This window comes from Priestia sp. 179-F W1.4 NHS (genome assembly GCF_045369295.1).
GTDB lineage: Bacteria > Bacillota > Bacilli > Bacillales > Bacillaceae_H > Priestia > Priestia zanthoxyli.
Map to the genome: position 1 here is coordinate 748,939 of NZ_JBIQFF010000001.1, position 57,671 is coordinate 806,609.

Consider the following 57,671-nt stretch of genomic DNA (forward strand, 5'->3'; position numbering starts at 1 on the left):
TGCAGCTGCCTGAGGATTTAATTGTTCCTGTGCAAAAGCTAAAGGATCTTTCAGAACATGAAACGGTTATTTTAACAACAGGTCATCACGGAGAGCCGATTTCAGGTCTTACTCGAATGGCTAAACAGTCCCATAAATTTATCCAAATCAAACAAGATGACACGGTCCTGCTGGCTGCTACACCCGTGGCAGGGCACGAAACGACCTTTTCAAAAACAATTGACGTCATCTTTCGTTTAGGAGCAAGCGTAGTGTTTGCTCAGAAGAAAGTGCAGGCTTCCGGACACGGCAGTCAAGAAGAATTAAAATTTATGATTAACTTAACAAAGCCGAAATATGTCATGCCTGTGAATGGAGAGTACCGAAAACAAAAAGCTTATGCAAAGCTAGCCGGTCAATTAGGAATATCAGAAGATCATATTTGTTTGCTTGAAAAAGGTGAGCGAGTTGAGTTTAAAGATGCTCGCATGTACCCTAGCGGTTCTATTCAAGCGGGAAATACGCTCATTGATGGACTAGGCGTCGGCGATATTGGGAATATCGTTCTGAGGGATCGCAGGCTACTGTCACAGGACGGAATCTTAACGGTAGTAGTTACGATTAATAAACGTCAAAAAACAGTAGTAGCGGGGCCAGAAATCATCTCCCGCGGATTCGTCTATGTAAGAGAATCAGAAAAGCTTTTAGAAGAAGCAACGAAGATTGTTCAGCAAATTTTAGAAAAGTGTATGGAAGACAAAGTGATCGAGTGGTCTTCATTAAAATTAAAAATGAGAGAAAGTTTAAATCAATTTTTATATGAAAAAACCCGTCGTAAACCGATGATTTTACCGATTATCATGGAAATCTAATGTGAAGCCTTCCCGCTGGGAAGGCTTTTTATTTGCAGCTGATGCGGATGTAATAACTATGAGAAGTTCATACTACTACTATCAATAAGTGAAAGGAGCTAGAATATGTTTGAAAATAACGAAAGATTACATTCTGATGAAGCGCCTCAGCAGCCTAATAAAAATGAAGAAAGCAAGGGCGGAATATTAGATAAAATTCAACAATTGGGACAGACCAACGTGGCTCAGCTCCCTCAGGATTCTAATATTCACTGTTTAACGATTGTAGGACAAATCGAAGGGCACATGCAGCTGCCTCCTCAAAATAAAACGACAAAATATGAGCATGTCATCCCGCAAATTGTGGCGATTGAACAAAATCCAAAAATTGAAGGATTGCTTATTATTTTGAATACAGTAGGTGGAGATGTAGAAGCAGGTCTTGCCATTGCGGAAATGATTGCTTCGTTATCCAAGCCTTCTGTGTCCATTGTGCTAGGAGGCGGACATTCAATCGGTGTTCCAATTGCGGTTTCAACTGATTATTCGTATATTGCCGGTACAGCGACCATGACCATTCATCCCATTCGCTTAACGGGTCTTGTTATTGGTGTACCGCAAACATTCGAATACTTAGATAAAATGCAAGAGCGCGTGATTAACTTTGTGAGAGAACACTCTCATATTTCAGAAGAAAAGTTTAAAGAACTTATGTTTTCAAAAGGGAACTTAACGCGTGATATCGGGACAAATGTAGTTGGCGGAGATGCTGTTTCATACGGGTTAATTAACGAAGTAGGCGGAGTTGCTCAAGCAATCAAAAAATTGAATGAACTGATTGAGCAAGGACGTCAGAATGAGGAGCAGCTGCTGCAATGATTTTATATACAATGATGCCACAAGAACTGATTTTTCAGCAGTCTTATCATCAAGAACAATCTCAGCCAAAGCTTATTAATCATAATGGAATCCCGGTTATCGTTGAAGAAAATGAACAAAAACAACAGCAAATTGTGAGGGTTTTAAGCACGAATCCTCAAGATTATTTGAATGAAAATTATTATCCTGGTCAAATTTTGTCGTAAGGATTTCAGTATAATTATGGTGAATATGGTATAATGAATATGACGAAGAAGGCAGCCGCTGTATTGGCTGCTTTTTTATTCAACTGATAAAAGAAACAAAATCAACATAGGGTGTTGGACGTTGATTGGAGTGGAAAAATGGCAAAGAAAAAACGAAGAGGTCAAATAAAAAAGGATGAATGGAAACGCATATTGCGCTTTGAGCTTATTGGCTTATTTTTATTAGCGTTAACGTTAATTGCCATGGCAGGACTCGGTGCTGTAGGACAGGCTCTTGTGCTCGTGGTCCGCTTATTTATTGGCGAATGGTATATGCTGTGTTTAATCGGAATGGTTATTCTATCTGTTTATATTATTTGGAAAAGAGAAATGCCTCCTTTAGTGACGCGGCAGCTTATCGGTACATACCTCATTATTTTATCTATTTTACTGTTTAGTCACGTGACGTTATTTGAAAATTTATCGAAAAACGGAACGTTTACAGATCCATCTGTCATTATGAATACGTGGGATTTGTATATGCTCGAAGCAACGGGACAATCGAATCACAGTGATTTAGGGGGAGGGATGATAGGAGCTATTATGTTTGCCATGTTCTACTATCTGTTTGATAGCTTAGGAACAGAACTTATCGCTGCCTTGCTTATTGTGATTGGGGTACTGCTCATTACCGGACGTTCGCTTCACGAAACGGTATTAAAACTTCTGTCACCTCTAGTTAATTTTTTAACAACGGAGTTAAAAGAAGGCTGGCAAGATATTCAGACGTGGAAACATAAGAAGAAAAAAGCCCCTAAAACAACAAAAAAGAGACGCCAAGAAAAAGCTGTTCAAGAACCTGAAGAAAGCGTGGAAATAGAAGTGGAAGCACCTTCGCCTCCAATTATTGAACACTTTGATTATGGAGAGGAAGAGTCTAGTCAATCTCCTGCTGCTCCTATAGCTCCGGTGCCTCCGGTTATGGAATCGAAGCCTGTAGCTGCTGCACCGCAACAGCCAAGGCCGCAAAAGGAACAGGAAGAAGAAAAAGCTCCTATGATTACCTTTACTGAAACGGAAAATAAAGAGTATGAGCTTCCTCCTATCAAGCTATTGACGATGCCAAAGAAAAGTAACCAGGCAAAAGAGCATAAAAACATTTATAAAAATGCCGAAAAGCTTGAAAAAACGTTTCAAAGTTTCGGCGTAAAAGCAAAAGTGGCAAAAGTTCACCTTGGACCAGCTGTTACAAAATATGAAGTATATCCTGATGTAGGAGTAAAAGTAAGTAAGATTGTCAATTTAAGTGATGATTTAGCACTTGCATTAGCTGCCAAAGATATTCGGATTGAAGCTCCAATCCCGGGGAAATCAGCGGTAGGAATTGAAGTGCCGAACGAAGAAGTAGCGATGGTTTCACTTAGAGAAGTACTTGAAGCGACTGAAAATAACCGACCTGATAAAAAGCTATTAGTTGGTTTAGGAAGAGATATTTCAGGCGAAGCTGTGCTAGCAGAGCTTAATAAAATGCCTCATATGCTTGTAGCAGGGGCAACAGGAAGCGGAAAAAGTGTGTGTATCAACGGTATTATTATTAGTATTTTAATGAGAACAAAGCCTCATGAAGTAAAATTAATGATGATTGACCCTAAAATGGTTGAGTTGAATATGTACAATGGTATTCCGCATTTACTGGCTCCTGTCGTAACAGATCCGAAAAAAGCTTCTCAAGCATTAAAGAAAGTTGTAAGTGAGATGGAGCGACGTTATGAGTTGTTCTCACACAGCGGAACGAGAAACATTGAAGGATATAACGATTTAGTAAAACGTATGAATGATGATGGAGACGCCGATGCAAAACAGCCGACTCTTCCTTATATTGTGGTGATTGTTGATGAGTTGGCTGACTTGATGATGGTTGCTTCATCTGACGTCGAAGATTCGATCACACGTCTTGCTCAAATGGCTCGTGCTGCCGGCATTCATTTGATTATTGCTACACAGCGACCATCAGTAGATGTTATTACTGGAGTTATTAAAGCAAACATTCCTTCCCGAATCGCTTTTAGTGTATCTTCACAAACTGACTCTCGTACGATCCTAGATATGGGAGGAGCTGAGAAGCTTCTAGGAAGAGGAGATATGCTGTTCATGCCTGTTGGAGCTTCAAAACCTGTGCGTGTGCAAGGTGCTTTTTTATCAGATGAAGAAGTAGAAGAGATTGTTGATTTTGTAATTGCACAGCAAAAAGCACAGTATCAAGAAGAAATGATTCCAACAGATGCCCCTGAACAAGTCGATGATTTTGCAGATGAGCTGTATGACGAAGCGGTTCAGCTTGTGGCAGAAATGCAAACAGCTTCTGTTTCTATGCTGCAGCGACGCTTTCGAATTGGCTATAACCGGGCTGCACGCTTAATCGATGCGATGGAAGATCGTGGAGTGGTTGGGCCTTACGAAGGAAGTAAGCCGCGTTCGGTGCTGATTTCTCAGCAAAATGAAGATGTTGGATCTTAATAAGGTTATTAGAAAAGATGGAGCTGGGACAAAAGTATTTTAGCCTAAGTGAAAAACGAATCACTAATCAACATGTCTGATTAGCGGTTCGTTTTTTTTTGTTAGGGTGAATATAGGTTTCATCCGTTTCATTCCTTCTAGCAGTTGACTGAAAGACAAGGTGAAGACTCCTGCGGGAAAAGCGTAAGCGACGAGGAGGCCCATCGCCCGCCCGTGGAAACCGAAGTCTTGCACGGAAATCAACTGCGGTGTCGCAAGCGTTTCAGCTCATCTATCTTATTTGTTTGTCTTTAGATTGGATTTATTTCGTTATGTCTCAACCTCATTTTTTTATGGAAGAAGAGACGGTAAGAATAGTATTATACAAAAATATGTCATGCTAAATAAATAAAATAAAAACGAATATTAAAAAATTTAATGACTAAAATGTTTGGGTTTTATCTAATATTAGAAGAAAAGTAGGTTGTTAGGTATGCTGACATTAAAAAATAACAAAAATTCATTTTTTTAAAAAAATATTAAAAATTTTAACAAAAAATTAATATAACCTATTTATTTATCTGTCGAAAAATGATATATTATTTTCGATTAAGTAGTCGAACATCAGAGGTCTGATGACTTTTTAATATGGAGGAAGAGTGATGTCTATACGTGCGGATAATCGGCACTTGTATTTACAAGTGATTGATAAAATTAAACAAAATATAGAAAAAGGAATTTTTAAAGAAAAGGAAAGACTCCCTTCAGAGTTTGATTTATCAAAGCAGCTAGGGGTTAGCCGCGCAACGCTACGTGAGGCACTTCGCATATTAGAAGAAGAGAATATTATTGTTCGCAGACACGGCGTGGGAACATTTGTCAACACGAAGCCTACTTTTTTGTCAGGAATTGAGCAATTAAATAGTATAACACATATGATTGAACAAGCTGGTATGAAGGCCGGAACAATCTTCTTATCTTCTCAAATACAAGAGTTGTCTGAAAATGATTTAACACGTTTTGCTTGCGGGGAAGACGAACAGATTTTATTTGTTGAACGGGTGAGAACGGCAAACGGAGAGCCTGTTGTATATTGCATGGACAAGGTTCCTCAAAAAATATTGCCTGAAAATTTCGAATATAAACAGGAATCTTTGCTAGAAATTCTTGAAAAACAAGCAGGAAAGCACATTTCATACGCCGTGGCAAATATTGAGCCTCTAGGCTATCATGAAAAAGTTTCTCCTATTTTACAATGCGAGCCAGAAACCGCTTTGCTTGTGCTGAAACAAATGCATTATGACCAGTATGATGAACCCATTTTATATTCCATCAATTATTTTAAAGCAGATCAATTTAGTTTCCAAGTACTGCGTAAACGTGTCTAGTTTTTTTATGGTTAAATGTCAGAAAATTTACAACTATTTAACATTGTCCTTTTAAGGAGGTGTCAAATGTAGGTCACAGGGACGAAATAGAAAATTGGCTTTATACTTTTAAAACTATTCAGGGGGTTAAAACATGTTAAAACGTAAAACGGGACTTGCATTATCACTAGTATTAGCGGCAGGAACACTTTTAAGCGCGTGTGGCTCAAACGACGCAGATAAGAGCAGCGGAGATAAAAAAGCAGCGGATTTTAAAGTGGGAATGGTAACAGATACGGGCGGGGTAGATGATAAATCGTTTAACCAATCTGCTTGGGAAGGTCTAACAAAGTTTGGGAAAGACAACGGACTTGATGAAGGGACTGGATACAAATATTTGCAGTCTACAAAAGCATCTGAATACGAGAGCAACCTTTCTAAATTTGCTGAGAGTGGCTACAACTTGACGTATGGAATTGGCTTTTTGTTAAAAGAAGACATTAAAAAAGCAGCAAAGCAGTATCCAGATGCTAACTTTGCATTAGTAGACGATACGTTAAAGTCAGAAAACTTAGATAACGTGGCGAGCATTCTATTTAAAGAAGAGCAGGGCTCTTTCTTAGTAGGTGTAGTGGCAGCGAAACAAACGAAAACGAACAAAATCGGCTTTATCGGAGGCGTTGAATCTCCATTAATCAAGAAGTTTGAAAACGGATTTAAAGCAGGTGTTAAATCTGTAAACCCAGACGCTGAAGTTATTTCTCAATACGCGGAAAGTTTTAACTCTCCAGAAAAAGGCTCAGCTATCGCTTCTACCATTTACAGCAAAGGCGCTGATATTATTTATCAAGCGGCTGGCGGTACTGGAAACGGCGTATTTACAGAAGCTAAAAACCGTTCAAAAGGCGGTAAAGACAAAAAGGTTTGGGTAATTGGAGTTGACCGCGATCAGCATGAAGAAGGTATGCCTGAAAACGTAACGTTAACTTCGATGGTAAAACGCGTTGACCTTGCTGTAGAAGATGTTGCAAAACAAGCAATGGACGACAAATTCCCAGGCGGTAAAGAGGTTGTGTTTGGCTTAAAAGAAGACGGAGTGGGAATTGCTCCATCACAAGATAATGTAAGCAAAGATGCGTTAAAAGCAGTTGATGAGTATAAGCAAAAAATTCTAGACGGTGACATTACAGTGCCTCAAACGGATAAAGAATTTAAAGAGTTTGAAAAAACGCTTAAAAAATAAGCTGATATCTGTTAAGCAATGATTATATGAGTATAAAAGGCTAGTGAAAACTAGCCTTTTTCATAGCCAAAAAACGGAAGACAGAATCCTGTAGCAGGCAGGAATAGGGAGTGAAAGTAGTGGAATATGTTATTGAAATGCTAGATATTCGCAAAGAGTTTCCCGGTATTGTCGCTAATGACAATATTACACTCCAAGTGAAAAAGGGAGAAATTCATGCTTTGTTAGGAGAAAATGGTGCAGGTAAGTCAACGCTGATGAACGTTTTATTTGGGCTTTATCAGCCTGAAAAAGGGCAGATTCGTGTAAACGGCCAAGAAGTCAAAATCACGGACCCTAACGTAGCGAATGACTTAGGAATTGGAATGGTTCATCAGCATTTTATGCTTGTTCAAAACTTTACAGTCACAGAAAATATTATTCTTGGGAACGAACCGACGCGAACGGGGAAAATCAATATTAAAAAAGCAGCTCAAGATATTCAAGAGCTTTCAAATCAATATGGATTATCGGTAGATCCATATGCGAAGATTCAAGATATCTCAGTTGGCATGCAGCAGCGAGTGGAAATTTTAAAGACGCTTTACAGAGGAGCCGACATTCTTATTTTTGATGAACCTACTGCCGCCTTAACACCTCAGGAAATTACGGAATTAATTCAAATTATGAAAAAATTAATTCAAGAAGGAAAGTCGATTATTTTAATTACGCATAAATTAAAAGAAATTATGTCAGTGTGTGACCGCTGTACAATTATTCGAAAAGGTGTCGGGGTTGGTACGGTAAATGTGCAAGAGACCAACCCTGATGAACTTGCTGCTTTAATGGTAGGAAGAGAAGTACATTTTAAAACTGAAAAGAAAACAGCGACTCCAAAAGAAGCTGTGTTAACAATAAAAGAATTAGTAGTAGAAGACAGCCGAGGAGTAGAGGCTGTAAGTTCACTTGATCTAAGCGTTCGAGCAGGCGAAATTGTAGGCATCGCGGGTGTGGATGGAAATGGCCAAACAGAGCTGATTGAGGCAATTACGGGTCTAAGAAAAATAAAGTCGGGCTCGGTCACGTTAAAAAATCAAGAACTGTCTACGTTATCCACGCGTAAAATTACGGAGTCAGGAGTAGGACATATTCCGCAGGATCGCCATAAGCATGGGCTTGTATTAGATTATACAATTGGTGAAAATATCGGTCTTCAAACGTATTATCAAAAGCCGATGTCTAAATCAGGTATTTTGGATTATAAAGAGCTGTATAAAAAAGCAAAAGAGTTAATTGCAGAATATGATGTGCGAACCCCTAGTGAATATACGCAAGCGCGATCGCTATCGGGCGGAAATCAACAAAAAGCCATTATTGCCCGTGAAGTAGACCGCAGTCCGGAACTATTAATTGCAGCTCAGCCAACGAGGGGGCTGGATGTAGGAGCCATTGAATTTATTCATAAAAAGCTGATTGAAGAACGAGATAAAGGACGGGCAGTGCTGCTCGTTTCGCTAGAACTAGATGAAGTAATGAATCTAAGCGATCGCATTGCGGTTATTTATGAAGGGAAAATAGTTGACATTGTAGATCCAAAAGAAACGAATGAACAAGAGTTAGGTCTATTAATGGCAGGCGGTACGCGTGAGAAAGCGGGTGGAACAGCATGAATAAACTTGTGAAAAACGAACGTGTAATGATGATTTTGATCCCTGTTGTATCGGCCATATTAGGACTCATTGCCGGAGCGGTTATTATGTTACTAGGCGGCTATGATCCAATGCTTGGCTATCAATCTCTTTTTGACGGGATGTTTGGGACGCCAAAAGCCATTGGAGAAACGATTCGTGCCATGACGCCTCTTGCTCTGGCCGGTATTGCGGTTGCGTTTGCTTATAAAACCGGTCTCTTTAACATTGGAGTGGAAGGACAGCTTTTAGTTGGCTGGTTGGCTTCAGTATGGGTTGGGTATGCGTTTGATTTACCAGCAGTCATTCATATTCCTTTAGCTGTATTAGCAGCAGCTGCAGCTGGAGCAGTTTGGGCGTTTATTCCAGGATTTTTAAAAGCAAAATTTCATGTTCATGAAGTAATTGTTTCCATCATGATGAACTATATTGCCCTTTACACCACGAGCAGCTTAATCCGTACGTATTTATACGCGGGTAATGAAAAATCGTATGATATTAAAGAATCGGCATCTTTAGCATCAAGCTTTTTAGCACAGTTAACCAATAACTCCCGCCTTCATTACGGCATTCTTATTACCATCGCTGCAGCCGTCGTAATGTGGTTTATTTTGAATAAAACAGCTAAGGGCTTCGAGCTAAGAGCCGTTGGTTTTAATCAGCATGCTTCACAGTATGCAGGAATGAATGTAGGCCGAAACATTGTGTTATCCATGGCTATTTCAGGCGCTTTTGCCGGGCTTGCCGGAGCTATGGAAGGGCTTGGAACATTTCAATATATGGGCACATTCACTGCGTTTACGGGTACGGGATTTGACGGTATCGCCGTAGCCCTTTTAGGAGCTAACAGCGCAATTGGAATTTTATTAGCTTCATTCTTTTTCGGAGGACTGCAAACTGCGGCTCCTCAAATGAACTTTATGACAGGCGTACCGTCTGAATTAATTCAAATTGTCATTGCGCTTATTATCTTTTTTGTTGCATCTAGTTATTTAATTCGCTGGGTGCTTGGCCGTGCAGGCAAGGGGGGAGCAAAATGAACTTCTTAGAGGTGTTAGCCATTATTATTCCAGCGGCGCTTTATTCAGCTGCACCGCTTATCTTTACCGCGCTCGGAGGGATATTTAGTGAACGTTCCGGGGTTGTGAACATTGGATTAGAAGGGCTGATGATGTTTGGCGCGTTCACAGGTATTGTTTCAACCCTTTTACTTCAGGATTCATTAGGTGCTTGGGCCCCGTGGGTAGCAATAGTAATTGCGGCTGTTGTTTGCGCTGTGTTCTCGCTGATTCATGCTGTTGCAAGCATTACATTAAAAGCAGATCAAACTGTAAGTGGTGTAGCCCTGAATTTTCTAGCTGCGGGTCTTTCAATCTTTTTAATCAAAAAGATTTTTGGGAAAGGACAAACAGATTTTATTCAATTCCGTATCGATAAAGTAAGTATTCCAGGTTTATCAGACATTCCAGTAATAGGTAAAATTCTATTTTCGAACGTTCCTATTACGTCTTATATTGCGATTGCGCTAGCTTTTGCTGTATGGTACATCATTTATAAAACGCCGTTTGGTCTCCGTCTTCGTTCAGTTGGTGAACACCCAATGGCAGCAGACACGATGGGAATCAAAGTTGTGAGAATGCGTTACGTTGGCGTTATGATTTCGGGCATGTTCGCTGGAATCGGCGGAGCGGTGTATGCCACGTCTATCGCTACAAACTTTGCAGCAGGAACGATTGCTGGACAAGGGTTCCTTGCTATTGCGGCCATGATTTTCGGGAAGTGGCATCCTATTGGTGCTTTAGGTGCAGCCATGTTTTTCGGATTAGCACAGTCTTTGAGTATCACGGGAGCTCAGATTCCGGTTATTCAAGATATCCCATCCGTCCTTTTAACCATTGCACCGTACGTATTAACAATCTTAGCGCTTACTGGTTTTGTAGGACGTGCTGAGGCTCCTAAAGCGCTGGGCGTTCCTTATGAAAAAGGCCGCCGCTAATAAATCCTCTATACGAGGTCTAACAATGACTAAAGTTGGATAAATATAGAAGGTGGAGACAAAGAAATCATATTCTTTTCTCCGCCTTTTTTTCATTGAGAGAAAGAATATGAAAAGAAATGAGGAAGCGCGCGGCAAGTTACTTGAAAATGTTTCCTTGAATTCGATATAGTGGTTATAAGACTAAAATTAGCGTTAAAGATTCAAAATAGAAGTATTGTCTAGTTAATACATCAAAATTTAAAAGGAGGTTTATATATGAAATTATTGACTGAACAAAAACATGAACTAGAAGGATTGACTGTTCATACCATTCAAACAGCTAAGTACAAAACAAACACGTTCATTTTAAAACTAAATGCCCCTTTAGATAAGAAAACGGTGACAATGCGTGCCCTTTTACCTTATGTACTTCAAAGCGCTACCGAGTCGCTGCCGTCTACGACAAAGCTTCGTACATATTTAGATGAGCTTTATGGTGCTACTTTACAAGTAGACTTAACAAAAAAAGGTGATAACCACGATATTACGATTCGCATTGATATAGCGAATGAAAAATATTTGAAAGATTCAACTCCGCTTTTGCAAAAAGCGTTAGCGCTTCTTGGCGATATTTTATTAAAGCCAGCAGTTGAAGGGGACTCTTTTTTAACGGATATTATGACAAAAGAAAAGCGTTCGCTTCGTCAGCGAATTCAAGCCGTATTTGATGATAAAATGCGCTATGCTAATTTAAGACTAGTTGAAGAAATGTGTAAGGAAGAACCTTACTCTTTACATGTAAACGGTCAAATTGACGATGTGGAAGAAATTACAGGTGAAAGTTTGTACGCCTATTATCAGCAGGTGTTAAAAGAAGATGCCATTCACCTTTATGCTATTGGAGATTTGCAAGTCGAAGAGGTTTTACAAACAGTAAAAGAAACATTTACTTTACCAAAGCGCGAGCAAAAAGACATTGAAGATTCTATCACGTCTAAAGAGATCTCAAACGTAAATGAAGTGGTGGAAAAACAAGAAGTCAAACAAGGGAAATTAAATATTGGCTATCGTACAAACGTTGTATACGGAGATAGACAGTATTTTGCTCTTCAAGTATTCAATGGGATATTCGGAGGGTTCTCACATTCCAAGCTATTTATTAACGTGCGTGAAAAAGCGAGCTTAGCTTACTATGCTGCTTCGAGAGTAGAGAGTCATAAAGGATTACTAATGGTCATGTCGGGTATTGATGCTAAAAATTACGACCAAGCTGTTACGATTATTAAAGAACAAATGCAGGAAATGAAACAAGGATCGTTTACAGACGGCGAAATCGCTCAAACGAAAGCTGTTATTCACAACCAGCTGCTTGAAACGGTGGATACTCCACGAGGACTAGTAGAGGTTATGTATCATAATGAATTAACGGGTAAAGATATTTCAATTGATGAATACTTAAAGCATATTGACGCGGTATCTAAGCAGGAAATTATTAAAGTGGCTGAGAAAATTGAAATGGATACAATTTATTTCTTAACAGGAACGGGCGGTGAAGAAAATGGAGAAAATTGAATTTTCGCAGCTTCAAGAACAGCTGTATCATGAAAAAATGGATAACGGGCTGCAGGTATACATTTTGCCAAAACCGGAGTTTAACAAAACGTTTGCCACTTTTACAACAAACTACGGATCGATTGACAATCAATTTGTACCGCTAAATGAAAATGAAATGACAAAAGTTCCGGATGGAATTGCCCACTTTTTAGAGCATAAATTATTTGAAAAAGAAGACGGAGATGTCTTTCAGCAGTTTAGTAAACAAGGTGCTTCGGCCAACGCATTTACTTCTTTTACCCGCACAGCTTACTTATTCAGCTGTACATCTAACTTTGAAGAAAATCTTGAAACATTAGTGGACTTTGTACAAGAGCCGTACTTCTCAGAAAAAACGGTAGAAAAAGAAAAGGGCATTATCGGTCAAGAAATTACAATGTATGACGACAATCCGGACTGGCGCTTGTATTTTGGTACCATTCAAAATATGTACAAAAACCATCCTGTTAAAATTGATATTGCCGGCACGATCGAATCGATTTCACATATTAATAAAGATTTACTGTACACATGCTATGAAACGTTTTATCATCCGAGCAACATGCTGTTGTTCATTGTAGGTCCTGTTGATGCGGAAAAAGTAATGAAGCAAGTTCGAGACAATCAGCAGAAAAAAGATTATAAAGAAATCTCTGACATACAGCGTCATTTTGACGAAGAGCCTGAAACGGTGGATCAAGAAAAACAAGTATTAAAAATGCCGGTGCAGTCTTCGAAATGTATGGTGGGTCTAAAAGCGAAAAATCCGCAGCGTTCAGGCGGAGAAATGCTTAAATATGAGTTAGCAATGAATATCATTTTAGATTATGCATTTGGAAAAAGCTCTTCGTACTATGAGGAGTTGTATGCAGACGGACTCATTGATGAAACGTTTGCGTATGATTATACGGAGGAAAGAGGATTTGGTTTTGCTCTTATCGGAGGAGATACGGATCAACCGGAACAGCTGTATGATCGAGTTAAACAAATTTTACTTGAAATGAAAACAAAATCACTAACAGAAGAGGAACTTGAACGTATTCGTAAAAAGAAAATCGGCGGATTTTTACGTTCATTAAACTCACCTGAGTTTATCGCTAATCAGTTTACACGCTATGCGTTTAATGATATGAATTTATTTGATATTGTTGAAACGCTAGAAAAACTGAAGGTAAACGAAATAAAAGATGTGCTAAACGAGATTATTGATGAAAAGAACTTTACGGTTTGTGAAGTAGTACCTAAATAAAGATGATTGTTGCCAAAAAAGCTGATGTTCATCAGCTTTTTTGCATGTAAAGGAGAGAAGGCTATGGAGAAATTTGCCCTTGTGACAGGTGCAAGCGGAGGAATTGGCACAGCGATTGCTAAGCAATTGGCTGAAGATGGATACTCGCTTATTTTGCACTATCATCAACGAAAAGACAAAATAGAGGCGCTTGCACATGAGCTAGCTGAAAAGGTGAAAACCGTGTTTACAGTACAAGCGGATTTATCATGTAAAGAGGGAGTGGAGAAGTTTTTAAAGGAGATTATTGTTCCGGTAGAAGTTATTATTCATAACAGCGGACGAAGCGTTAGCGGGTTAATGACAGATGCTTCGGCAAATGAAACCGAAGAAATGATCTATCTTCACATCACGGCTCCCTTTGTTATTACAAAAGCTTTGCTGCCTAAAATGATCAGTGCTAAAAGCGGACAAATTATCATGATTTCTTCCATTTGGGGACTTACAGGAGCTTCGTTTGAAGTTCTTTATTCAATGGTAAAAGGCGCCCAAAATACGTTTGTAAAAGCTTTGGCAAAAGAGGTTGCATTAAGTGGAATTCGCGTCAATGGAGTTGCGCCCGGAGCGATTGAAACCGATATGATGGCCAGCTATTCAAAAGAAGAGGTTAAAGAGCTCGCTGAAGAGATCCCTTTAGGAAGAATAGGATATCCAAAAGAAGTGGCAGATACGGTTTCATATTTAATATCTTCACGTGCTTCGTATATAACTGGACAAATATTATCGGTTAATGGCGGTTGGTACATATAAAGTGTGCATAAAATTAAAAACAAGGTACAAACTATGATATGAATAAACCTTAAGGAGGGCTACTCATGTCAGTATTAGAAAACTGGGATAGCTGGAAAGATTTTTTAGGCGACCGTTTACATCATGCACAAAACGAAGGAATGCAAGAAGAAGTTATTCATGATCTTGCTTATCAAATTGGTGGATATTTAGCAAACCAAGTTGATGCAAAAAATGATCAAGAGCGAATTTTAGCAGACCTTTGGAGTGTTGCTTCTAAAGAAGAGCAGCATGCGATTGCGAGCAGCATGGTGAAATTAGTTCAAAATAACGGATCAGTAAAATAAGTTATCGTTTCTAAAAAGGAGCTAATTCACCGCGTGTGAAAGCTCCTTTTTTCTTAGAATTAAATAGTACAAATAAATAAGCGCTTACATACATAACAAATGTAGAACTACTTGCCTTTAGGGTTTATAATATAATGGAAATCATTTATAGTTAAACTAGGTGAAAAAAAGGGGGCACCTCTCGAAGGCCAGCCAAGAAATGGGAGGGGTTTGATGGAGAAAATTGAGTGGTATTTAGAATATCAAATACAAAAAAATCGTCCGGGTCTTTTAGGTGATATTTCATCGCTTCTTGGAATGTTGTCAATTAATATTGTCACAATTAATGGAGTGGATGATATTCGCCGTGGATTATTGCTACGCTGTGATTCACATGAGCAAATAGACAGGCTTGAATCTATTTTGAAAACAATGGATAATATCATTGTGACAAAAATGAGACCGCCTAAATTGCGTGATAAGTTAGCAGTGCGTCACGGTCGCTATATTCAGCGTGACGCAGATGATAAAAAGACATTCCGTTTCGTAAGAGATGAATTAGGTTTGCTCGTAGATTTTATGGCGGAACTGTTTAAACAAGACGGTCATAAGCTTATCGGTATTCGAGGTATGCCGCGAGTAGGCAAAACCGAATCGATTGTAGCAGCTAGCGTATGTGCGAACAAAAGGTGGCTTTTTGTGTCTTCTACACTCTTAAAACAAACGATTCGCAGTCAGCTTATTGCTGACGAATACAACGCTGATAATATTTTTATCATTGACGGGATTGTATCGACAAAACGAGCGAATGAAAAGCACTGGCAGCTTGTTCGAGAAGTAATGAATGTACCCGCGACAAAAATCGTGGAGCATCCGGATGTATTTGTACAAAATACCGAGTATTCGTTAGATGATTTTGCCTACATTATTGAAATAAGAAATGACCCCAATGAGAAGATTACATATGAAATAATGGAAGGTCCTCAAATGTTTCAAGACGGTGGATTATCGATGTTTGATTTTTAGCATAATTGGTAGGTGTTAGCATTGACAGAGTTAGGACAAAGGTTAAGACAAGAACGAGAAAGCAAAGGGTTGTCGTTAGAGGATTTACAAAAACTAACGAAAATTCAAAAACGCTATTTACTTGGCATTGAAGAAGGCAACTATGAGGTTATGCCAGGGAAATTTTACGTACGAGCGTTTATTAAGCAATACTGCGAAGCAATTGGGTTGGACACAGATGCTATTTTTGAAGAATACAAATCAGACATTCCTTCAACTCAAACAGAAGACATGCCGCAGCAGCTTTCGCGCGTTCGCAGCCGCAAAGAAATTCCTCAGCATACAAAAGGAGTTTCAAAAGCATATGACTACCTTCCAACTGTTCTAGTGGTGGCGGGAGTTGTAGTTGTTGGGATTATTATTTGGGTAATCGCTCAAAATATCGTCTCGGATAAAAACAAGGAGCAGGCTAATCAAGAAGCTCCAAACAGCGAAGTTCAGCAGTCTAACACGCAGGAAGAAACGAATGAAACTACTGCAAAAAATGACAATAGCAAGTCAGAAGATGAACAAAGTGCTGCTGATAAGAAAGAACAAGAAAAAGAAAAAGCTGAAAAAGAAAAAGCCGCTAAAGAAAAAGCTGAGAAAGAAAAAGCTGAAAAAGAAAAGAAAGACAGCGGTAAACAAGAATACAAGGAAGTTCAAAAAACAGGCAGAAGTGCTACGTATGCTCTTTCCGGTACAGATGCATTTAACCTAGAAGTAACATCCACTCAAGCAGATACTTGGTTAGATGTGAAAAATGGAAAAGGAAATGCTTTCTTTAGCTCCATTCTAAAAAAAGGTGAAACAAAAGAATTTGATTTGACGAAAGAAACGGAAGCTCGTGTCAACATAGGTTATTCACCTGGAGTAGAGTTAAAAGTAAATGGAAAAGCGGTTGACTTGCCGTTTGATTCATCCAAGCAAGTTCGACAAGTTGTAACGATTCAATATCAGCCGGCAGAAGCACAGTAAACAGCCTGTTTTAAAAAGTGGTCAGAGTGTAAATAAAGATAATATGTGAATTAAACACTCATTCACGCTATAATAAAACCAAAGCCGTGCAAACAACTTCGTTTGCACGCTTTCAGTTTGTAACAGTAATTGGAGGCAGAAGAAGTGAATTTACCAAACAAGATTACCATTTCGCGAATTTTTCTAATTCCCGTATTCCTCATTTTTATGATGGTGCCGCTACCATTTGGCACAGTGGAGGCAGCAGGAAAAGAGATTCCGATCGCTCATCTATTAGGGGCGGCATTATTTATTATTGCATCTACAACAGACTGGATCGACGGATACTATGCAAGAAAGTACGATTTAGTCACGAACTTGGGCAAGTTTTTAGATCCACTAGCAGACAAGCTGTTGGTTTCAGCTGCGCTTGTAGCTATTGTTGACTTAGATTTAATTGCAGGTGCAGGATGGGCTGCTATCATCATTATTAGCCGTGAATTTGCTATCACAGGTTTAAGACTTGTACTAGCAGGGGAAGGAGAAGTTGTAGCAGCCAATATGTTAGGTAAAATTAAAACATGGACTCAAATTTTAGCTATTTCAGCTATTCTGTTGTACAACTTGCCTTTTGAATGGATTTCCATTCCGTTTGCTAGCGTAATGCTTTGGATCTCAGTGATTTTTACGGTTATTTCAGGCTGGGACTACTTTGCCAAAAACAAACAGGCTTTTGTTAATTCAAAATAAGTAAGATGGAGATGATATGATGAACGCTGAAATTATTGGAGTCGGCTCTGAGCTGCTGCTTGGGCAAATTGCCAATACAAACGCTCAGTATTTATCGAAAAAATTAGCCGAACTTGGAATTAATGTTTACTATCATACAGTAGTAGGAGATAATGCACAGCGCTTGAAAGAAGTGATTGCTACAGCTCAAACACGTGCAGAGTTAATTATTTTCACAGGCGGGCTTGGTCCTACAAAAGATGATTTAACAAAAGAAACAATTGCGAGTGTGCTAGGAGTAGAGTTGACAACAAATGCGGAAGCACTTGAAAGCATTGAAGCCTATTTCAAACAGTCAAATCGTATCATGACACCTAACAATAAAAAACAGGCAATTGTACTTGAAGGTTCGACAGTGCTCCCTAATGATTACGGAATGGCTCCAGGTATGGGGCTTACAGTAGAGGGAAAACACTATATGCTATTCCCAGGGCCGCCAAAAGAGCTCTATCCAATGTATGAAGCATATGGTCAAGAATTTTTAGCTCAAAAGCTTGAATTAAAAGAAAGTATTGAATCACGCGTTCTTCGTTTTTTCGGAATAGGAGAATCACAGCTTGAGACGGAAATTGAAGATTTGCTTGATGCGCAAACAAACCCGACGATTGCACCGCTTGCAGGAGATGGAGAAGTGACGCTTCGCTTAACTGCTAAGCACGCTGATGCTGCTGAAGCACAGCGCATGTTAGACGAAGTGGAAAAAACCATTTCAGAGCGCGTAGGCGAGTATTTATATGGATACGAAGCAACTTCTTTACATAATGAATTGGTAAAAGAATTAACGGCACAAGGCTTGACGATTGCTTCAGCCGAAAGTTTAACCGGCGGGTTATTCAGCGAACGTTTAACAACTGTTTCAGGTGCTGGAGAAGTTGTTAAAGGCAGCCTGGTAGCCTATCATTATGAAATCAAGCAAAATATTCTCGGAGTGAGCGAACACACGCTGAATCAGTACGGAGCCGTTAGCGAGCAGTGCGCGGCTGAAATGGCTCAGCGTATTCAACAGTTATACAAAACGGATATTGGCATCGGTTTTACGGGTGTAGCTGGACCCTCTAAACAAGAAGGACACCCTGTAGGAACAGTGCATATAGGGGTCGCTTATAAGGATCAAACTCCTCAAGTTTACAGCTTGCAGCTATCTGGAAGCCGCCAAGGAATTCGTTCACGAACGGTTAATTACGGCTGTCATTACGTATTGAAGACGATAAAAAAATAAAGAAAAAAGGCTGCTTAGTTTTACCAAAGCAGCCTTTTTTTAATTTTATAAAAAACGAACATTTATTCGCTTTTTGCTTGTCAAACGACCCAAAAACTAGTATAGTAAGTTATAGAAAGTTGTTAATTCGACATTGCTACTACATCGTAGTAAGTTTGCAGTTTATAGATGATTTCAAAGAGATAGAGGAGGAAATTGAGTGAACGATCGTCAAGCAGCCCTTGATATGGCTTTAAAGCAAATTGAAAAGCAATTTGGTAAAGGTTCAATTATGAAATTAGGTGAACAAACGGAAAAAAGAATTTCTACAATTCCAAGTGGTTCATTAGCATTAGATATAGCTTTAGGCGTAGGTGGATATCCACGTGGACGTGTGGTGGAAGTATATGGCCCAGAAAGCTCAGGTAAAACAACAGTTGCTCTTCACGCGATTGCAGAAGTTCAACAGCAGGGCGGACAGGCTGCATTTATCGATGCGGAGCACGCGTTAGATCCTGTATATGCTCAAAAATTAGGTGTTAATATTGATGAGCTGTTATTATCTCAGCCTGATACAGGAGAACAAGCTTTAGAAATCGCTGAAGCTTTAGTTCGAAGCGGCGCAGTAGATATTATTGTTGTTGACTCAGTAGCAGCGTTAGTGCCAAAAGCGGAAATTGAAGGAGAAATGGGAGACTCTCACGTGGGTCTACAAGCTCGTTTAATGTCTCAAGCATTGCGTAAACTATCTGGAGCTATTAACAAGTCTAAAACAATCGCTATCTTTATTAACCAAATTCGTGAAAAAGTCGGCGTAATGTTTGGTAACCCTGAAACAACTCCTGGTGGACGTGCGCTTAAATTCTACTCTTCAGTGCGTCTAGAAGTGCGTCGTGCAGAGCAGTTAAAGCAAGGAAATGATATCGTAGGTAACAAAACAAGAATTAAAGTTGTGAAAAATAAAGTAGCTCCGCCTTTCCGTGCTGCCGAAGTAGATATTATGTACGGAGAAGGTATTTCAAAAGAGGGTGAAATTTTGGATATCGCTTCTGAACTAGATATTGTCCAAAAAAGTGGATCTTGGTATTCATATAATGACGAGCGTCTAGGTCAAGGCCGTGAAAATGCAAAGCAATTCTTAAAAGAAAATACTGATATTCGTCAGGAAATTGCGGGACAAGTGCGTGAACATCATGGTTTAGACCAAGATGGAGAGCCAGCTCCTGAGGATGACGATCAAGGCGATTTAAATATTTAATTTGCTGCGAGATAAAAAAAGACTCCTCTATTTCAAAGAAGGGGTCTTTTTTTTGTAAAAATTGTTAATGCTAGAAAAGTAACATACGAAATTTCAATATATACTGTAGAGGCAGGCTTGACAATAAAAATGCACAGATTTACAATTAAGATGTATATTTTCCCTTTTTAAAACATTTTAGCGTTTAAAAGCCTTTGTGTGTATATTGAAAGGTGAATACGATGTACATGCCGACATGAAATTTAAAACTTACAAGTTTATAGCAAGGGGAGGTGAAATGATGGATACTAATACAATCATCTTCGCTTTGCTTGGCCTAATCGTCGGTGCAGTTGTTGGCTTTTTTGTTTGTAAATCGATTGCTGAAGCTAAAATTGCGGGAGCAAAGTCTAGTGCAGAACAAATTATTGATGAAGGAACCCGCGAGGCGGAAGCTTTGAAAAAAGAAGCTTTACTAGAAGCGAAGGATGAAATCCATCAGCTTCGTACAGAGGCAGAACAAGATATTCGTGATCGTCGAGCAGAACTTCAAAAACAAGAAAATCGATTAATGCAAAAAGAGGAAAATCTTGATCGTAAAGACGAATCACTTGATAAACGTGAAGCGTTACTTGAAAAGAAAGATGATTCTCTTACTGTTAAACAACAGCATATTGAAGAGATGGAAAGCAAAGTTGAAGAAGTAGTACGTGCACAGCAAACAGAGCTAGAGCGCATTTCAAGCTTAACAAGAGAAGATGCAAGAGCGATTATTTTAGATCGTGTTGAAAATGAACTTTCCCACGACATTGCAATAATGGTAAAAGAAACAGAAAACCGTGCAAAAGAAGACGCCGATAAAAAGGCGAAAGAAATTCTTTCACTTGCTATTCAGCGTTGCGCAGCAGATCATGTTGCTGAAACGACTGTCTCAGTTGTTAACTTGCCAAATGACGAAATGAAAGGCCGAATTATCGGTCGAGAAGGTCGAAACATCCGTACGCTTGAAACTTTGACAGGAATTGATCTTATTATTGATGATACGCCAGAAGCAGTTATTTTATCAGGATTTGACCCAATTCGTCGTGAGACAGCAAGAATTGCACTTGATAAACTCGTTCAAGATGGTCGTATCCATCCCGCACGTATTGAAGAAATGGTTGAAAAATCTCGCCGCGAAGTGGATGAATATATTCGTGAAGTTGGTGAACAAACGACGTTTGAAGTCGGTGTTCATGGGTTGCACCCAGACTTGATGAAAATTCTTGGTCGCTTAAAATTCAGAACAAGCTATGGTCAAAATGTGCTGAAACATTCAATGGAAGTAGCGCATTTATCAGGACTTATGGCTGCTGAATTAGGTGAAGATGAAACGTTAGCCAAACGAGCAGGATTGTTACATGATATTGGTAAAGCAATTGACCATGAGGTAGAAGGAAGCCACGTAGAAATCGGTGTTGAATTAGCTACAAAGTATAAAGAACATCCGGTTGTTATTAACGCGATTGCTTCTCACCATGGAGATACAGAACCAACATCAATCATTGCTGTACTAGTTGCAGCAGCGGATGCATTATCTGCTGCAAGACCAGGTGCTCGCAGTGAGACGTTAGAAAACTACATTCGTCGTCTTGAAAAGTTAGAAGAAATTTCAGAGTCTTATGAAGGCGTTGAAAAATCATTTGCAATTCAAGCAGGGCGTGAAGTTCGTATTATGGTGAAACCAGATACGATTGGTGATCTAGAAGCGCATCGACTTGCTCGAGATATCCGAAAACGAATTGAAGATGAGCTGGATTATCCTGGCCACATCAAAGTAACGGTTATTCGCGAAACAAGAGCAGTAGAGTATGCAAAATAAAAATGAAGTGGCGTTTCGCCACTTTATTTTTTTTCGTAGAGATGAAGATACAGATTAAGAATGAAGTATAGGAGCTTTTACATGAGAATTTTATTTATTGGAGACGTAGTTGGTTCTCCAGGCCGTGAAATGGTTGAAGAATATTTACCGAGATTAAAAAGAAAATACTCTCCGGGACTTACAATTGTGAATGGAGAAAATGCAGCTTCAGGAAAAGGAATTACCGAAAAGATTTATCGTCAGTTCTTACAAGCAGGGGCTAACATTATTACTCTTGGTAACCATGCGTGGGACAAACGTGAAATTTTTGATTTTATTGACGATGCAAAAAATCTTGTTCGCCCAGCAAATTTTCCTGAAGGTACACCGGGCAAAGGAATTACGTATTTTACGTACAATCAGCTTGAGGTAGCCGTGATTAATTTACAAGGGCGTACGTTTATGGCTCCGCTCGATTGTCCATTTCAAAAAGCAGATGAATTAATTGAAGAAGCACGCCAGCGCACTCCGCTTATTTTTATTGATTTTCATGCTGAAACAACAAGTGAAAAGCAAGCGATTAGCTGGTATGTGGACGGTCGTGTCAGCGCTGTTGTCGGCACTCATACGCACGTTCAAACAGCTGACAATCGTATATTGCCAAAAGGAACAGCCTACATCTCTGACGTAGGAATGACTGGACCTTATGACGGCATTTTAGGGATGGAGCGCGAAGCTGTTATTAAGCGTTTTTTAACGTCTCTTCCTGTTCGATTTGAAGTGCCAAAAGAAGGAAGAACGCAGCTTAGTGGAATCGTTATTGATATTGATCAAAAGACGGGGAAAGCAACAAAAACAGAGCGAATTTTGATTAACGAAGATCATCCGTTTTTTGAATAAAGGGAAAAAGTCAATGTGTCGAAAGGCGATACATTGGCTTTTTTATTTTGTCAAAAACGTAAAAAGAAAAAAGAAAGGTGTAGAAATATAAGTTTTTGAATATTTAGGAAAAACAAGCAGGAATACGTTTGACATATCGTGAATATAGTAACATTGAAATCAATTAAGTCATTGGTCTAATGATCTCTCATCATACATTGTAAAGAATAAGGAGGAGCTAGATATGGAAATATTAAAAGTTTCAGCAAAGTCTAATCCAAATTCAGTTGCTGGTGCCTTAGCAGGCGTGCTGCGCGAACGCGGCGCAGCAGAAATTCAAGCCATTGGGGCCGGGGCACTTAATCAAGCAGTAAAAGCTGTAGCAATCGCAAGAGGGTTCGTTGCACCAAGTGGGGTTGATTTAATCTGCATCCCAGCTTTTACAGATATTCAAATTGATGGAGAAGAGCGAACAGCCATTAAATTAATTGTAGAGCCGCGATAATTATAAAAACCACGGACCTGTAAAGCATAGAAGCCAAACAGGTCCTTTTTGTATAGAGCTAAAGGGGTGTTGGTTGTGATATTTGATGCTCATTGTGATGTATTAATGAAGCTCTGGTTAAATAAACGTTTATCTTTTACATATGATTCAGCGCTGCATGTCACGTTAGAAGGCATAAAAAAAGCAAAAGGGAAAGTTCAGCTATTCGCTATTTATATTCCAGAAGCGGTTCCGGCAGCTCAGCGCTTTGATGTTGCGTTAGAAATGATTCAGCTGTTTCAGAGTCATATTTTATCGCTTCCCGGTGTAAAATGGGTTCGTTCAAAGCGCGATATAGATAGCTTGAAAAAAGGTGAACTTGGAGCCATGCTGACGCTTGAAGGGTGCGATGCCATTGATACAAGTTTAGTTCGCTTAAAGACACTTTTTTCACTGGGTGTACGTTCAGTAGGCTTGACATGGAATTATAGCAATGCTGTATGTGATGGTATTTTAGAACCTCGAGGCGCGGGGTTATCGTCTTTTGGAAGAAAAGTTGTTGAATTGAATAATGAACATAAAGTATGGACGGATGTCTCTCATTTATCGGTAAGAGGTTTTTGGGATGTGATTGAGCTAGCACAATATGTAGTGGCTACTCATTCCAATTCACACGTATTGTGTTCTCATCCCCGGAATTTAAGAGACGATCAAATTCATGCTTTAATAAAGCGCAACGGCGTGATTGGCATTACGTTTGTCCCTGAATTTTTAACGAGTTCTGCCAAAGCGCACATAGCGGATGTGATCCGTCATCTTGATTACATATGTGAAAGAGGAGGGGAATACTCCGTTGGTTTTGGCTCAGACTTTGACGGCATTGACAAAACGGTTTATCGTCTCGGAAGATATGAACAGTATACGAATTTAATTGAAGAACTCCTTAAGTATTACACTGAGGAGCAGGTAAAACGTTTTCTGTTTCAAAACTTTGCCGATCGTGTATGCAACTAATAAAAAAAGAGCTTTTTCTTTTTGGGAAAGCTCTTTTTATAGAAGTTATTTATATAATAATACCTCATGTGAAGGCAGAAAAGATCATTAAAAAACTTCATCTTATTCATTAAATATAAATATAATTAAAACGATTGAGAATTCAATGGAAAGGGTTGCATTTTTCTGGCAATCGGAATAAAATTGAAAACGGATTATGGAGCTGTTCAAGCAGAAACGTATCCTGCACAGCGACAAGGTGCTGTGGGAGTTTTGCGGATGATTTTTGTTCGTGAAATGCAGAAGCAAATGAAATCGTTTGCTAATTTACTTTTTTCAGTTTTTATCAATAAAATAGATTTCTATATTAAGAGCAATTAAAGGAGTGGCGTTGATTTATGGTACAGCAACTTTCATGGAAAGTTGGCGGACAGCAGGGTGAGGGAATCGAAAGTACGGGAGAAATCTTTTCAACCGCTTTAAATCGATTAGGTTATTACTTATACGGCTATCGTCATTTTTCTTCTCGTATCAAAGGTGGACATACAAATAATAAGATCCGAGTGAGTACAACTCAGGTTCGATCTGTGTCAGATGATTTGGATATTTTAGTTGCGTTCGATCAGGAAACAATCGATGTAAACGTCCACGAGCTGCGCGTAGGAGGCGTTGTAATTGCAGATGCGAAATTCAACCCAAGTCTGCCCGAAACATGTACAACTGCTACGCTATACGCTGTTCCGTTTACAGAAATTGCAACGGAACTAGGAACGTCGCTAATGAAGAACATGGTTGCTGTAGGCGCTTCAAGTGCTGTGCTTCATATTGACACAGAAATATTTGAAGAAGTAGTGCTTGAAATCTTCGGTAAAAAGGGCCAAAAAGTTGTACAAAAAAACATGGAAGCTATTAAAAAAGGTGCAGATTACATTCGTGAACAGCTAGGCGAACAATTAGAAACAATGAAACTAGATCCAGCGGATGGTAAAAAACGTATGTTTATGATTGGAAACGATGCGATTGCACTAGGTGCTTTAGCCGGTGGGGCTCGTTTTATGCCAGCATATCCAATTACCCCTGCTTCAGAAATCATGGAATACTTAATTAAAAAGCTTCCTCAATTCGGTGGAACTGTTATTCAAACAGAAGATGAAATCGCAGCATGTACGATGGCTATCGGAGCTAACTATGCAGGCGTACGTGCGCTGACAGCATCAGCTGGACCTGGTCTATCATTAATGATGGAGTCGATTGGATTAGCGGGCATCACTGAGCAGCCTGTTGTGATTATTGATACGCAGCGCGGCGGTCCAAGTACAGGGCTTCCAACTAAGCAAGAACAGTCTGACTTAATGGCTATGATTTACGGTACGCACGGTGAAATTCCGAAGATCGTCATGGCGCCAAGTACGGTTGAAGAAGCATTCTACGATACGATTGAAGCGTTTAACTTAGCAGAAGAATATCAGTGTCCAGTTATTATGCTAACGGATTTACAGCTTTCACTTGGGAAACAGTCGGTAGAACCGCTTGACTATAACCGCGTTGAAATCCGCCGCGGCAAGCTTCAGCAAGGAGAGCTAGAAGAGTTGGAAGAAAAACAATACTACAAGCGCTACCGCGTAACAGAAGACGGCGTATCACCACGCGTCATTCCAGGAATGAAGCATGGCATTCATCACGTAACGGGAGTAGAACATGATGAGACAGGAAAGCCATCTGAATCTCCGGCGAACCGCAATGATCAAATGAATAAGCGTCTTCGTAAAACAAAAGGAATTCGTTTTAATACGCCAATTCATGTTCACTCTCATGAAAAAGAGTCTGATATTTTATTTGTTGGATTTAATTCGACGCGTGGAGTTATTGAAGAGGCAATGGGACGTTTGGAACAGGACGGTATAAAAGTAAATCACGCCCACATTCGTTTAATTCATCCTTTCCCAGCTGACGAACTGCTTCCTTACGTGCAAGGAGCTAAAAAAGTAGTTGTCGTTGAAAACAATGCTACTGGACAGCTTGCTAATATTTTAAAAATGAATATCGCAAGTCATGATAAAATTCAAAGCGTATTGAAGTACGATGGAAATCCATTTCTTCCGCAAGAAGTATACGCAAAAAGTAAGGAGATGTTTGTGTTAAATGGCAACGTTTAAAGATTTTCGTAACAGTGTAAAACCTAACTGGTGTCCGGGATGTGGAGATTTCTCCGTACAAGCAGCCATTCAACGCGCATCTGCTAACGTAGGTTTAGAACCTCATGAGCTTGCTGTTATTTCAGGTATTGGATGCTCTGGACGTATCTCTGGTTATATTAATTCATATGGTTTTCACGGTATTCACGGACGTGCGCTTCCAATCGCTCAAGGTGTAAAAATGGCTAATCGTGATTTAACCGTTATCGCATCTGGCGGTGATGGAGATGGGTTTGCTATCGGTATGGGACACACGGTACATGCGATTCGCCGAAACATCGATGTAACGTATATCGTAATGGATAACCAAATCTATGGTTTAACAAAAGGACAAACATCTCCTCGCAGTGAAGTAGGATTCAAGACAAAAAGTACGCCTGAAGGATCAATTGAGTCGTCTTTATCTGTCATGGAGCTGGCGTTAACTTCCGGGGCAACGTTTGTAGCGCAAAGCTTTTCAACGAATTTAAAAGAGTTAACAAGCTTAATTGAACAAGGCATTCAGCATAAAGGTTTTTCTTTAATTAACGTATTTAGCCCGTGCGTAACGTATAACAAAGTGAACACGTATGATTGGTTTAAAGAAAACCTAACTAGTCTTAGCACAATTGAAGGTTATGATGCAAACAATCGTATGCAAGCTATGCAGACGTTAATGGAGTATAATGGCTTAGTAACAGGGCTTATTTATCAAAATGCGCATCAGCCGTCGTATCAGCAGCTTGTTCACGGCTATAGTGAAGAGCCGCTGTCAAAAGCAGACTTAGGTATGACTGAGGAAAAATTTGATGAGCTAGTGGCTGAATTTATGTAAAAGAGGCTGCAATAAAAGCAGTTTAGTAGAGGGGAAATCCGAACGGTAAATTGAGATTCTTAATGGAGAATCCAGCTCGTTCGGATTTTTTCATAGTCATAGGTATAGAAAATAGGTATATGATTGTGTTCGCTACTTGAAAGTTATATACTATGTTAATGTGATGAGTTTTATGCATAAGCATAAGGCTGTCACATTTTTTTGCGATTTACAGGTGCAACGTGACAATTGTCATGGCGAAAGGAGATTTTTTTATGAACGAAAAACAACGTTTAGAAAGCAACCAAGTTAATCCAGCGGACAAAAAATCCGAAAAGGATTACAGCAAATATTTTCAAACAGTATACATGCCACCTTCTTTAAAAGATGCGAAAAAACGAGGAAAAGAAGAAGTTTCCTATCACAACGATTTTGCAATCGATGAACAGTTTCATGGAATGGGACAGGGACGTAAGTTTTATATCCGTACGTACGGCTGTCAAATGAATGAGCACGATACAGAAGTAATGGCTGGTATTTTTCTAGGCCTTGGCTACGAGCCGACTGACTCTGTTGAAGATGCTCATGTTATTTTATTGAATACGTGTGCGATCCGTGAAAATGCGGAAAATAAAGTGTTTGGTGAATTAGGACACTTGAAGGCCTTAAAGCGCGAGCGTCCTGAGCTATTAATCGGCGTCTGCGGATGTATGTCTCAAGAAGAGTCAGTTGTAAATAAAATTTTACAAAAACATCAGCACGTGGATATGATTTTTGGTACACATAACATTCACCGTTTGCCTCACATTTTGAACGAAGCATACTTAGCAAAAGAAATGGTGATTGAAGTATGGTCTAAAGAAGGGGACGTTATTGAAAACCTTCCAAGAGCACGTAAAGGCAGCGTCAAAGCATGGGTTAACATCATGTACGGCTGTGACAAGTTCTGTACGTACTGTATCGTTCCGTATACGCGAGGAAAAGAACGAAGCCGCCGTCCAGAAGATATTATCCAAGAAGTACGTCATTTAGCTGCTCAAGGCTACAAAGAAATTACGCTTCTAGGCCAAAACGTTAATGCATACGGAAAAGATTTTGAAGACATGACGTACGGCTTAGGTGACTTAATGGACGAAATCCGTAAAATTGACGTTGCTCGTATCCGTTTTACAACAAGTCATCCTCGTGACTTTGATGACCGTTTAATTGAAGTTCTTGCTAAAGGTGGAAATCTTGTCGATCACATTCACTTGCCTGTTCAATCAGGAAGCAGTGATATCTTAAAAATTATGGCACGAAAATATTCTCGTGAACATTATTTAGAGCTTGTTCGTAAAATTAAAGAAGCCATTCCAACGGCATCATTAACAACTGATATTATTGTTGGTTTCCCAAATGAAACGGATGAGCAGTTTGAAGAAACAATGTCGCTATATCGTGAGGTTGAATTTGATAGTGCTTATACGTTTATTTATTCACCTCGTGAAGGTACGCCGGCTGCTAAGATGCAAGACAACGTACCAATGGAAGTGAAAAAAGAGCGTCTTCAGCGTTTAAATGCTCTTGTAAATGAAATTTCTGCAAAGAAATTGAAGGAATATGAAGGTAAAGTTGTCGAAGTATTAGTAGAAGGTGAAAGTAAAAATAATCCGGAAGTATTAGCAGGCTACACGGAAAAAAGTAAGCTTGTAAACTTCAAAGCACCTAAGTCAGTGATTGGGCAACTTGTAAAAGTAAAAGTTACAAAAGCCAAAACATGGACATTAAACGGGGAAATGGTAGAAGAAACAGCAGAGGTGAAGTAATATGGCGCAGTATAACAAGAGTGACGTAATTAAACGTGCTCAGGAGCTGGCAAAAATGATTGCTGAAACGGAAGAAGTAGATTTCTTCAAGCGTGCCGAAGCTCAGCTTAACGAAAATCAAAAAGTGCGTGAAACCATTGCAAGCATTAAAAGTTTGCAAAAACAAGCTGTTAATTTCCAACATTATGGTAAGACAGAAGCGTTAAAACAAGTGGAGGCAAAAATCGATCGTTTACAGGAAGAGCTGGATGAACTGCCGATTATTCAGCAGTTTCAAGAGTCTCAAATAAACGTGAATGATTTGCTTCAACTTGTCGCTAACACTATTTCAAACACAGTAACAGATGAAATTATTGTGTCAACAGATGGTGATTTACTGCGCGGTGAAACAGGTTCACAGGTGCGAAACAGCCCTGGATCTAGCTGCTCATAAAGAAAAAATGCCTTAGCAAATTGCTGAGGCATTTTTTTGTGCATCACGTGTGCATTATGTGGCATGAAAATTGGGCAGATTTTCTCTCTAATAATTGTCACGTTTTTCTATATCCTTGCATACAATGGAACATAGGTTTTTTATGCCTTAAACCTAGTTTCTTAAAAATAATGTGCAAACAAGTGAATGAGCCTGCATAGGATGAAATGAAGATAGTTTGAGGAGGGTATGCTCACATGTCACAACACTATAGAGAAATTATTACAAAAGCAGTCGTAGGTAAAGGTCGCAAGTTTACACAATCGTCTCATACGCTTGCACCGAAAAATCGACCAACAAGCATCTTAGGATGCTGGGTGATTAACCATGAGTACAAAGCAAAGAAAAGCGGCAGCAATGTAGAAGTTGACGGCAGATATGATATTAACATCTGGTATTCGTACAATAATAATACAAAAACCGAAGTTTGGACGGAAACCGTATCATACAAAGATAATATTAAGCTGCGCTATAAAGACGAAGATTCGATTGGAGACGATTACGAAGTAATTGTTCGCGTGCTGCAGCAGCCAAATTGCCTAGAGTGCACAATTTCACCAAATGGCAATAAAACGATTGTTCAAGTAGAGAGAGAATTGTTGGCGGAAGTGATTGGCGAAACCAAGGTTTGTGTTGCAGTAAATCCGAAAGGCTGCGATGATGAAGACGAGTTTGATTTAGACGTAGATGACGATGAATTTGAAGATTTAGATCCTGATTTTATATTAGGAGACGATGAGTAACTAGGAAGAAGTTCTTCCTAGTTTTTTTATTTTTACTATTTTAAGAAAATTCTTATAAAAATAAAAAAATATATTGCTTTTTGTCGAATGCGCAGTGTATAGTAAATCTAAAGAAAATAATGCATTAATTTTCAGAAAATTTAGTTATATCAGATAAGTATTTTTTGGGGGGTTACTATGAGCTTATTTCGTAAAAAATCAATTCAAACGTTAATTAGTGAAACCAACTCTAAAGGTGTTAAATTAAAAAAGGATTTAGGCGCTTTCGATTTAACGATGTTAGGAATTGGAGCCATTATCGGAACCGGAATTTTTGTATTAACGGGCGTAGCTGCCGCTGAACATGCCGGTCCAGCTTTAGTTATATCTTTCATTATGTCAGGACTTGCGTGTGTGTTTGCAGCTCTTTGTTATGCGGAGTTTGCCTCAACAGTTCCCGTTTCAGGAAGTGCATACACTTACAGTTATGCAACATTTGGTGAATTAATCGCTTGGATTTTAGGGTGGGATCTTATCTTGGAATACGGTCTTGCTTCTTCTGCTGTAGCGAGCGGATGGTCGGGGTATTTTCAAGGATTGTTAGCAGGGTTTGGCATACATTTTCCAAAAGCTTTAACAAGTGCATACAATCCTGCAAACGGCACGTACATTGATATTCCAGCAATTATGATTGTTTTCTTAATTACCTTGCTTTTAACACAAGGAGTAAAAAAATCTTCACGTTTTAATGCTATCATGGTTATTATTAAACTGGCTGTTGTACTTCTGTTTATCGGGGTAGGGGTTAGCTATGTTAAGCCAGAAAACTGGACGCCGTTTATGCCGTTTGGTTTCTCGGGAGTAGCGACAGGAGCAGCAACTGTATTCTTCGCCTACATTGGATTTGATGCTGTAGCAACAGCGGCCGAGGAAGTACGTAAGCCTCAGCGAGATATGCCAATTGGAATCATCGCATCTCTTGCGATTTGTACAGTCCTTTATATCGTCGTATCGCTTATCTTAACAGGAATCGTCCCTTATACTGAATTAAATGTTAAAAACCCTGTAGCATTTGCTTTAAGCTACATTAATCAAGACTGGGTAGCAGGATTTATTTCATTAGGTGCAATTGTTGGTATTACAACGGTATTACTCGTTATGATGTATGGACAAACTCGTTTATTTTATGCGATCAGTCGAGATGGTCTATTGCCGAAGCCTTTTTCAAAAATCAGTGAGAAAAAACAAACGCCAGTAGTAAATACGTGGATTACATGTTTACTAGTATCTATCTTCTCTGGTTTAGTACCATTAGGAAGATTAGCAGAGTTAACAAATATCGGTACTCTTTTTGCTTTCATGACTGTATCAATTGGAATTTTATATTTACGTAAATCAAAACAAACTTCAGAATCGACTGGTTTCCGCGTACCGTTCGTGCCGGTGGTTCCAATTTTAGCTTTTGTGTTCTGTTTATACTTAGCACTTCAGCTTCCAAAGTTAACATGGATTAGTTTCGTAATTTGGCTTGTACTAGGGCTAGTGGTTTACTTCTTATACGGACGTAAGCATAGTCATTTGAACAGCAGTAAGTAATGAAAAGCTTCGGACAAGCTTCTTCCTTCGTCCGAAGCTTTTTTATTTGTTTGATGAAAAGAAATTGAAGATTGTTCTATTTGAATAAATTAAGTTTAAGAAAGACTTATGTTATAATACGTGTAGCAAAAACGCACAACTAGATGTGGTATGGAGGAATAGTATGGCAGCGTATACGCCAATGATACAGCAATATTTGAGAATTAAGGCAGAGTATCAAGATGCCTTTTTATTTTTTAGATTAGGTGATTTTTATGAAATGTTCTTTGAAGATGCTACAACAGCTTCTCAAGAACTTGAAATAACATTAACAAGTCGAGACGGAGGAGGACAAGAGCGAATTCCGATGTGCGGGGTTCCGTATCACTCTGCTCCTACGTATATCGAGCGTTTAATTGAAAAGGGATTTAAAGTAGCTATTTGTGAGCAGGTAGAAGACCCTAAGCATGCAAAAGGTGTTGTAAAGCGAGAAGTGGTGCAGGTGATTTCACCCGGAACACTGATGAACGAACGCGGACTGCATGAAAAGGAAAATAACTATATTTGTTCTGTTACTGCGTTCGAGGATCAAACGTTTGGTCTTGCTCTTTCTGATTTGTCTACAGGAGAAAACAGCGTAACGCTTGTTAGTTCGTTTCACGATATCGTCTCAGAAATTTATGCAAAAGAAGCAAAAGAAGTCGTTGTAAGCTCTGAGTTTCCTGCTGACTTATTACAAACACTAAAAGAGCGCATGACGATTACCATTTCTTATGAGAATAGTACAGATCAAGTAGAAGGACTAGATTATTTAGTAGAGTCGCTTCAGCAGCAAAAGCTTATTACAACGTTTGCGCGTATTCTTCAGTATTTAACTCGCACGCAGAAGCGTTCGCTTGAGCACTTACAGCCCGTGCAGTTTTATCAAATCAATGAATATATGAAAATTGATTTGTTCTCTAAGCGAAACCTAGAGTTAACCGAAACGATTCGTTCAAAAGGAAAGAAAGGCTCGCTTCTATGGCTATTAGACCAGACCGTTACGGCAATGGGCGGCCGTTTATTAAAAAATTGGATTGACCGTCCGCTTTTAAAACAAGCGGATATTGATAATCGTTTGAATATGGTAGATGTCTTAATGAAACAGTTTTTTGAACGAGAAGAACTGCGTGAGTTGCTAAAAGACGTATATGATTTAGAACGCTTAGCTGGTCGAGTAGCTTTTGGGAATGTAAATGCTCGTGATTTAATTCAATTAAAAAAATCATTGCAAAATGTGCCTCATATTCAAGAGGTTGTGAATCGTTTGAATCATCCTTATGCCACAAAGCTTGTTGAAGACATTGATCCTTGTGAGCGATTAGCTAATCTTCTTGAAAGAGGATTAAAAGAGCACCCTCCGTTGTCAATTAAAGAAGGAGACATTATTAATGACGGCTATCATGAACAGCTTGATCAATACCGAGATGCAAGCCGAAACGGAAAAACGTGGATTGCATCACTTGAACAGCAAGAGCGTGAGAAAACAGGGATTCGCTCACTGAAAATTGGTTATAATCGTGTGTTCGGCTATTATATAGAAGTAACGCGGGCAAATCTGCATCTTTTGCCTGAAGGAATGTATGAACGAAAACAGACGTTAACCAATGCAGAACGTTTTATTACGCCTGAGCTGAAAGAAAAAGAAGCGCTGATTTTAGAAGCGGAAGAGAAAATTGTAGAGCTGGAATATGAATTGTTTTTACAAATTCGTGAAGAAGTAAAAGCATATATTCCAAGGCTGCAAGAACTTGCTAAAAAAGTAAGTGAGCTTGACGTACTGCAGTGCTTTGCAAAAATCAGTGAAGAACGTCATTACACGAAGCCTATTTTTTCAAGTGAAGACATTTCGATTCAAAACGGACGCCATCCAGTAGTAGAAAAAGTAATGAATTCGCAGGAATATGTGCCAAACGACTGTCAAATGACGGATGATAGTTCAATTTTACTGATTACAGGACCAAATATGTCTGGTAAAAGTACGTACATGCGTCAGGTCGCTTTAACGGCGATATTAGCTCAAATTGGCTGTTTTGTGCCAGCTGACGAAGCGGTTCTGCCAATTTTTGATCAAGTGTTTACACGTATCGGAGCGGCTGATGACTTAATTTCAGGCCAAAGTACGTTTATGGTCGAGATGCTAGAAACGAAGAATGCAGTGACAAATGCCACTCAGTCGAGTCTGATCCTGTTAGATGAAATTGGACGGGGCACGTCTACGTATGACGGAATGGCTCTTGCTCAAGCAATTATTGAATACGTTCATAAACATATTGGCTGTAAGACACTATTTTCTACTCATTATCATGAATTAACCGTACTCGATGAGTCGCTTTCTGCGCTTAAAAATGTTCATGTAAGCGCGGTTGAAAAAAATGGGAAAGTCGTCTTTTTACACAAAATCAAAGATGGTGCCGCAGATAAAAGCTATGGTATTCACGTAGCGGAACTAGCAGAACTTCCAGGTCCGCTTCTAGAGCGAGCTCGCGTCATCTTACACGATTTAGAACAATTTTCTGAGCGTGAACCTTTACATCAGGCTCCAAAAAGAGAAGAGATAACACAACAAGTTCCACAAGAAGGTGCTTCTTTGGTTCAAGAAGAACGTGCAGATCGTAAAAAAGCAGATGAAGCCAATCAGCTTTCGTTCTTTGAAATAGAAGAGAAAAAAGAAAAGCCTGCGCTTTCAAAACGAGAAAAAGCAATTATCGATCGTTTAAAAGAGCTGGATATTTTAGAAATGACGCCTTTAGACGCAATGAATGCGATGTATGAACTGCAAAAATCATTAAAAAAGAAATAGATTGAGAGGAGTGAGTCTGTGGGTAAAATTGTGCAGCTTTCAGACGAACTTTCAAATAAAATTGCTGCCGGAGAGGTTGTTGAACGACCTGCTTCGGTGGTGAAAGAACTAGTCGAAAATGCTATTGATGCAAACAGTACAGTTATTGAAATTGAACTAGAAGAAGCTGGGCTTTCAAAAATTCGTATATTGGATAATGGAGACGGCATTGCTTCTGAAGACTGCTTGACCGCTTTTAAAAGACATGCGACAAGTAAAATCAAAACAGAACAAGATTTATTTCGAATTCGAACGTTAGGATTTCGCGGTGAAGCTTTGCCAAGTATTGCTTCGGTTTCAATGCTTGAACTCAAAACGAGTACGGGAGAAGAAGCCGGCACTCACCTTAAACTTAGAGGCGGAGAAATCGTTCATCACGAATTAACGTCAAGCCGAAAAGGTACCGAACTTGTTATTGAAAACCTATTTTTTAACACACCTGCACGTTTAAAATATATGAAGACGGTAAACACGGAGCTTGGTAACGTAACGGATGTCGTCAATCGCCTTGCGATGTCTCATCCTGAAGTTTCAATTCGGCTGATGCATCAAGGAAGACAGCTTCTGTATACGAACGGAAGCGGAGATGTGCGCCAAGTGCTTGCAGCTATTTATGGAATGGCAGTGGCCAAAAAAATGATTCCGATTAACGTTCAGTCTCTTGATTATGAAGTGAATGGTTACGTGGCTCTTCCTGAAATTACACGAGCTTCTCGCAACTATATGTCCACCATTATTAACGGTCGTTTTGTTAAAAACTACGGGTTGTTAAAAGCGGTACAGCAGGGCTATCATACCCTTTTACCTATCGGCCGTTTTCCAATCGTGTTTTTAACCATTACAATGGACCCTTTGTTAGTGGACGTGAATGTTCATCCAGCGAAACTAGAAGTGCGTTTAAGTAAAGAAGCGGAGCTGTTTGAGCTTATTGAACAAGGAGTAAAAGCTGCTTTTAAAAAGCAGCAGTTAATTCCGGATGCTGTAGTACCAACCAAGTCAAAATCAGCTGTGCAGCCAACTGAGCAGCAGACCTTTACATTTGATCATCAGTCTAAACCGTCTGGCTATCAGCCGTCTGATACGGTTCGCGAGCCTAGCTTTAAGGAGACTACCGTTCGTGTAGACGAGATCATGCCGCCTGTTAAAACAGAGGTCATACGTCAAGATGAAGAACTTGAACCAACGTTTCGAGAAATAGAACACTATGAAGAATCGGTGGAAGAAAACGCACCTATTCCAGAAACAAACCGTTCAGCCAAAGAGCAGCCAGAACCGCGTGTTCCTGCGATGTACCCAATTGGACAAATGCACGGAACGTATATTTTGGCGCAAAATGAAAAAGGATTATTTATTATTGATCAGCACGCGGCGCAGGAGAGAATTAAGTACGAATATTTTAAGCGAAAGCTTGGAGAAGTAGATTCAGAAGTTCAAGAACTGCTTATGCCGCTTACGCTAGAGTTCTCGGGAAATGAAGCCTTGATTTTAGAAGAATACAAAGACATGCTTGCTGAAGTAGGAGTCTTTTTAGAACCGTTTGGACAAAACTCCTATATCGTTCGTTCACATCCGCAGTGGTTTCCAAAAGGAGAGGAACAGGAAACCATTGAAGAGATGATTCAGCAAATCTTTACGATGAAACGAGTCAATATCGAGAAGTTACGAGAAGAAGCGGCTATTATGATGAGCTGTAAAGGATCGATTAAAGCGAATCATCATTTGCGAAACGATGAGATTTTTGCTTTACTTGAAACGTTAAGAAAAACAACGGATCCATTTACGTGTCCGCACGGACGACCAATTATTATTCATCATTCGACGTATGAAATGGAAAAAATGTTTAAGCGAGTGATGTAAGCAATGCGGCTAGCTGTAGCTAGCCGTTTTGTTGAATAAATCATGGCCATTTGGATAAAATGGAATGATGTGAATGCCTATAGATGAAAGTAGTGTTGTTATGACGGGAGAGAAACCAAAACTTATTGTCATTATTGGACCAACTGCGGTTGGTAAAACAAAATTAAGCATTGAACTTGCCAAACAGTTAGACGGTGAAATTATTTCAGGTGATTCAATGCAAATTTATAAAGGGATGGATATCGGAACAGCAAAGGTGTCAGAAGAAGAGATGCAGGGTGTTCCCCATTACCTGATCGATATTAAGGAGCCGGATGAATCGTTTTCTGTGGCAGAATTTCAAGAGATTGTAAGAAAACAAATCGATGATATTCATGCTAGAGGAAAAATGCCGATGATTGTTGGAGGGACGGGTCTTTATATTCAATCCGTTATTTATGATTATCAGTTCACAGAAACGCCTAGTGATGAAAAAGTTCGTGAACGAATGGAAGTATTTATTAAAGCTCATGGCATTGATCCCCTGTATGAGAAGCTCAAAGAAATTGACCCAGACAGTGCGGCTGCTATTCATAAAAATAACCATCGCCGTGTAATTCGAGCGCTTGAAGTTTATGAAGTAACCGGCAAAAAATTCAGTGACTATACAAAAGAACAGTCGCAAGAGTTATTATACGATGTAACCATTATTGGACTTACAATGGATCGAGACGTATTATATGAGAGAATTAATCACCGAGTCGATATGATGATGCAGGCTGGACTGCTTGAGGAAGTCAAATCATTGTACGAAAGTGGTCTGCATGATGTACAATCAATTCAAGCTATCGGCTACAAAGAGCTTTATGCTTATTTTGAGGGACGCTGTACGCTCGAAGAAGCCGTTGAACAGTTGAAACAAAATTCACGCAGATATGCAAAGCGTCAGTTAACATGGTTTCGAAATAAAATGCCTGTAAAATGGATAGAGATGGAAGTTGACAAATTCCCCGAAAAGTTTGCTGAAATTTTTACATATATTGCAGGAAAGCTGAAGAAAGAAGCGAATTAAGTAAACAGATAGAGAAACGAGGAGGCCGAATAATGAAACAATCAGTTAATATTCAAGATCAATTTTTAAATCAATTACGTAAAGAAAATATCTATGTGACGGTATTTCTTTTAAATGGTTTTCAATTAAGAGGACTAATTAAAGGATTTGATAATTTTACTGTGCTAATTGAATCTGAAGGAAAACAGCAGCTGATTTATAAACATGCGATTTCGACATTTGTACCAAATAAAAATATTACAGTAGAACTTGAATAGAGATTAAAGAGAAGCATCCGCATATTCGGATGCTTTTTTTATGTAAATAAAGGCTTAGAAAAGTTTCTTAACATTGTTTTTACTCATTGAACATAAACCTTATAATAGACGATTATTTCTTCGGTAATAAGAGATCATTGTCTTCGTATCGTTCATCGCATGCAGCTATGCGATACAGAGAAGTGGGATGAAACGAGAGGTGAACATGGTGGAACAGCCGATAACTCTTAAAAATAATGGGCAGATTAATATCATTTTAAATAATGAAACAAAAAAGGAAAAATCGTATACGACATCAATTCCGCGTCCTGCCAAAAAAGCTGTGATAAATCATGAGCCGCTTCGGGAAATTGAACGAGAAATGAGCGGACTGGTTGGAATGGAAGAATTGAAAAAAATGATAAAAGAAATATATGCGTGGCTATATATTAACAAAAAAAGAGAGGAACAGGGCTTAAAAGCGGGAAAGCAGGCGCTGCATATGATGTTTAAAGGAAATCCAGGAACAGGGAAAACGACGGTAGCCCGCCTGCTGGGTAAATTATTTTTGAATATGAACATCTTGTCTAAAGGACATTTAATTGAAGCAGAGCGTGCAGATTTAGTTGGAGAATACATTGGTCATACCGCTCAGAAAACGAGAGATCTTGTAAAAAAAGCGCTTGGAGGTATTTTATTTATCGATGAGGCTTATTCTCTTGCAAGAGGGGGAGAAAAAGATTTTGGAAAAGAAGCGATTGATACATTGGTCAAACATATGGAAGATTCAAATGATAAGTTTGTATTGATTTTAGCTGGTTATCCAAGAGAAATGGAAAATTTCTTAAGTCTTAATCCAGGACTGCGCTCTAGGTTTCCGTTTATTTTTGATTTTCCGGATTATGACGTTAATGAACTGATGGACATTGCGGGTCACATGATGAATGACAGGCAGTATCAGTTTAGTACAGAGGCCTATAAAAAGCTAAAAGATCATTTTATGGACGTGAAGTACAATCAGACGCCTAGGGATTTTAGTAACGGTCGATATGTGCGAAACATTATTGAACGTTCCATACGTACTCAATCCATGAGGCTTTTAGAAGAAGAAAGCTTTGAACGCAACGAGCTTTTAACTTTAACGTCAAGCGATATTCAGCTGTGAAAAAAAGCCTTTCGTCATGAAAGGCTTTTTTCTACATATTTGGTTGTCGAATGGTTTTAATCGGCAGGCGCCATTTGTAAATGTATGAACACATCCGAAGGCCTACAAGCAAGATAAATAACGTATAAAGTTCTACAGGCGTGTTTGTAATATGGAGGCCTACGCTAAATCCTGCGATAATCGCCCATACGGCATAAATTTCATCTTTAAGAACAGTAGGCTTTCGGCGTGCTAATAAATCTCGGATAATCCCCCCGCCGCTTCCTGTTAAGACCGCAGCTACAATAACCGCGCTAAGCGGATGGTTCATATGAGTGGCATAAAGCGCTCCTTGAATCGCGAATGCTGCAAGGCCAATGGCGTCCGAGAAATTTCCCCATCGCTTCCAATGTTTTAAGATATTGTTTGGAAATAAAAAAGTGGCAGTGATAGATAATAAAGCAATTTGAAAAAAGAGTTCTTGTTCCCAAAGGGCAGACACCGGTACACCGATAAGCAGGTTTCGAATGGCTCCTCCGCCAAAAGCCGTTACGATTCCGAGTATGTAAACGCCTAAAATATCATATTCCTCTTCCATCGCAATGAAAGCTCCGCTGATTGCAAAAGCAATCGTTCCAATAATGCTAAGTACGTCCCAAGTCATGATGCTATCCCCTTTATTCTGTTTTCACCAAGTAGCGACTATTATTTTAAAATCAGGCAGCCTGATTCAAATTTCGATAAGTAAACCAATTCAAATTGTATACAGAATTTCGTGATATTTCAATGTTTTTTTAATCATCGTTTTATAGATTTTAAAAAGGGTGTTAAACTAGTAAAAGACAATGTATTCTGTCTCTTTTGCAAAGATGGAGAAATGGAGATTTTTTTGATATGATATGAATGATTTGTCAATTTAATAGTAAGGGAAGGAAAAATCTTTGACAGCAGAAATGAATACTGAACTTGAACGCGTAATTTTAGTCGGATGTCAGCTTCATGACGATGACGAACGTTTTGAATATTCAATGGATGAGCTAGCATCTTTAACTGAGACTGCAAAAGGCGAAGTGCTGGTAAGGTTAACGCAAAAGCGCGATCGCATTCATCCAGCTACTTATATTGGAAAAGGGAAAGTAGAAGAACTTGTGGCTCTTGAAGAAGAGTTAGAGCCTGATTTAATTGTATTTAATGATGAATTGTCACCGAGTCAAATCCGCAATTTGTCAGCAGGGTTATCTGCGCGTGTTATTGACCGCACGCAGCTGATTTTGGATATCTTCGCACAGCGTGCTCAAACGCGAGAAGGAAAAATGCAGGTGGAACTTGCTCAATTAAATTATCTGCTGCCTAGGTTAGTAGGACAAGGTACCGCTTTGTCGCGTCTTGGAGGCGGAATTGGAACGAGAGGTCCTGGTGAAACGAAACTTGAAAGTGACCGCAGACATATTCGCCGTAAAATTGATGAAATTAAGCGTCAGTTAAAGACAGTGGTAAGTCACCGCGAACGTTATCGAGAAAGACGTAAGCGTAATCATGTCTATCAAATTGCAATTGTGGGCTATACGAACGCTGGTAAATCGACGATCTTTAACCGCTTAACAGAAGCTGGTATTTTTGAAGAAAATCAGCTGTTTGCAACTCTTGATCCAACGACAAGACAGTATACGCTTCCGTCAGGATTAACGGCGCTGTTAACGGATACGGTTGGATTTATTCAAGATCTTCCAACAACGTTAGTAGCCGCGTTCCGTTCAACACTTGAAGAAGTAACCGAAGCTGACCTTGTTCTGCACGTGGTAGATTCATCTAATCCAGATTACAACAACCACGAAAAAACAGTGCATCGCTTACTAGAAGAGCTGAACGTAACGGACATTCCGATGCTGACAGTTTACAATAAAGAAGATATGCAGCATGAACTATTTGTCCCATCCGCTTCAACATCGTTATCAATGAGCGCTTTTAAAGCTACGGATTTAGTGAAGCTTGGGGAAAGAATTCAAGAAGAAATGAAAAAAGAAATGGCGTTTTTTCATGTGCTGCTGCCGGCTTATGAAGGAAAAATGCTCGCTGAACTAAAAACGGTCTCTATTCTTGAGTCGTTAAAGTTCAATGAAGAAACTGAGAAGTATCAGTGCAAAGGGTATATTGCAAAAGAGCATCCCCTTTACAAAAAGCTACAAACGCTTGAAGAAAGTTGAGGAACAAAGAAATGATGTTTGATCAGTTAAAAAATGGGGCACGCATTCGGGAACTTGCTGCAAAAGTAGAAAAGCAGATTAAGCCCGTACATGAGAAAATTGACGAGCGTATTGAAGCAAATCAATTTCGAGTGCTGCAAAGCTTTCAGCAAAACCGAGTGAGTGATTCACATTTTAATCCGACAACGGGGTATGGCTACGACGATCTAGGCCGCGATACGTTGGAGAAAGTATATGCGGACGTTTTTGGAACAGAAGCATGTCTAGTGCGTCCGCAAATTATTTCAGGCACGCATGCAATCGGCATTTCGCTGTTTGGTGTACTGCGTCCTGGAGATGAACTATTATATATAACCGGAAAGCCTTATGACACGCTTGAAGAAATCGTTGGCATACGAGGAAGCGGTGTAGGTTCTTTAAAAGAATATAACATTAGCTATAAATCAGTAGATTTAACTGAGGAAGGTCAAGTGGATTTTGAAGAAGTGAAAGCGTCTATTCATGAGCATACAAAGATGATAGGCATTCAGCGTTCAAAAGGGTACGGCATTCGTCCTTCTTTTACAGTCGCTCAAATAAAAGAAATGATTTCGTTTGTAAAGAGCATTAAGCCTGACGTTGTTGTATTTGTTGACAACTGCTACGGTGAATTTGTAGAAACAATCGAGCCAACGCATGTAGGAGCAGATTTGATGGCGGGGTCGCTTATTAAGAACCCTGGTGGAGGTCTCGCTAAAATCGGTGGCTATATTGCAGGACGAAAAGACCTAGTGGAAGCTTGTTCATACCGAATGACAACTCCTGGAATCGGTGCAGAAGCTGGAGCGACGCTGTATAGCTTGCAAGAAATGTATCAAGGGTTCTTCTTGGCGCCGCACGTAGTAGGTCAAGCCTTAAAAGGAGCGGTTTTCTCATCCGCTATGTTTGAAGAGCTTGGTATGCAAAGTGAACCGAAGTGGGACAGTGAACGAACAGATTTAATTCAATCCGTTCAGTTTGATGACCGCGCTAAAATGGTGGCTTTTTGTCAGGCAATTCAATTCGCTTCGCCAATTAATTCACACGTAACGGCGTATCCTGCTTATATGCCAGGGTATGAAGATGATGTGATTATGGCAGCAGGAACGTTTATACAAGGAGCGAGCCTCGAGCTTACGGCAGATGGTCCTATCAGGCCGCCTTATGTCGCTTACGTGCAGGGTGGATTAACGTATGCTCATGTAAAAGTAGCAATATGCATGGCGGTAGATCAATTACTGACAAAAGAACTTTTATAAGATAGAAAGATTATTTCTCCCCGTTAAGAAGGAAAAAAATAAGCTATAAAAATAAACGAAGTGCTATTTATTTGTATAGAAAAAATGTTCAGAAAAATTTATGTTAGAATTACTAACATTCGGTTGACAGGTGAACTAACATAGCATACAATGTAAATAGTTAATCCAAAGGAGGAACTGAAATGAGTGACAACATTCGAAGAAATACGCCACTTTTCCCGATTGGAATTGTGATGCAGTTAACTGAGTTGTCTGCTCGCCAAATTCGCTACTATGAAGAACATGAATTAGTTGCACCGGTAAGAACAGAGGGAAATCGACGACTATTCTCATTTAACGATGTTGATAAGCTGCTTGAAATCCGCGATCTAATCGAACAAGGTGTAAACTTAGCAGGTGTAAAACAGCTGTTTCATCTTCAAAAGGAGCAAAAAGGGCATAAGCAAGAAGAAAAAGTTGTGGCAGAAACAGCAAAGCCAGAATTAACGGACGATGAGTTGCGAAAAATGCTTCGTGCAGAACTTATGCAAGCAGGCCGTTTTAATCGAGCAACTTTAAATCAAGGAGATATGTCCAGGTTCTTTCATTAATAAAGTTATCAATATTTATGCCGTTCGTATATGAGGGGTATAGATTATAAATATTATATAGAGATTTAGGGGAGGATCACACGATGGCAAAGTACACAAAAGAAGATATTTTCCGCAAAGTTCAAGAAGAGAATGTAAAATATATTCGTCTTCAGTTCACTGACATTTTAGGAACAATTAAAAACGTTGAAATTCCAGTAAGTCAATTAGAAAAAGCGTTAGACAACAAAATGATGTTTGACGGTTCTTCTATTGAAGGGTTTGTACGTATTGAAGAATCAGATATGTACCTATTCCCGGATATTGATACATTTGTTATTTTCCCTTGGACATCTGAAAAAGGTAAAGTAGCACGTTTTATTTGTGACATCTACAATGCAGATAGAACTCCGTTTGATGGCGATCCACGTAATAACTTAAAACGTGTGTTAAAAGAGATGGAAGAGTTAGGATTTACTGATTTTAACCTTGGACCTGAGCCAGAGTTCTTCTTATTCAAATTAGACGAAAAAGGCGAACCTACATTAGAATTAAATGATAAAGGTGGCTACTTCGACTTAGCGCCAACTGACCTTGGTGAAAACTGCCGTCGTGACATCGTATTAGAGCTTGAAGAAATGGGCTTTGAAATTGAAGCATCTCACCATGAGGTAGCTCCTGGACAACATGAGATCGACTTCAAATATGCTGCTGCATTAAAAGCTTGTGATGATATCCAAACGTTCAAACTTGTTGTAAAAACAATTGCACGTAAACATGGCTTACATGCTACATTTATGCCAAAACCATTATTTGGTGTGAACGGTTCAGGTATGCACTGTAACGTTTCATTATTCAAAGATGGCCAAAACGCATTTTATGATGAGAACGGTAATCTAGAGCTAAGTGATACTGCTCGTCAATTTATCGCAGGTATCATCAAGCACGCACACAGCTTTACAGCAGTAACAAATCCTACTGTAAACTCTTATAAGCGTCTAGTACCTGGATATGAGGCTCCTTGTTATGTTGCATGGTCTGCTCGCAACCGTAGCCCATTAATCCGTATCCCAGCTTCTCGCGGCGTAGGAACTCGTGTTGAAGTACGTAGCGTAGACCCAGCTGCTAACCCATATTTAGCAATGGCTGTTCTATTAAAAGCTGGTTTAGATGGAATCAAGAACAATCTTGAAGCTCCAAAACCTATTGATCGTAATATCTATGTAATGACAAAAGAAGAGCGTGTTGAAGAAGGTATCGTAGATTTACCTGCAACATTAGCTCAAGCTTTAGATAGCTTCCAATCAAACGAAGTGATGGTTTCTGCATTAGGTGAACACTTAGCAGAGCACTTCGTTGAAGCGAAAGAAATCGAGTGGGATATGTTCCGTACACAAGTTCACCCTTGGGAACGTGACCAATACATGAGCCAATATTAATTTTTAAAAGTCGGAGAGATCGTTTGTACGTTCTCTCCGACTTTTTTGTTTTTCACAATGAATAAATAATATTCTGCATACGTAAATTGAATAATATAGCTTGTTTATAAAAAAGCTGCCTGTCGTATAATTTACAGGGAGCTTTTTTATTGTTTTGTTACATACAAGAAAGAATTTGTTTACATGAATCAAAAAGGATAAGCTTTTTGTCTCATTGAATCTATATGTAAAAGTAGTGTATAACAGATAGTGAGATTGTTTATGTGTTCACTCTGCACTGTATTTCAGTATAACTTCAGAGAGTTTTCAGCCAATCATAGTATCGTTAGAAAATACTGTTGGAGAGGAATGTAATAAAAATGAAAGAAGGAAATTTCTTTAAAGGTTTAGTGATAGGGATATTGATAAGCATTCCAATTTGGATTATTCTCATTGTTGTAGGCGTTCTGCTTTTTAAATAGGTCCTAACGTTATAAATAATAGACCCTCCTGATCTATACTTTAATCAACCAGAATAGAATTTGGACCAAAAGTATGTTAGGGGGAGGGAACCGCACGATGAATTGTGTGGATTTTTTTATTGGTAGGATGAACGTAGATTTCATCTATTTAGTTGCTTCTAGCAGTTGATTGGAGGGACTCATGCGGGAAAAGCGGAATAGGTGAGACTCCGCAGTAGCGCACGCGACGAGGAGGCTCACCAGCCTCCCGCGGAAAGCGAAGCCTTGCACGGAATTCACCAGCGATGTAACGAGCCATCCATACTAGCGCATTTATCCCATTTGTTCGTTTTTAGGTTGAAGTGATTTCGTTATGTCTCAATCTCCTTTTTTAGTAATTTTTCACTAAGTAGGCTAGTATACGTAGCACTTTTTTCCCTCATGCATATGTTAGCAATAAGGAGGGACAAGTAATATGAAAAAAATCTATCTTGATGCAGGGCATGGTGGGGCAGATGCAGGAGCAGTTGGAGCGAATGGACTGTATGAAAAAAACTTAGTGTTAAAAATTCAACAATATTTAATAAGCTATTTAAATAGCACTTACAGTGACTTTACGATTAAAACCACCCGTACCACAGATACTTTTTTATCGTTATCTCAGCGCGCTTCTCAAGCTAATTCGTGGGGAGCAGATGCATTTATGTCTATTCACGTAAATGCCGGTGGAGGAACAGGATACGAAGATTATGTTTATAGAAGCGCTAGCAATGCTAGTAAAACGTTTCAATCGATTGTGCACGGGCAAGTACAGCCAACGCTGCTGTCGTATAATCATCCGAATCGTGGACGAAAATCGGCCAATTATGCGGTGCTTCGCTTAACAAATATGCCTGCAGTACTAACTGAAATAGCTTTTATTGATAGGAGCGCCGATGCAGCACTTCTTCAAAATGAAGCTTTTTTAAAAAGCATGGGTGAATCGTATGCAAAAGGAATTGCCGTATATTTAAATTTACCTCGTCGTGCAGTTCCAAACCCAAATCCAACACCAACACCAAATCCATCACCTTCTGAACCAGGTGAAAAAACGTATACAATTAAGCAAGGAGATACGCTGTACAGTATTGCACAGAAGTACGGCATAACAGTACAAGCGCTTCAAGAAGCAAATACAGGGCTTTCTGATCCTTTAACACTACAGGTTGGAAAAACAATTGTTATTCCTTCAGGAACTTCACCAACACCTACTCCAACACCACCTTCTGAACAATATCCACTTCCCAATGGAATTTTAAAACAAGGCGATTCTGGAGAAGCAGTGAAACAGATTCAAAGAGCATTAAACGCGGTTAATTTTAAAGTAGGGTCAGTAGACGGAATATATGGAGTACAAACGAAAGATGCAGTCAGACGTTTTCAGCTTGTGTATTTTCCTTATGATGTAGATGGCATTTATGGTCCTCAAACGAAAAACAAGCTAGCAGCCGTTTTAAAAGCAAAAAGTTAAAGAAAGCAGGTCTTCTGTAAGCAGGCAGAAGGCCTTTTGTTTTCCCCTTAAAAGCGCCTTAAGCACTATTTTACCGTTTACGTAAAATAATGCTTTACAAACCATTTGTACGGGAGTATATTATCTAAGAACAAAGGATAGTTATGAAAGAAACATGTTATCGATCATACTCTTTAACCGAAAATTATATTGACCTGTTATCGCTTAATTCGTCAGAAGTGGGGGACCCAAATTTGTGCATTGTCACTTGGGGTGAATCCTTTTTTTAAAAGGTAGGGCTACTCTCATAGCCCGAATCCGACAGCTAACCCCATAAGCGTTTTGGAGAGGAGGTTTAAGCTGTGTAAAAACGCTGAGAACCCTTAGTGTTTTTTTGTGCGCTTTTTTAACATAAAAAGGTATTTTTTAGGGATAATATCACTTATTCATGAACTTGTAACGGAGCTTAGCAACGAACAGTGAATACTAGCTAAGCAATCATCGGAGGGAAATTACGTGAACTATTCAGTTCTCAAGAGATTATTGATTGGAAAGCCGCTCAAAACAAAAGAGTTAGGCGATCAAAAGCTTAGTAAGCTTAAAGCGCTGGCTATTTTATCATCAGATGCCTTATCTTCAGTGGCTTATGGAACAGAACAGATTTTGATTGTCCTTGCAACAGTGGGTGTGCTTGCCTATTGGTATTCGATTCCAATTGCGATTGGGGTATTGGTGCTGCTGACGGCTTTAATTCTTTCATATCGTCAAATTATTTATGCGTATCCGCAAGGCGGAGGAGCTTATATTGTTTCGAAAACCAATTTAGGAGAAAATCCTGGACTTATCGCTGGGGGATCACTGTTAGTAGATTATATTTTAACAGTTGCCGTGAGTGTTTCAGCAGGAACCGATGCTTTAACTTCGGCTTTTCCAACGCTGCATCACTATAACGTAGTAATTGCGTGTTTGCTGGTGATTTTTATTACGGTTTTAAATTTACGAGGTGTAACAGAATCCGCTTCTGTCTTAGCTTATCCGGTTTATTTATTTGTGATTGCTCTTATTTTGCTAATAGCGGTGGGCTTCTTCAAAATAGTGACAGGTCAAGTTTCACCTGAGCTTCATACATCTCTCGGTACCGTAGTGCCAGGTATTAGTTTGTTTTTATTATTAAAAGCTTTTTCATCAGGCTGTTCGGCATTGACTGGTGTCGAAGCTATTTCGAATGCAGTGCCTAACTTTAAAGATCCAGGTGCAAAAAATGCTGTTCATACATTAATGCTGATGGGCGGTATTTTAGCCGTTTTATTTTCTGGCATCACGTTTTTAGCTTATTGGCTTGGCATTTCTCCAAAAGCAGATGAAACGGTTGTATCACAAATTGCATCGAGTGTATTTGGACGAAATGGATTTTATTATTTTATTCAAGGTACCACAGCTCTGATTTTAGTACTAGCGGCGAATACAGGTTTTTCAGCTTTCCCTTTGCTTGCCGTAAACTTATCGTCTGATAAATACATGCCAAGAATGTTTCAAATTCGCGGCGATCGACTAGGCTATTCAAATGGAATTGTGACTCTGGGAATTGCTTCTATTGTCTTACTTGTCGCTTTTAAAGGAGCGACGGAACAATTAATTCCTCTTTATGCAGTTGGAGTGTTTATTCCATTTACGCTTTCTCAAACAGGCATGATTGTCAAATGGCTTAGAGAAAAGCCGGCCGGCTGGCAAGGAAAGCTAACCATTAACTTAATTGGTGCCCTCATTACCTTAACGGTGCTAATCATTTTGTTTACAACGAAGTTTTCACAAGTATGGTCCGTGCTTGTTTTCTTACCGGTTATCGTTTATATTTTTCATCGCATTCATACGCATTATGAAGCGGTAGGAGAGCAGCTTCGTATTAAGCAAGGAGAAAAGATTGGAAAGCTTGAAGGAAGTGTGGTCATTGTTCCTGTAGCAGGAATGACAAAGGTAGTGGAAAATTCATTGAACTATGCAAGAACGATTGGTGATACCGTTATTGCGGTGCACGTTGCTTTTGACCGAGAAAGCGAAAAGAGAATGGAAGAGAAGTGGGAAAAGTGGCAGCCTGATATTCGTATTGTTACGTTTCACTCTCAATACCGCAGTCTTGTGCGTCCGCTGTTTCGATTCATCGATATGGCTGAAGAAAAAGCCCGGGAAAATAATATGGCTATTACGGTTGTTATTCCGCAGTTCATCACGAAAAAAAGCTGGCAAAACATCCTTCATAATCAGTCCAGTCTGCTGTTAAAAGCACATTTGCTTTACCGTAAAAACGTAATCGTTACAACGGTACCTTATCGTTTTAAAAAATAATGAAACATGACTAAAAACCTCCAACTTATATGTTGGAGGTTTTTAATTTTTAAATTCACATACACTAACCATAATTGAATCTCATCAAAGGCACAAACGGAGGGATTGCATGAGTGAATTAATTAAGTTATTGCGAAAAGGAAATAAATCGGCCATGATGGCCGCTATAGTTAATACCATTATATCCATTATTAAAGGGATTGCTTTTGCTTTAACGGGAAATGTAGCGATGTTTGCTGAAACGATGCACAGCTTAGGAGACGCAGCAAATCAGTTCTTTGTTTTTATAGGTTCAGCATTAAGCAAAAAAGCTCCGACCAAACGATTTCCAAACGGATTTGGACGATTGGTTAATCTCGTTTTATTAGGGGCGGTTCTTGTAGTAGGAATTATGGCATTTGAAACGATTAAAGAAGGGTATCATCATATTCTTCATCCGACGAAGTCTTCAGGCTTTATTTTAAATATTGCAGTACTTGGCATCTCGGTATTACTTGAGATGTTTGTCCTCTTTAAGGCAATGAAAGAAATTTTGCACGATGTCGGAATGAATACTGCAGAGGTCAATGTTTTTACGCAAAGCTTTGTTCATCTAAAGAAAGCAAAGCCAGCAACTAAGCTTGTTTTTATGGAAGATCTGGTAGCCACTGGAGGAGGCGTATTGGCTTTAATTGCCGTTTTTATTTCGCGGTTTACGCCTTTTCATCAAGCTGAAGGAATTGCTTCTATGCTAATTGGTCTTATGATGTTTTTTGTAGTAGGACGAGTATTTTTAGATAACGCTGCTGGAGCGCTTGGTGAAGCAGATAAAGAAATGGAAATGAAAATTGGCGCCATTGTTATGCAAGATGTACAAGTGCGTGATATTCAAACGTTAATGGTGATGAAAGAAGGAGAAGAGCTTCACGTTGAATTAAAAGTAGAAATTGATCCTTCTTTAACAGTAGCAGAAGCGGATGATATTAAAGATCGTCTCGAAAATCGTATTTTACAGGAAAAAGGAATAACGGATGTCATTATTGAATTTGATGAAGATGATGGAATTCCTGACTGGGTGCCAAGCGATTTACAGCTTCAAAAAGAATAAAAAACAAGGAAGAAAACAGTTGTTTTCTTCCTTGTTTTTTTAGCTATATACTTTTTCACGCACGTTTTGAGAATCTGTTGAAGCCGCAGAAAAGTTAATAGTTTCACGTACAACGTAAATAGGTCTATTTTTACTTTCATCGTAAATTCTTGCGATGTATTGTCCCACTAGACCTAAACCAAGTAGCTGAATACCGCTAAAGAAAGTGATAGCTACCATAATCGAAGTCCAGCCAGGCTGAATATTTTCACCTATCAGCCAAACAACAATCGAATAACTTAAAACGAGAAGTGATACAAAAACTGATAACAAGCCAATAACCATTACTAAACGTAAAGGTTTCGTTGAAAACCCAATAATTCCATCTGAAGCAAACTTGATCATCTTTTTTAAAGGATATTTTGTTTCACCAGCAAAACGCTCATCGCGCTCATATTCTACATATGTTTGCCTGAAGCCGATCCAAGACATCATTCCTCTTACGAAACGATTGCGTTCAGTCATTTTTTTGAATACGTCCGCAACTTTTCGGTCGATAATACGAAAATCTCCCGTGTCTTTTGGGATTTCAATATCAGACATATAATTTAAAAAGCGATAAAAATACTTAGCCGTTGTCAATTTAAAAAAGGTCTCTCCGCTTCGCTTCTTGCGCTTTGCGTATACAATTTCATAGCCTTGCTGCCATTTAGCAATTAATTCAGGAATCATTTCAGGCGGATCCTGTAAGTCAGCATCAATAATTACGATAGCATCACCTTGAGCATAGTCAATACCTGCTGTGACGGCAGTTTGGTGCCCGAAATTACGGGCAAAATCAATAATTTTTACGTTAGAATCCATAGCTGCTACGTCCTTTAAGATTTCAATTGTTCGGTCTGTACTGCCGTCATTGACGAAAATGAATTCATAGTTAATGTGATTTTCATGCATGACGGAAAGCAAGCGATTATAGCATTCATTAGCTACTTCTTCTTCAAAATACATAGGTACCACGATTGAAATTAGTTCTTTCATGCTTTACCTCCTATCGAGTGATTGTTTGTGTGCTTAAACGTCCATATTTTATTAAGAAAAAAATTAAAAAACATTCCTATACAAGTAGACAACAGTTGTCCAATTATCGGATTAGCAGGTGTATAGTGTACAAGAAGGAATAAGCAAGATGTATTAATTGCTAAAGTAATAAGGTTTACGATGAAAAATTGAGCTAACATCCATTTATGTACAGTTGCTTGAAACACCCACGATTTGTTCCAATAGTAGCTGTTTATGACGCCAATGAAATAGGATAGTACGTTAGCCAATATATAATTCATATCAAAATGAATGAGTGCTAAGTAACTGATAATAGTGAGCAGGGTATTCATTATACCTACGAATCCGAATTTCAGGAATTTTATCACGGTTGCATAATCCCTTCCATTTAATTTATCTCTTCACATTTTGCCTGTGGCTTATTTTTAGTAAACCGTACTAGTAAATAAGATAGAATCACTGAAATACCAAACCCTTCGAGCAGCATAAAGCTTGGAAAAATAAAGAATCGATAGCGAGTTTGAATTTCAATAAGCAAGTGAATAAGAACGTATCCTATGATTAGTAATAAAAACAGTGTATACGGATATTTATCCTGCTTTTTCAGGAATAAACATATAAGTCCAATAATGGAAATAATAGTAGTTGAAACGTAAATGATTCTTTCATAAATTTGAGCAGCACTAATTAATTTCTCTTTATTAAAAGGTACATCTTCTTGAGGAGTTAATGAAATACTCCAAAATGTAGATGCATCCGTTCCTCCCCACATATTCAGGAATTTAATGTGAAAGAGATCTAAAAGTTGCTCTTTATCTGCTACACGCTCTTTAATTACTTCTTTTTCTGCTTCAGCTCGTTTTTCTCCAATTGGCATACCCATAAAACGACTAGCATCCTCTGAAGAATAAGAACCGCTTGTTTCATAATTAAAGCCAATAACGAATTTCCATAAAGGATCTCTGTTACTTAAAGGATATTTAGAAATACCGCTCGCTACAAAAGAGTAGTTGATCAGCGCATTTGCAATAAAAAAAGTAGCCAGTACGCCTACGAGGTTTTTTCCTATTTTCTTTCGACGAGTTTTTAACTCAGCAGCATCCTTCGCTTTAATGTAAGGTTGAAGAATTTGCAAGATGAAATAAATGAAAACAGCAACGATAATAATGGGTCCCAGAGGGCGCATTAAATTTCCTAACGACAATAGAAGACCAATATAAAGCCAGCTAAACTTGTTATGAGCAAATCTTTTTATAATAAGGTAAAAAGCTGCATAAAATAAAAAAGTAGCTAAATGCTGATTGGTTAACACTGAGCTGTAGAGAATGTTCGGAATGTAGAACGCATATAGGAAAGCTGCCATTCTCCCAGCAAGTTCGTTAAATACTTTAGCGCCAATTAGATAAATAAAAATAACGGTTCCAGTAGAATAAAAAATATTTAACAATTTTAATGTGAAAATGCTATCTCCAAAACAGCGAATAACAATAGATTCATAGAATGAAAAGCCTAGCTGATATACCCATGTAGTGAAATAAATGCTTTGGTTAAATTCATAATTTCCTTTTGCGATATTACGTGCGGCATCTAACATGACAAGAAAGTCAGATTTTACAGGTGTTTGAACAGAAAGCATCCATGCTAATCGAACACCTAAGGTCAAAACAATCAGTAAAATAAAAAAAACAGTTTTGTTCATGTATCTACTTGCAATAGCTATTAGAAAAATGACAAGGAAAGTGATACATATTCCTTCAATAATAAATGAATTACTTAAAGCCAAGCCTTTTAAGTCCAATGAATTTGTCATCGCACTATAACTGCCCCATAGAGACCATGTAAGAATCATGACACATAAAAGAATCAGGCTTTTGGATAAAAATGAGTTAAGCATATTACCTCCTGCAAATTATTTCAAAGATAAGGTACAAAATTCCTACCCTATGATACCATATTTTATTATTTTGTATATATTTTTCTTATAGAGTATAATGTTAGATTGTTCTGAAATTACAACAGCGGCACAACGTGTAATAAAAGGTTCAGTGGAGTAGGCAGTGATTTAGTAATAGATAAAAGAGGTTGGGAAAAAAGGATTTTAGTCGAAGCGAAAAACGAACCATTAATCATCATGTTTGATTGGGGGTTCGTTTTTTATGGTGCACGTAGGTTTCATTTGTTTAGTTCTTTCCAGCAGTTGATTGGAGGGCAAGACGAAGAATCCCGCGGAAAGCGAAGTTTTGCACGGAAATCAACAGAGGTGTCACAAGCAATCCCTGCTAGCTTATTTATTCTATTTGTTTCCCTTTAGACTTGCTTGATTTAGTTATGTCTCAATCTCTTCTTTTTTATAATGTATTTTCTGATGCGAACAGCTTTTATGTTTTAAATCGATCTTTTAATAAATTCCATAGGGAACTCACTCCGAGACTAATGCTGATCAGAATTCCTGATAAAGCTACTATTAAAGCGATATATTCAAAGATAGAAAACTGCTTCATACTATCCCAATTGATGTTTCCCTTTAGCTCGCTAATAACTAAATTCATTCCGTAAATACCGGAAAGAACGGTATAAATCGTTAAAATTAATAATAAGTAATTGTGACGCTTGGCCGCGATTTTCTCTTGATTTTGATACAAAGTACCAAGGGTTTCTTTGACTTCTTGATAAAGAGAATTGATGTGGAAGATTTTTTTAAAGAGCTCAGAAAACTCTTGACCTTCCGTGCGAGAGCTAATTTCTAAAAATAAATATTTACCTGAAAATACAGTAATAGAGCGAATTAGTCGCTCGATGCCCTCTGAATTTTTATGAAACGTGAGCTGAGAATACTCATAGGATAGTTTTAGCAACACGATTTTATAGAAAAAATGCAAAAATAAATTATAGTAATGTTGGCCAAATAGATGATTCATCAAAAGCTGATCCGTTTTAGAGTCTGTCGATTTAGAAATACACGAAAACACATGGTCTGTTATAACGTAATAGGTTTCAGGAGCCCATCTGGAATACACGTGTTTGGTATTATACGTTTTAATATACTCATGGTTGTGTGCAGAGATAAACGGTTTCCCGTCAGGCGTATAGCTATTTAGCTGCCCAGTACGAAATAAAGTTGTGGAGTTAATTTCTTGCTCTTGATTTACCGTTACATAACTTAATACAAACATCCGTTCATCGATAAAATAAGGAAGACTCCCGACGTGCTGTTCACGCGTCGCTTCTTTTTTGATGTGTTCGTTCAAAAATGGCGCGAGCTGTGAAAAAATGTAATCCTGTACTTTGCTATAGCGATGATGTTCATAGGTAATGGTGGATCCATGCTCTTCAGCAAGCTTCGGTTCTAATACACGAAAATGATTCATGAATTCTAAAATGTCATCATAGGTGTAATGATTATGACTCATCTCAGTGCGAATGGTCATGACGCCAATTTCAAAAGGACATAAAAAAACATCCACAGACAGCACGTTGCTAGACACGGTGGTGGAGGAAGTTTGTAGCGTAACGGTATGGTCTATTTTTTTTGAAAATCGAAGCAAGCCTTCTTTTTCGCACGAATCAGGAAATAGAATACATTCAATGTAAGGAAGAAAATATTGATCCAAGCTATCATGAGATACGTAATACTGTTCTCCGTAGTATTCTTTTTCTACATGTTTGTTTTGAATGGAAAAAAACTCAAACATATTTGCTTCTAGTGCATGAACAAGCTGCTCTTTATTTTTTCGATCAAAGGAAAAAGGAAAAAGAAACATGTTCATTGCTTTGGTAGGCATAATAGTTTGAAATGGTTCTGTTTTCCTTGGTGTATTGGTCATAAACTACATCCTTCTTATAGTCGGTTGTATTTTTTTTGAGAGTTGAAAAAATGCAGACAGAAAGTAAAAGGTAAAACAGGCTTTATAAAAACCGCTCTACCTGCCTGTAATGATTCGACGTATTATTTATAATATGCCAATTTTTTTAGAAAACAAACGTAAAAAAAACCAACTAACATCATGATTAGTTGGTTTTACATACAGTGTGTGATTAGTGAATCGTGCGATATACACCAGTGACTTTTCCTAAAATCGTTACGTGGCGAAGAATAATAGGCGCCATCGTTGAATTTTCAGGCTGTAAACGAACGAAATTTTCTTCTTTGAAGAAACGTTTTACCGTTGCTTCGTTGTCCTCGGTCATAGCGACCACAATATCTCCGTTATTAGCAGTTTGCTGCTGACGTACGATTACCATATCGCCATCTAGAATACCTGCTTCAATCATACTTTCTCCCATAATTTCAAGCATAAACACATGATCATCTGGAGAAACGAATTTATCTGGAAGAGGGAAATATTCTTCCACATTTTCAACGGCTGTTATAGGAAGACCCGCTGTTACTTTACCGATAACAGGAACATTAATGACATTGCTTTTAGGGATGTTTACTTCGTCTAGTTGAAGAACTTCGATTGCTCTTGGTTTTGTTGGATCTCTGCGAATTAACCCTTTGCTTTCTAAACGAGCTAAATGCCCGTGTACAGTGGAGCTAGAGGCTAATCCCACCGCTTCCCCAATCTCACGAACAGAAGGCGGATAACCTTTTAATTTTACTTCGTGCTTAATAAAATCTAGTATGTCTTGTTGACGTTTTGATAGCTTCATATTTTTCACCTCGATTTTAGCTATTCTTTAGGTGAATTATACCACGTGATGTGTCAATATACAAACATAAGTTCGAAGAATTCCATTGACAGAAACAAATGTTCTCAATAAAATAAGAACATATATTCTGATAGGGGGATCATAATATGCACCAATTCTTACATTCTATGAAACATTACGCTATTTTTTTTGCAGTTATTGCTGCACTTACATATGTATTGACGCTGGTTTTAGGAGCGGATAAAGTAGATTTAGACAAATATTCAACGGTTACTATTACAAAAGGAGATACACTTTGGGACTTGTCCAACAAGTATCATAATCACCATCATTTGACCACCAATGAATTTGTCAAATGGGTTGAAGACGTCAATGATCTAAACTCAGACACTGCCCAGTCTTTATCTCCTGGAGATAAATTATATATTCCTGTTTTAAAAAAAGAGTTACATAATCAAGTGGCAATTGAACAGTAGTGTGTAACGGCCGTTCCTGAATATTGTTAGAAGCCGAAAAGGTCGTGATAAAAGTGGACGCCATTATTTATTGCCGTGTAAGTACGGATAAAAAAACCCAAGAAACATCTTTACAGCGCCAGCAAGAAGAATTAAAAAAGCTTGCTGATCTTCACCATCTAAACGTAAAAAAAGTCGTAATGGAAAAAGCAAGCGGATATGACGTAGACAGAGAGGGTATATTGGATGTTCTTCATACAATGAAAGAAGAAAAAATATCTGTGCTGCTCATTCAAGACGAAACGCGATTAGGCAGAGGAAATGCCCGAATTGCGCTTCTTCATGCTTTTCATAAAGAAAATGCTACGATTTATACGATTAGTCATCAAGGTCAGCTTCAGCTTTCAGAATCTGATTCGATGGTGTTAGATATTATTAGCTTAGTGGAAGAGCATCAGCGGAAATTACATAATGCTAAAATTAAAAGAGGAATGAAAAGAGCCGTAGAAAACGGTTATCGTCCGCAGCAAAATTTAAAAAATCAAGGAGTTAACTCAGGAAGAGAAAAAAAAGAAGCGCCGATTGAAGAAATTGTCCGCCTTCGTCATAACGGCTTAACCTTTGCTGAAATTTCAGTTACGCTAAAAGGTTTTGGTTATAATATTTCAAAAGCAACGGTACATCGTCGCTATCAAGAGTATCAAGAGAGTGCTCAATCTCTTGATAAAACGAAAGAGATTTAGTAAGATGACTACATGTTGCCGGAACGGTTCGGTAATTTTAATTATTGATTATAAGGAGATAGGTTTTATATGCTATCAAAAGATAAACTTGCTCGTATTAATGCTCTTTCAAAAAAGGCAAAGGCTGAAGGTCTGACAGAATCTGAAGCGAAAGAACAGCAAGAGCTACGTCAGGAATATTTAAAAGTTTTCCGACAATCTATGACAAACCACCTTCATACGATTAAAGTTGTGGACGAGGAAGGTAAAGATGTTACGCCTAAGAAGTTAAAAGAGAGCAAAAAGAAGCGTCTTCACTAAGACGTTCTAGTAAAACTAGAGGGAGAGTTCCCTCTAGTTTTTTGTATATTTTTAATAAGGCACACAAAAACTGTAAAAGTGGAAATTTTTTTGGTTCAAGTATTGTACAAATAAGCAAATCATTAGTATGATAACATATGTACATAGTTTTGAAAGGGATGAAGAGTATGACACAACGTATTGAAGATCTTTCGATTGCAACAATTCGTACTTTATCAATCGATGCGATTGAGAAAGCAAATTCAGGTCACCCAGGTATGCCAATGGGAGCTGCTCCAATGGCATATACATTGTGGACAAAATTTATGAACATCAATCCAAAGAATCCAAACTGGTTCAACCGTGACCGCTTTGTATTATCAGCAGGACACGGATCGGCACTATTATACAGCTTGCTTCATTTAGCTGGATATGACTTATCAATTGAAGACCTTAAAAACTTCCGTCAATGGGGAAGCAAAACACCAGGTCATCCAGAGTTCGGTCATACAGCAGGTGTTGATGCAACAACTGGTCCACTAGGACAAGGTATTGCAATGGCTGTTGGTAAAGCAATGGCAGAACGTCATTTAGCTGAAACATACAACAAAGAAGGTTTAGAAATTGTAGACCACTTTACGTATGGTATTTGTGGTGACGGAGACTTAATGGAAGGTGTATCTGCTGAAGCAGCTTCATTAGCGGCACACTTAAAATTAGGACGCTTAGTTGTTTTATACGATTCAAATGATATTTCTTTAGACGGAGATTTAGATCGCTCGTTCTCTGAGAACGTAGAAGATCGTTTCAAGGCTTACGGATGGCAAGTAATTCGCGTTGAAGACGGCAATGACTTGACAGCGATTGCAAACGCAATTGAAGAAGCAAAAGGCGATTTAACACGCCCAACGCTAATTGAAGT

General features: G+C 38.8%; 53 protein-coding genes and 1 riboswitch (2 of these 54 only partly in view). Of the genes, 46 read left to right on the forward strand and 7 right to left on the reverse strand.

Annotated features, from left to right (window positions below):
• The 34 genes from ACH0CI_RS03830 to spoVK all read left to right on the forward strand — a co-directional run.
• On the forward strand, window positions 1-851 hold the 3' portion of the coding sequence (locus ACH0CI_RS03830; RefSeq protein WP_406900890.1) for a ribonuclease J. 817 nt of this gene lie to the left of the window's left edge; 851 of the gene's 1,668 nt are visible here — the last part of the coding sequence; its start codon lies beyond the left edge, outside the window; its stop codon occupies window positions 849-851.
• A gap of 105 nt (window positions 852-956) precedes the next feature.
• Complete coding sequence (locus tag ACH0CI_RS03835; protein WP_013058820.1) at window positions 957-1,709, forward strand: ClpP family protease; 753 nt, start codon at window positions 957-959, stop codon at window positions 1,707-1,709.
• Complete coding sequence (locus tag ACH0CI_RS03840; protein ID WP_028411391.1) at window positions 1,706-1,915, forward strand: YlzJ-like family protein; 210 nt, start codon at window positions 1,706-1,708, stop codon at window positions 1,913-1,915. Before ACH0CI_RS03835 ends, ACH0CI_RS03840 begins: the two co-directional genes overlap by 4 nt.
• A gap of 138 nt (window positions 1,916-2,053) precedes the next feature.
• Entirely contained in the window at window positions 2,054-4,411 is a 2,358-nt protein-coding gene (locus ACH0CI_RS03845; RefSeq protein WP_047749914.1) for an FtsK/SpoIIIE family DNA translocase, read from the forward strand.
• A 641-nt stretch (window positions 4,412-5,052) separates the two neighbouring features.
• Entirely contained in the window at window positions 5,053-5,778 is a 726-nt protein-coding gene (locus ACH0CI_RS03850; protein ID WP_028411389.1) for a GntR family transcriptional regulator, read from the forward strand.
• A gap of 133 nt (window positions 5,779-5,911) precedes the next feature.
• Window positions 5,912-7,000 (forward strand): BMP family lipoprotein, encoded by a 1,089-nt coding sequence (locus ACH0CI_RS03855; RefSeq protein WP_028411388.1) that lies wholly within the window; start codon window positions 5,912-5,914, stop codon window positions 6,998-7,000.
• Window positions 7,001-7,119: 119 nt separating this feature from the next.
• Window positions 7,120-8,649: an ABC transporter ATP-binding protein gene (locus ACH0CI_RS03860; RefSeq protein WP_335707084.1), complete on the forward strand. Its 1,530-nt coding sequence runs from the start codon at window positions 7,120-7,122 to the stop codon at window positions 8,647-8,649.
• A complete protein-coding gene (locus tag ACH0CI_RS03865; RefSeq protein WP_014458483.1) occupies window positions 8,646-9,707 on the forward strand; it encodes an ABC transporter permease in 1,062 nt (353 codons plus the stop codon). The genes ACH0CI_RS03860 and ACH0CI_RS03865 overlap by 4 nt, the downstream gene beginning before the upstream one ends.
• Entirely contained in the window at window positions 9,704-10,663 is a 960-nt protein-coding gene (locus tag ACH0CI_RS03870) for an ABC transporter permease (protein ID WP_013084750.1), read from the forward strand. Before ACH0CI_RS03865 ends, ACH0CI_RS03870 begins: the two co-directional genes overlap by 4 nt.
• A 258-nt stretch (window positions 10,664-10,921) precedes the next feature.
• Window positions 10,922-12,217: an EF-P 5-aminopentanol modification-associated protein YfmF gene (gene yfmF / locus ACH0CI_RS03875; protein ID WP_028411385.1), complete on the forward strand. Its 1,296-nt coding sequence runs from the start codon at window positions 10,922-10,924 to the stop codon at window positions 12,215-12,217.
• On the forward strand, window positions 12,204-13,487 hold the full coding sequence (gene yfmH, locus ACH0CI_RS03880; RefSeq protein WP_025750276.1) for an EF-P 5-aminopentanol modification-associated protein YfmH: 1,284 nt from the start codon (window positions 12,204-12,206) through the stop codon (window positions 13,485-13,487). Before yfmF ends, yfmH begins: the two co-directional genes overlap by 14 nt.
• Before the next feature lie 63 nt (window positions 13,488-13,550).
• On the forward strand, window positions 13,551-14,276 hold the full coding sequence (gene ymfI, locus ACH0CI_RS03885; RefSeq protein ID WP_028411384.1) for an elongation factor P 5-aminopentanone reductase: 726 nt from the start codon (window positions 13,551-13,553) through the stop codon (window positions 14,274-14,276).
• Between the two features lie 65 nt (window positions 14,277-14,341).
• Window positions 14,342-14,602: a DUF3243 domain-containing protein gene (locus ACH0CI_RS03890; RefSeq protein ID WP_013058809.1), complete on the forward strand. Its 261-nt coding sequence runs from the start codon at window positions 14,342-14,344 to the stop codon at window positions 14,600-14,602.
• A 213-nt stretch (window positions 14,603-14,815) separates the two neighbouring features.
• Window positions 14,816-15,607 (forward strand): DUF3388 domain-containing protein, encoded by a 792-nt coding sequence (locus tag ACH0CI_RS03895; protein ID WP_013058808.1) that lies wholly within the window; start codon window positions 14,816-14,818, stop codon window positions 15,605-15,607.
• 12 nt (window positions 15,608-15,619) lie between these two features.
• Window positions 15,620-16,603 (forward strand): helix-turn-helix domain-containing protein, encoded by a 984-nt coding sequence (locus tag ACH0CI_RS03900; protein ID WP_223546233.1) that lies wholly within the window; start codon window positions 15,620-15,622, stop codon window positions 16,601-16,603.
• 144 nt (window positions 16,604-16,747) lie between these two features.
• Window positions 16,748-17,332 carry a CDP-diacylglycerol--glycerol-3-phosphate 3-phosphatidyltransferase gene (gene pgsA / locus ACH0CI_RS03905; protein WP_028411382.1) on the forward strand — a complete coding sequence of 195 codons (585 nt, stop codon included), beginning with the start codon at window positions 16,748-16,750 and terminating at the stop codon, window positions 17,330-17,332.
• A 16-nt stretch (window positions 17,333-17,348) separates the two neighbouring features.
• A complete protein-coding gene (locus tag ACH0CI_RS03910) occupies window positions 17,349-18,590 on the forward strand; it encodes a competence/damage-inducible protein A (protein WP_028411381.1) in 1,242 nt (413 codons plus the stop codon).
• 199 nt (window positions 18,591-18,789) lie between these two features.
• The gene (gene recA / locus ACH0CI_RS03915) at window positions 18,790-19,827 is read left to right on the forward strand and encodes a recombinase RecA (RefSeq protein ID WP_013058804.1); all 1,038 of its coding nucleotides are present in this window, start codon (window positions 18,790-18,792) and stop codon (window positions 19,825-19,827) included.
• A gap of 280 nt (window positions 19,828-20,107) precedes the next feature.
• Window positions 20,108-21,667 carry a ribonuclease Y gene (gene rny, locus ACH0CI_RS03920; RefSeq protein WP_013058803.1) on the forward strand — a complete coding sequence of 520 codons (1,560 nt, stop codon included), beginning with the start codon at window positions 20,108-20,110 and terminating at the stop codon, window positions 21,665-21,667.
• Between the two features lie 81 nt (window positions 21,668-21,748).
• Window positions 21,749-22,546, forward strand: a complete 798-nt coding sequence (locus ACH0CI_RS03925) for a TIGR00282 family metallophosphoesterase (protein WP_028411380.1) — start codon at window positions 21,749-21,751, stop codon at window positions 22,544-22,546.
• Between the two features lie 223 nt (window positions 22,547-22,769).
• On the forward strand, window positions 22,770-23,030 hold the full coding sequence (gene spoVS, locus ACH0CI_RS03930; RefSeq protein ID WP_003181955.1) for a stage V sporulation protein SpoVS: 261 nt from the start codon (window positions 22,770-22,772) through the stop codon (window positions 23,028-23,030).
• 75 nt (window positions 23,031-23,105) lie between these two features.
• Window positions 23,106-24,023 carry a dipeptidase gene (locus ACH0CI_RS03935; RefSeq protein ID WP_335707083.1) on the forward strand — a complete coding sequence of 306 codons (918 nt, stop codon included), beginning with the start codon at window positions 23,106-23,108 and terminating at the stop codon, window positions 24,021-24,023.
• A 183-nt stretch (window positions 24,024-24,206) separates the two neighbouring features.
• Window positions 24,207-24,383: a hypothetical protein gene (locus ACH0CI_RS03940; RefSeq protein WP_155278273.1), complete on the forward strand. Its 177-nt coding sequence runs from the start codon at window positions 24,207-24,209 to the stop codon at window positions 24,381-24,383.
• Window positions 24,384-24,400: 17 nt separating this feature from the next.
• Window positions 24,401-26,158, forward strand: coding sequence for a 2-oxoacid:acceptor oxidoreductase subunit alpha (locus tag ACH0CI_RS03945; RefSeq protein WP_335707082.1), 1,758 nt, complete (start codon window positions 24,401-24,403; stop codon window positions 26,156-26,158).
• Window positions 26,145-27,011 carry a 2-oxoacid:ferredoxin oxidoreductase subunit beta gene (locus ACH0CI_RS03950; RefSeq protein WP_335707081.1) on the forward strand — a complete coding sequence of 289 codons (867 nt, stop codon included), beginning with the start codon at window positions 26,145-26,147 and terminating at the stop codon, window positions 27,009-27,011. Before ACH0CI_RS03945 ends, ACH0CI_RS03950 begins: the two co-directional genes overlap by 14 nt.
• Window positions 27,012-27,265: 254 nt before the next feature.
• On the forward strand, window positions 27,266-28,795 hold the full coding sequence (gene miaB, locus ACH0CI_RS03955; protein WP_025601388.1) for a tRNA (N6-isopentenyl adenosine(37)-C2)-methylthiotransferase MiaB: 1,530 nt from the start codon (window positions 27,266-27,268) through the stop codon (window positions 28,793-28,795).
• A 1-nt stretch (window position 28,796) separates the two neighbouring features.
• Complete coding sequence (locus tag ACH0CI_RS03960; RefSeq protein ID WP_013058797.1) at window positions 28,797-29,228, forward strand: YlbF/YmcA family competence regulator; 432 nt, start codon at window positions 28,797-28,799, stop codon at window positions 29,226-29,228.
• 236 nt (window positions 29,229-29,464) lie between these two features.
• On the forward strand, window positions 29,465-30,010 hold the full coding sequence (locus ACH0CI_RS03965) for an outer spore coat protein CotE (RefSeq protein ID WP_013058796.1): 546 nt from the start codon (window positions 29,465-29,467) through the stop codon (window positions 30,008-30,010).
• 177 nt (window positions 30,011-30,187) lie between these two features.
• Window positions 30,188-31,585 (forward strand): branched-chain amino acid transporter BcaP, encoded by a 1,398-nt coding sequence (gene bcaP, locus ACH0CI_RS03970; RefSeq protein WP_033579805.1) that lies wholly within the window; start codon window positions 30,188-30,190, stop codon window positions 31,583-31,585.
• Window positions 31,586-31,748: 163 nt separating this feature from the next.
• Entirely contained in the window at window positions 31,749-34,406 is a 2,658-nt protein-coding gene (gene mutS, locus ACH0CI_RS03975) for a DNA mismatch repair protein MutS (RefSeq protein WP_406900891.1), read from the forward strand.
• 18 nt (window positions 34,407-34,424) lie between these two features.
• Entirely contained in the window at window positions 34,425-36,302 is a 1,878-nt protein-coding gene (gene mutL / locus ACH0CI_RS03980) for a DNA mismatch repair endonuclease MutL (protein ID WP_406900892.1), read from the forward strand.
• Between the two features lie 100 nt (window positions 36,303-36,402).
• Window positions 36,403-37,353 carry a tRNA (adenosine(37)-N6)-dimethylallyltransferase MiaA gene (miaA, locus tag ACH0CI_RS03985; protein WP_048019986.1) on the forward strand — a complete coding sequence of 317 codons (951 nt, stop codon included), beginning with the start codon at window positions 36,403-36,405 and terminating at the stop codon, window positions 37,351-37,353.
• A 32-nt stretch (window positions 37,354-37,385) separates the two neighbouring features.
• Window positions 37,386-37,610 carry an RNA chaperone Hfq gene (hfq, locus tag ACH0CI_RS03990; protein WP_013058791.1) on the forward strand — a complete coding sequence of 75 codons (225 nt, stop codon included), beginning with the start codon at window positions 37,386-37,388 and terminating at the stop codon, window positions 37,608-37,610.
• Between the two features lie 205 nt (window positions 37,611-37,815).
• Window positions 37,816-38,754 carry a stage V sporulation protein K gene (spoVK, locus tag ACH0CI_RS03995; protein ID WP_223546698.1) on the forward strand — a complete coding sequence of 313 codons (939 nt, stop codon included), beginning with the start codon at window positions 37,816-37,818 and terminating at the stop codon, window positions 38,752-38,754.
• 31 nt (window positions 38,755-38,785) lie between these two features.
• On the opposite strand, the gene ACH0CI_RS04000 is transcribed toward spoVK, so the two are convergent.
• The gene (locus ACH0CI_RS04000) at window positions 38,786-39,397 is read right to left on the reverse strand and encodes a trimeric intracellular cation channel family protein (protein ID WP_328152833.1); all 612 of its coding nucleotides are present in this window, start codon (window positions 39,395-39,397) and stop codon (window positions 38,786-38,788) included.
• A gap of 277 nt (window positions 39,398-39,674) precedes the next feature.
• Here ACH0CI_RS04000 and hflX point away from each other — a divergent pair, with 277 nt between their 5' ends.
• The 4 genes from hflX (at window position 39,675) to glnA (ending at window position 44,222) form a co-directional block, all read left to right on the forward strand.
• On the forward strand, window positions 39,675-40,937 hold the full coding sequence (hflX, locus tag ACH0CI_RS04005) for a GTPase HflX (RefSeq protein WP_016765352.1): 1,263 nt from the start codon (window positions 39,675-39,677) through the stop codon (window positions 40,935-40,937).
• 14 nt (window positions 40,938-40,951) lie between these two features.
• The gene (locus ACH0CI_RS04010; protein WP_406900893.1) at window positions 40,952-42,214 is read left to right on the forward strand and encodes a methionine gamma-lyase family protein; all 1,263 of its coding nucleotides are present in this window, start codon (window positions 40,952-40,954) and stop codon (window positions 42,212-42,214) included.
• A 182-nt stretch (window positions 42,215-42,396) separates the two neighbouring features.
• On the forward strand, window positions 42,397-42,804 hold the full coding sequence (locus tag ACH0CI_RS04015; protein ID WP_014458504.1) for a MerR family transcriptional regulator: 408 nt from the start codon (window positions 42,397-42,399) through the stop codon (window positions 42,802-42,804).
• Window positions 42,805-42,887: 83 nt separating this feature from the next.
• Complete coding sequence (gene glnA / locus ACH0CI_RS04020; RefSeq protein WP_013084732.1) at window positions 42,888-44,222, forward strand: type I glutamate--ammonia ligase; 1,335 nt, start codon at window positions 42,888-42,890, stop codon at window positions 44,220-44,222.
• A gap of 609 nt (window positions 44,223-44,831) precedes the next feature.
• On the opposite strand, the gene ACH0CI_RS04025 is transcribed toward glnA, so the two are convergent.
• Window positions 44,832-44,981, reverse strand: coding sequence for a hypothetical protein (locus ACH0CI_RS04025; RefSeq protein ID WP_335707664.1), 150 nt, complete (start codon window positions 44,979-44,981; stop codon window positions 44,832-44,834).
• 156 nt (window positions 44,982-45,137) lie between these two features.
• Here ACH0CI_RS04025 and ACH0CI_RS04030 point away from each other — a divergent pair, with 156 nt between their 5' ends.
• From ACH0CI_RS04030 to ACH0CI_RS04040, 3 genes are all read left to right on the forward strand, one after another.
• Window positions 45,138-46,172, forward strand: a complete 1,035-nt coding sequence (locus ACH0CI_RS04030) for an N-acetylmuramoyl-L-alanine amidase (RefSeq protein WP_335707659.1) — start codon at window positions 45,138-45,140, stop codon at window positions 46,170-46,172.
• Window positions 46,173-46,363: 191 nt separating this feature from the next.
• Window positions 46,364-46,506: riboswitch (cyclic di-AMP (ydaO/yuaA leader) on the forward strand.
• Window positions 46,507-46,667: 161 nt separating this feature from the next.
• Window positions 46,668-48,494 carry an APC family permease gene (locus ACH0CI_RS04035; RefSeq protein ID WP_028411372.1) on the forward strand — a complete coding sequence of 609 codons (1,827 nt, stop codon included), beginning with the start codon at window positions 46,668-46,670 and terminating at the stop codon, window positions 48,492-48,494.
• Window positions 48,495-48,603: 109 nt separating this feature from the next.
• Complete coding sequence (locus ACH0CI_RS04040; RefSeq protein WP_335707658.1) at window positions 48,604-49,581, forward strand: cation diffusion facilitator family transporter; 978 nt, start codon at window positions 48,604-48,606, stop codon at window positions 49,579-49,581.
• A 39-nt stretch (window positions 49,582-49,620) separates the two neighbouring features.
• Here ACH0CI_RS04040 and ACH0CI_RS04045 read toward each other — a convergent pair whose 3' ends face one another.
• The 3 genes from ACH0CI_RS04045 to ACH0CI_RS04055 are packed head-to-tail and all read right to left on the reverse strand — an operon-like array spanning window position 49,621 to window position 52,513.
• Window positions 49,621-50,598, reverse strand: a complete 978-nt coding sequence (locus tag ACH0CI_RS04045; RefSeq protein WP_028411370.1) for a glycosyltransferase family 2 protein — start codon at window positions 50,596-50,598, stop codon at window positions 49,621-49,623.
• Entirely contained in the window at window positions 50,595-50,987 is a 393-nt protein-coding gene (locus tag ACH0CI_RS04050; protein ID WP_028411369.1) for a GtrA family protein, read from the reverse strand. The genes ACH0CI_RS04045 and ACH0CI_RS04050 overlap by 4 nt, the downstream gene beginning before the upstream one ends.
• Before the next feature lie 20 nt (window positions 50,988-51,007).
• Window positions 51,008-52,513, reverse strand: coding sequence for an ArnT family glycosyltransferase (locus tag ACH0CI_RS04055; protein ID WP_335707657.1), 1,506 nt, complete (start codon window positions 52,511-52,513; stop codon window positions 51,008-51,010).
• A 282-nt stretch (window positions 52,514-52,795) separates the two neighbouring features.
• On the opposite strand from ACH0CI_RS04055, the gene ACH0CI_RS04060 reads away from it, so the two are divergent.
• A complete protein-coding gene (locus ACH0CI_RS04060; RefSeq protein WP_406900894.1) occupies window positions 52,796-52,930 on the forward strand; it encodes a hypothetical protein in 135 nt (44 codons plus the stop codon).
• A 67-nt stretch (window positions 52,931-52,997) separates the two neighbouring features.
• Here ACH0CI_RS04060 and ACH0CI_RS04065 read toward each other — a convergent pair whose 3' ends face one another.
• Window positions 52,998-54,443, reverse strand: coding sequence for a magnesium transporter CorA family protein (locus ACH0CI_RS04065; protein WP_335707656.1), 1,446 nt, complete (start codon window positions 54,441-54,443; stop codon window positions 52,998-53,000).
• 211 nt (window positions 54,444-54,654) lie between these two features.
• Entirely contained in the window at window positions 54,655-55,272 is a 618-nt protein-coding gene (lexA, locus tag ACH0CI_RS04070; protein ID WP_013058778.1) for a transcriptional repressor LexA, read from the reverse strand.
• 146 nt (window positions 55,273-55,418) lie between these two features.
• Between lexA and yneA the strand changes: the two genes are divergently transcribed.
• From yneA to tkt, 4 genes are all read left to right on the forward strand, one after another.
• Window positions 55,419-55,748: a cell division suppressor protein YneA gene (gene yneA / locus ACH0CI_RS04075; protein WP_028411366.1), complete on the forward strand. Its 330-nt coding sequence runs from the start codon at window positions 55,419-55,421 to the stop codon at window positions 55,746-55,748.
• A 53-nt stretch (window positions 55,749-55,801) separates the two neighbouring features.
• Entirely contained in the window at window positions 55,802-56,470 is a 669-nt protein-coding gene (locus ACH0CI_RS04080; protein WP_028411365.1) for a YneB family resolvase-like protein, read from the forward strand.
• Window positions 56,471-56,539: 69 nt separating this feature from the next.
• Window positions 56,540-56,770, forward strand: a complete 231-nt coding sequence (locus ACH0CI_RS04085; RefSeq protein WP_013058775.1) for a DUF896 domain-containing protein — start codon at window positions 56,540-56,542, stop codon at window positions 56,768-56,770.
• 167 nt (window positions 56,771-56,937) lie between these two features.
• Window positions 56,938-57,671, forward strand: the 5' portion of a protein-coding gene (tkt, locus tag ACH0CI_RS04090; RefSeq protein WP_013058774.1) for a transketolase. Its footprint extends 1,273 nt past the window's final position; only the first 734 of its 2,007 coding nucleotides appear in the window; it begins with the start codon at window positions 56,938-56,940; its stop codon lies off the right edge, out of view.

What these genes read in the sequence shown, in the direction of transcription:
- ACH0CI_RS03845 (WP_047749914.1), top strand. Translation starts at nt 2,054, where the DNA reads ATGGCAAAGAAAAAACGAAGAGGTCAAATAAAAAAGGATGAATGGAAA.
- ACH0CI_RS03840 (WP_028411391.1), top strand. Translation starts at nt 1,706, where the DNA reads ATGATTTTATATACAATGATGCCACAAGAACTGATTTTTCAGCAGTCT.
- ACH0CI_RS03865 (WP_014458483.1), top strand. Translation starts at nt 8,646, where the DNA reads ATGAATAAACTTGTGAAAAACGAACGTGTAATGATGATTTTGATCCCT.
- ACH0CI_RS03870 (WP_013084750.1), top strand. Translation starts at nt 9,704, where the DNA reads ATGAACTTCTTAGAGGTGTTAGCCATTATTATTCCAGCGGCGCTTTAT.
- ACH0CI_RS03925 (WP_028411380.1), top strand. Translation starts at nt 21,749, where the DNA reads ATGAGAATTTTATTTATTGGAGACGTAGTTGGTTCTCCAGGCCGTGAA.
- ACH0CI_RS04025 (WP_335707664.1), bottom strand. Translation starts at nt 44,981, where the DNA reads ATGGCTCGTTACATCGCTGGTGAATTCCGTGCAAGGCTTCGCTTTCCG.
- spoVS (WP_003181955.1), top strand. Translation starts at nt 22,770, where the DNA reads ATGGAAATATTAAAAGTTTCAGCAAAGTCTAATCCAAATTCAGTTGCT.
- mutS (WP_406900891.1), top strand. Translation starts at nt 31,749, where the DNA reads ATGGCAGCGTATACGCCAATGATACAGCAATATTTGAGAATTAAGGCA.
- ACH0CI_RS03965 (WP_013058796.1), top strand. Translation starts at nt 29,465, where the DNA reads ATGTCACAACACTATAGAGAAATTATTACAAAAGCAGTCGTAGGTAAA.
- ymfI (WP_028411384.1), top strand. Translation starts at nt 13,551, where the DNA reads ATGGAGAAATTTGCCCTTGTGACAGGTGCAAGCGGAGGAATTGGCACA.
- ACH0CI_RS04000 (WP_328152833.1), bottom strand. Translation starts at nt 39,397, where the DNA reads ATGACTTGGGACGTACTTAGCATTATTGGAACGATTGCTTTTGCAATC.
- ACH0CI_RS03835 (WP_013058820.1), top strand. Translation starts at nt 957, where the DNA reads ATGTTTGAAAATAACGAAAGATTACATTCTGATGAAGCGCCTCAGCAG.
- lexA (WP_013058778.1), bottom strand. Translation starts at nt 55,272, where the DNA reads ATGAAGCTATCAAAACGTCAACAAGACATACTAGATTTTATTAAGCAC.
- ACH0CI_RS04085 (WP_013058775.1), top strand. Translation starts at nt 56,540, where the DNA reads ATGCTATCAAAAGATAAACTTGCTCGTATTAATGCTCTTTCAAAAAAG.
- ACH0CI_RS04040 (WP_335707658.1), top strand. Translation starts at nt 48,604, where the DNA reads ATGAGTGAATTAATTAAGTTATTGCGAAAAGGAAATAAATCGGCCATG.
- ACH0CI_RS03960 (WP_013058797.1), top strand. Translation starts at nt 28,797, where the DNA reads ATGGCGCAGTATAACAAGAGTGACGTAATTAAACGTGCTCAGGAGCTG.
- rny (WP_013058803.1), top strand. Translation starts at nt 20,108, where the DNA reads ATGGATACTAATACAATCATCTTCGCTTTGCTTGGCCTAATCGTCGGT.
- ACH0CI_RS04065 (WP_335707656.1), bottom strand. Translation starts at nt 54,443, where the DNA reads ATGACCAATACACCAAGGAAAACAGAACCATTTCAAACTATTATGCCT.
- ACH0CI_RS04030 (WP_335707659.1), top strand. Translation starts at nt 45,138, where the DNA reads ATGAAAAAAATCTATCTTGATGCAGGGCATGGTGGGGCAGATGCAGGA.
- ACH0CI_RS04010 (WP_406900893.1), top strand. Translation starts at nt 40,952, where the DNA reads ATGTTTGATCAGTTAAAAAATGGGGCACGCATTCGGGAACTTGCTGCA.
- hfq (WP_013058791.1), top strand. Translation starts at nt 37,386, where the DNA reads ATGAAACAATCAGTTAATATTCAAGATCAATTTTTAAATCAATTACGT.
- ACH0CI_RS04045 (WP_028411370.1), bottom strand. Translation starts at nt 50,598, where the DNA reads ATGAAAGAACTAATTTCAATCGTGGTACCTATGTATTTTGAAGAAGAA.
- ACH0CI_RS03850 (WP_028411389.1), top strand. Translation starts at nt 5,053, where the DNA reads ATGTCTATACGTGCGGATAATCGGCACTTGTATTTACAAGTGATTGAT.
- ACH0CI_RS03910 (WP_028411381.1), top strand. Translation starts at nt 17,349, where the DNA reads ATGATGAACGCTGAAATTATTGGAGTCGGCTCTGAGCTGCTGCTTGGG.
- ACH0CI_RS04055 (WP_335707657.1), bottom strand. Translation starts at nt 52,513, where the DNA reads ATGCTTAACTCATTTTTATCCAAAAGCCTGATTCTTTTATGTGTCATG.
- yfmF (WP_028411385.1), top strand. Translation starts at nt 10,922, where the DNA reads ATGAAATTATTGACTGAACAAAAACATGAACTAGAAGGATTGACTGTT.
- ACH0CI_RS03890 (WP_013058809.1), top strand. Translation starts at nt 14,342, where the DNA reads ATGTCAGTATTAGAAAACTGGGATAGCTGGAAAGATTTTTTAGGCGAC.
- miaA (WP_048019986.1), top strand. Translation starts at nt 36,403, where the DNA reads ATGACGGGAGAGAAACCAAAACTTATTGTCATTATTGGACCAACTGCG.
- glnA (WP_013084732.1), top strand. Translation starts at nt 42,888, where the DNA reads ATGGCAAAGTACACAAAAGAAGATATTTTCCGCAAAGTTCAAGAAGAG.
- yfmH (WP_025750276.1), top strand. Translation starts at nt 12,204, where the DNA reads ATGGAGAAAATTGAATTTTCGCAGCTTCAAGAACAGCTGTATCATGAA.
- ACH0CI_RS04015 (WP_014458504.1), top strand. Translation starts at nt 42,397, where the DNA reads ATGAGTGACAACATTCGAAGAAATACGCCACTTTTCCCGATTGGAATT.
- ACH0CI_RS03895 (WP_013058808.1), top strand. Translation starts at nt 14,816, where the DNA reads ATGGAGAAAATTGAGTGGTATTTAGAATATCAAATACAAAAAAATCGT.
- miaB (WP_025601388.1), top strand. Translation starts at nt 27,266, where the DNA reads ATGAACGAAAAACAACGTTTAGAAAGCAACCAAGTTAATCCAGCGGAC.
- ACH0CI_RS03950 (WP_335707081.1), top strand. Translation starts at nt 26,145, where the DNA reads ATGGCAACGTTTAAAGATTTTCGTAACAGTGTAAAACCTAACTGGTGT.
- ACH0CI_RS03855 (WP_028411388.1), top strand. Translation starts at nt 5,912, where the DNA reads ATGTTAAAACGTAAAACGGGACTTGCATTATCACTAGTATTAGCGGCA.
- bcaP (WP_033579805.1), top strand. Translation starts at nt 30,188, where the DNA reads ATGAGCTTATTTCGTAAAAAATCAATTCAAACGTTAATTAGTGAAACC.
- spoVK (WP_223546698.1), top strand. Translation starts at nt 37,816, where the DNA reads ATGGTGGAACAGCCGATAACTCTTAAAAATAATGGGCAGATTAATATC.
- ACH0CI_RS03945 (WP_335707082.1), top strand. Translation starts at nt 24,401, where the DNA reads ATGGTACAGCAACTTTCATGGAAAGTTGGCGGACAGCAGGGTGAGGGA.
- yneA (WP_028411366.1), top strand. Translation starts at nt 55,419, where the DNA reads ATGCACCAATTCTTACATTCTATGAAACATTACGCTATTTTTTTTGCA.